Source organism: Branchiibius hedensis, from assembly GCF_900108585.1.
Classification (GTDB): domain Bacteria; phylum Actinomycetota; class Actinomycetes; order Actinomycetales; family Dermatophilaceae; genus Branchiibius; species Branchiibius hedensis.
This window is the reverse complement of sequence record NZ_UESZ01000001.1, coordinates 3,490,066-3,547,736: the sequence shown is the minus strand read 5'-3', so window position 1 is coordinate 3,547,736 and position 57,671 is coordinate 3,490,066. Positions and strand designations below refer to the sequence as shown.

Below are 57,671 nucleotides of genomic sequence, written 5' to 3'. Positions count from 1 at the left end.
AGCCTTCAGGCGGACGCCAAGAAGGTCAACGCTCGCTCGGTGCTGCTGCCACTGGCCCAGAAGTGCGAGCAGGAACGCGGCCAGATCCCCAACTATGTCGCGGTCAACTACTACAACCTCGGTGATCTGAAGTCCGTGGTGCAGACCCTCAACGGGTTGGACTGACATGGCCTCGCGGATCGGAGCCGGCATCCTCGCAGTGCTGGGCACCCTGTTGCTCATCGTGGGCATCGTCGCCGGGTTCGCCCGGTACGAAGTGCTGGACAGCGCGCGGTTCGCAGCCAACGCCGACCAGATCCGCAAGGACCCGCAGGTCGCGAACCAACTCGGGATCGTGATCGGCGACCGGGTCGTGGCTGCCAATCCGGACCTGCGCTTGCTGCGGCCGCTCGTGCAGCGGACGGCCACCTCGGTCCTGACCAAGGACTCGTTGACCCCCCTGGTTGCGGGTGCGGTGCAGCCGGTGCACGAGGCGATCGTGAGCGGTCGGGCGAGCGATGCCGCGCTGGAACTGAACCAGGTCGGCGCCCAGGTTGTCGAGGCGCTGCACACCGTGCGGCCCGATCTGCAGATCTCCGCGCCGTCCGACCTGACCGTCGGCCAGCAGGTGCTCGGTGCCCAGCAGGCGCTGGAGACAGCCGCCAAAGCCTCCCGCTGGGTGAGTCTCGCCTCCTGGCTGAGCCCGTTGATCGGCGTACTGCTCCTGCTGGTCGCCGGTGGACTGCGCGGCGGCGGAAGGCGGGCCATCCGCTGGCTGGGGGTCGGGTTGATCTGTGCGGCAGCCATTTTCGCGATCGTTGTCGGAGTCGGCGCGTTGTTGGCGCACTCGATCGCCGTGACCTCGGTGGCTACCGCGTCGATCAAGGCCGGTTGGGCACAGTTCGCGCCCACGATGTGGATCCTGGCCGGAATCGTCGCCGCGGTCGGCGTCGTCGTGACCGCCCTCAGCCATCTGCGCAAGGACCCGCAGCGCGGTTAGGTCGCACTTCCTAGGCACCGCGCAAAATCCGGGAGTAGCTTCTACTACAGCGTGTAGTAGAAGACACCACGGACCGGCTGTGCGCAGCCACAGAACACATGGGGAGCGACCATGGATGCACATACCGCGCTAGACCTGGCGCGATGGCAGTTCGCCATCACGACCGTCTATCACTTCCTCTTCGTGCCCATCACGATCGGCTTGTCCTTCGTGGTCGCGGTCTTTCACACCTTGTGGATCAAGAAGCGTGACCCGCAGTGGATGCGGCTGAGCAAGTTCTTCGGCAAGCTCTTCGCGATCAACTTCGCGCTCGGACTGGTCACCGGCATCGTGCAGGAGTTCCAGTTCGGGATGAACTGGTCGGACTACTCCCGCTTCGTCGGCGACATCTTCGGCGCCCCGCTGGCCATCGAGGCGCTGCTCGCGTTCTTCCTCGAGTCGGTCTTCCTGGGGTTGTGGATCTTCGGTTGGGGGCGCATCCCGGAGAAGTTGCACGCCGCGACGATCTGGTTGGTACACATCGGCACGGTGCTCTCGGCGTACTTCATCCTGACCGCCAACTCGTTCATGCAGAACCCGGTCGGCTACAAGAACAACCCCGAGACCGGGCGCGCGGAACTGACCGACTTCTTCGCGGTGCTGACCAACAAAGTGCAGTTGGTGACCTTCCCGCACGTGCTCTTCTCCGCCTACCTGTGCGGTGGTGCGTTCGTCCTGGGTGTCGCCGCCTGGTTGGTGTGGCGCAACAAGGAGCACGAAGACCGCTGGATGTACCGCAAGGCAGCCAAGTTCGGCGCCTGGATGACCCTGGTCGCCGGTCTGGGCATCGTGATCTCCGGCGACGCGCAGGGCAAGATCATGACCGAGGTGCAGCCGATGAAGATGGCCTCCGCGGAGGCGCTCTACGAGAGCCAGGACGGTGCACCGTTCTCCATCCTGACGATCGGCAGTCTCAACGGCCAGGAAGAGAAGATCGCCATCACCGTGCCGAAGCTGTTGTCCTTCCTGGGCACCGGCAGCTTCAGCGGCCACATCCAGGGCATCAACGACCTGGAGAAGGCCTACCAGGCCAAGTACGCCAGTGACCCGCTCACCCGCGCCGAGAGCTACACCCCGACCATCCCGCTGACCTATTGGTCGTTCCGGTTGATGATGGGCTTCGGGTTCGCGGCGATGGCGATCGCGATCCTGGCGCTCTGGTCGCTGCGCAAGAGCAACGGGGATGGCGCGCTGACCAGTAGGTGGTGGAAGTGGCTCGGCCTGGCCGCCGTCCTCTTCCCCGTCCTGGGCAACAGTTTCGGCTGGATCTTCACCGAGGCCGGCCGGCAGCCGTGGATCGTCTTCGGTCTGTTGACCACCTCCAACGGCGTCAGCCCCAGCGTGGGTCCGTGGACCGTGCTGCTCTCACTGGTCGGCTTCACCCTCCTGTACGGCGTGTTGGCCGTCATCGAGGTCGGACTCACCTTGCGCTACGCCAAGGCGGGCGCCCCGCCGTTCGATGATCCCTTCGAGGACTCGGACGACGATTCCGACGACGCCGACAAACAACTGGCTTTCGCCTACTGAGCTGCGGATCGGATAAGGAGACAACATCATGGGTCTGCAGGAGTTCTGGTTCCTGATCATCGCCGTCCTCTGGATCGGCTACTTCACCCTCGAAGGCTTCGACTTCGGCGTCGGCATGGCGTTGCCGGTGCTGGGTCGCGGACCGGACGGCGAGCGCCGAAAGCGGGTGCTGCTCAACACGATCGGCCCGGTCTGGGACGGCAACGAAGTGTGGCTGCTGACCGCTGGTGGTGCGACGTTCGCGGCGTTCCCCGAGTGGTACGCAACCCTCTTCAGCGGCTTCTACCTGGCCCTGTTCCTGATCCTGGTCGCACTGATCATCCGGGCGCTCGGCTTCGAATACCGCGGCAAGCGGGACAGTGACGCCTGGCGGCGCGGTTGGGACTGGTGCATCGCCATCGGCTCCTACGTGCCGGCCCTGCTGTGGGGTGTGGCGTTCACCAACATCGTGCGCGGTGTGCCGATTGACGCGCAGCACGAGTTCACCGGCAACCTGTTCACCTTGCTGAACCCGATCGCGCTGCTCGGCGGTCTGATGACGCTGACCGTGTTCTTCCTGCACGGGCTGAACTTCATCTCGCTCAAGACCACCGGGCAGATCCGCGAGGACGCGCAAGCCCTGGCGACCAAGGTCTGGGTCGTTGCGGCGGTGATCACCGTGGCCTTCATGTTGATCATCAACATCCAGCAGGGCTCCATCTGGAGCTGGCTGTCCTTCCTGATCGCCGTGATCGCGTGTGTCGGTGGGTTCCTCGCCCACCTGGCCAACCGCGAGGGGTGGGCGTTCACCGGCACCTTCCTGGCGATCGCCTTCGTGGTGGCCTCGTTGTTCTTCGCGCTGTTCCCCGACGTGATGCCCTCGAGCACCAACCCGGCCTACTCGCTGACGATCCACAACGCGTCCAGCAGCCACCTGACGCTGCAGATCATGACCGTGGTCGCGGTGATCTTCACGCCGATCGTGTTGCTCTACCAGGGCTTCACCTACTGGATGTTCCGCAAGCGGATCTCGGTGGACAACATCCCGCCGGCCAAGGACGAGCGGGACCTTGCGACCGTTTGATCCCCGGCTGGTCAAGCAGGTCCCGGCCACCCGCCTCCCCGTCGCGGTCATCGCGGCGCTGGGGGTGGTGGCCGGGATCCTTGCTGTTGCCCAGGCGTTCGCCATCGCGGCCCTGGTCGTTGCGGTCGTGCACGGTCACGATCTGCGGACGCCCGCGATCGCCGTACTCGCGCTGCTGATCGGACGCGGATTGGTCACGGGCGCAGGCGATCTAGCCGCAGCTTGGGCCGGTAGCCGGATCAGTTCGGCGTTGCGGGACCGCTTCCTGTCCGGCGTCCTGCACCAGCCCGCCGACGAGCGGGCGGAGTCCGGCACGCTGGTCACCCTCGCCACCGCTGGCGCGGCGAGCGTTGAACCGTACGTCGCGCGCTACCTGCCGGCCCTGATCACCGCCGCGGTGGTGCCACCTCTGGTCCTGCTCGCGTTGCTCTTCACCGACTGGCCGAGCTTCCTGATCGTGGTCATCACCCTGCCCCTGCTGCCCCTGTTCGCGGCGCTGATCGGGCGGCACACCCAGACCCAGGTCGACAAGCGGTGGGCCGCCTCCAACCGGCTCGCCGGGCATTTCCTGGACGTCATGCGTGGGCTGCCGACCCTGGTCGGTTACCAGCGCGCCGAGCACCAGGTCGGCGTGGTGGCCCAGGTCAGCGACCAGCACCGCAAAGCCACCAACCGCACCCTGCGCACCGCGTTCCTGTCCTCGGCCGCGTTGGAGCTGTTGGCGACGATCTGCGTGGCCATGGTCGCCGTCGCGGTCGGCCTACGCCTCGCCGGTGGGCACATGCTGCTCGGCGTCGGCTTGACCGCGATCCTGCTTGCGCCCGAAGCGTATTGGCCCATTCGCCGGGTGGGTCAGGAGTTCCACACCGCTGCTGACGGCGTGCAGGCCATCGATGCCTTGCTGGCCGATGCCCCCGCTACTCCTTCGTCGGCCGGTGCGGGCGCCCTGACCGCGACCGACCTGACCTACCGCTACCCCGGCACCGAGTACGACGTCATCGCCGGCTTGTCCCTGACCCTCGAGCCAGGTCTGACCGCCATCGTCGGCGAATCCGGAGCGGGGAAGACGACCCTGCTGGAACTGCTGGCGGGGCTGCGGACGCCGACCCACGGCACCGTGCAGGCTCCGCGCACCCACCTGGTCACGCAGCGGCCGCTACTGATCCCGGGGACCGTCGCGGACAACCTGCGGCTAGGTAACGACGCGTCCGATGACGAACTCCGAAAAGCCATGCAGCGCACCGGATTCGACGCGGTCGTGGCGTCCCTGCCCGATGGCCTGGACACCTCCGTGGGTGACGACGGATCCGGTCTGTCGGCCGGTCAGCGCGGCCTGCTGGCCCTGACCCGCGCTGTGCTCGACCCCACCGCTGTCATCCTGCTGGACGAGCCCACCGCCCACCTGGACACCTCTGTCAGTGCCGGTGTCGATGACGCCCTGCGGACCCTGTCACAGGACCGCACCATTGCCGTGGTCACCCACGACCCGATGCTCACGATGTACGCCGATCGCGTCGTGACCGTGCCGGTCACCCCCGGCGCCGAGTCCGCTGTCGTGCCCGTGGCCTCGGACGCGGCAGAGGCGCATCAGCCTCTGGCGCAACCGAGTTCGCCGGAACCGGAGATTCCAGCCCGGCAGCCGGTGCTTCGTCCGGCCAAGGGTGTGATCCCGGCGGCCCTGGTCGGTTCCCTGGCCACGATGTGCGGGGTCGCCCTCACCGCGACCTCCGGCTGGTTGATCGTGCAGGCGAGCTTGCGACCGGTGGTGCTGACCTTGCTGGTCGCCATCGTCGCGGTGCGCACCTTCGGCATCGGTCGACCGGTGCTGCGCTACACCGAGCGACTGCTGTCGCACAATGCCGCCCTGCGCGATCTGACGCTTCGCCGCACCGCCCTGTTTGCCCGACTGATCCCGCTCACCCCGGCCCGGCTGGGTCGGCAGCGTCGCGGTGACGTCCTGAACCTGGCCGTGCACGACCTCGACGACGAGGTCGATGCGCAGGTGCGGGTGCTGGTCCCGGCGATCGGGACGATCCTGACGCTGCTGATCGCGGTCATCGTCGCGACGGCGCTGTTGCCGGTGACCGGCCTGGTGCTGCTCGCGATCGCGCTCATCGTCCTGCTGATCGGCGTCCTCGACTTCGTGCTGGAGCGGCAGGCCCAGCCCTCGGTCCTGCAGACCCGTGGCGACATCGCCGCGGTGGCTGAGCTCGCGACCTCGAATGCGACTGCGCTGCAAGGAGTCCACGCACAGGAGCCGGTGCTGTCCCGACTGCAGGTGGCGCAGGAGCGCAGTGCCCGGGTCAGTCTGTCTGCGGCAACCGCCCGGGCAACGGGTGACACGCTGAGTCTGATCACCGTCGGCATCGCCACTGTCGCCATCGCGGTGCTGGCCGGTCACGCGGTCTCCGCCGAACGCATCTCGCTGCCGGTGGCGGGTCTGCTGACCCTGCTGCCGGTCGCCCTGACCGATGTGTTGACCAGCGTGCCGGACATCGTCAATGCGTTGTGCCGCAGTCTGATCGCCCGCCGGCGACTGGTAGCCCTGACCGACCAGGAGCCGGCGGTTCGCGATCGCAGCGCGGCTTCGACGCCGCCGGTGCCGCAGCGCCCGACGTTGCAGCTGGCGCAGGTCAACGCTTCTTGGGACGACGTGCACGACGCGTTGCGGCACGCCGATCTGCGAGTCGCACCGGGTGAGCACATCGCGCTCGTCGGCGACAACGGCACCGGTAAGTCCACGGCGTTGGCCGTCCTGGCCAGGCACCTGGAACCAACGGCCGGTCGCTACACCGTCGACGGGGTGGAGGTCGGCACCTGGGCTCCGGACGACGTACGTCGATTGATCGCCCTGGTCGACGACGAGCCGCACGTCTTCGCTGGCTCGGTGCGCGCCAACTTGTTGTTGGCCCGGCCGCACGCGACCGACCACGAGGTGACCAGCGCTCTCATCGACAGCGGTCTGGGGCATTGGCTGGGCGGTCTGCCACACGGTCTGGACACGATGCTCGGTACGGGCCAGCGCGGTGTCTCCGGTGGTGAGCGCACCCGGCTGGCGATCGCCCGCGCGGTGTTGTCCGGTCGGCCGGTCGTGCTCCTGGACGAACCCGTCGCGCACCTGGACGTCCCCACCGCACGGTCCGTGCTCAGTGACGTTCAGGTGGCTCTGCGAGAATCGTCTCTCGTGATCGTTTCCCACCAGCAGATCGGCCTCGAGGGCTGCGACCGGGTTGTCGCGCTTCGGGACCCGGCGGAGGCGACACGCGCATGACCCGCCGCTCATCGCTCGGCGAGCTGGAACGCCAGCTCATGGAGGTGCTGTGGGCAGCTGAACCCGGCGCCCGGCTCTCATCGCGGCAGGTCCAGGAGCGCATGGATCCGGCGCAGGAGCGTGCCTACACGACCATCAAGACGGTGCTTGACCGGCTGGTTGAGAAGGGGGTCGTCCAGCGGCATCGCGACGGCCGGGTGTGGCGCTACCGCGCGCGGGCCAGCCGTCAGTCGCTGACCGCCGAATCGTTGCGCTCAGTGCTCGGCGACATCGAGAGCAGCGACCGCAGTACGGCGTTGCTGCACTTCCTCGAAGGGGTCGAAGCGACGGACCGGGCCGAGCTGCGACGACTCCTGGACCAAGTGGAAGCAACCAACCGTCCGGCGTGACCAGCCGGGGCTATGGTTCGGCTATGAATCTGCGCCGCTCTGCGGGTGCCACTGCTGTCGCCTTCGCCCTGGTGGGCGGCCTCGCCGGATGCGGCAGCCAACACCTGGCCGGCGGCAGCACTACCGCTCCCACCGCGACATCCACCTCGGTTGTGCCGCCGACTGCCAAGCGCAGCGCCACGGAGTTGGTGACGGCAATGCGGGCTTCGGCCGCGAAGGCGGCCTCGTTCCAGGCGAGCGGGACGATCGAGTTCGACTTCGGCGATTTCGTCGCAGACTCATCGACTGACGAGTCCGGTTCGCAGACCTCCGTCGGCAGCGTTCCCGTGCCGCAGGATTCGGACCTCACCAGTCTTCCCGAGTCGACCTCAGCGCCGAGTAGCCAGAAGGTCGAAGTGATCACGGTGAGCGTCGCCGGTGCGATGGACGGCAGCAGTGTTGAGCTGACGACCAGTAGGGCCGATTTCGGCAAGCAGACCACTCGATACGTGGGCGACACCTCTTACCTGCGAGCCGACAAGGGGTTCTTCGACTCACAAGCCACCGAGCAGTACGACGTATCCAGTTCTCAATCGACATCGGTGCCGGCACCCATGTCGAAATACGCCGACAAGTGGATCTCCTACCGCGACCCCGCCGGGTCCACCGCGCCGGAGAAGCACACGATGAAACAGCTCCTCGACGAGACAATCTCGGCCAAGCATTTGTCGGACAGCACGGTGGCAGCCGGGACAGTGACCGCGATCGTCGACGAGGGCGTGCCGGCCTACCGCGTGAAGATCGGTGCGAACGAGTTGATCATCGCCGCCGATGACGCATCGACCTTGCGCTACATCGCACTGTCCGAAGACCACGAGACCCAGCGGCTGCGGTTCTCGCACTGGAACGACGTGGCCGCCTTCACCGCACCTGCCGGCGCCATCCCCAGTTCACAGATTCCGGGCTGGGATCCGGTCGAGGCCGACGGGTTCGGCGGCTCCGACTCCGACTCCGGCTCCGGGTCTTCCGATGGTTACGACCCGTCGGCAAGCGCCAGTGGATACACCGGCGACGGCTCGTTGACCGGTGACGGATCGGCGACGGCCGGCTGGGCGACCTCCACCGCCGGCTGACCCACCACACACGGACACTCGCCCCACCCCGACAGTCCGCCGCCGCCGCTCTCCGCACCCGGATGTGAGCTGCGTTACCCAACTGTGACCCACCAATATCGGTTAAACCCCTTGCCGTGAGTTTGTTAGTAGTGTTTCCTAACTATTCATGAGCACCCAGGGCGCCTCCCCTCGCCGCGAAGTCCGCGGCCGTCGCGACGCTGCCAAAGTGCTCCCCGGCGACGCCCGCGCCCATAACCGGTCCTTGGTCCTGCAGGGCCTGTTCGACGACGGTCCGTTGAGCCGCGCTGATCTCGCCCGGCACACCGGGCTGACCCGGGTCACCATCTCCGAACTGGTCGCCAGCCTGATCGAAGACGGCCTCGTTGCCGAGGTCGGCACCCGCACCGAATCGCGTCAGGGCAAACCGGCCACGCTGGTCGATCTCGCCCCCGAGGGACCGGTCGTCATTGCCCTCGACCTGTCCGGTGACCATCTGGTCAGTGGAGCACTGGTCGACCTCGGCGGCGCGATCCTGTCGCGGCACAGCAAGCCGATCGTGGATCTGCAGTACGCCGTGGCCGACATCATCGAGGTAGCGACCGCTCTCGTGGGCCTGAGCACCCGCCCCGTTCTGGGTATCGGGATCGGCACGCCCGGCATCGTGGACGTGAGCGGTGCGGTCGTCGTCGCGCCGAACCTCGGCTGGGAGAACCTCGACCTGGCCAAGCGGGTCAGCTCGTGGACCGGCCTACCGACGTACGTGCAGAACGACGCCAACGCCGCCACGCTCGCCGAAGGAACGTTTGGCGAAGGTGACAACAACGGACTCTTCCTGGTGACCATCGGCGCCGGTGTCGGTGGCGGAGTCCTCATCGACGGCCGACCCCTGGTCGGTCCCCTGCAGTCCTCCGGCGAGATCGGCCACGTCGTGGTCGAACCCAATGGCCCGGAGTGTGCCTGCGGCAACCATGGCTGCCTCGAGACCTACCTGTCCGCGAACGCGTTACGGCAGGCCGACGAGGAGGGCCGGCGGCGGGCCGGTCAGTTACTGGGCACGGTGATCACCCCGGTGGTCACCACGCTCGGAATCGCCGACGTCGTCTTCTACGGCGACGCCGACTTGTTGGACGGGCCGGTGATCGAGGCCACGCGCACAGCTTTGGCCTTCCAGACCCTGCCTTTCGTGGCCCAACGGATCCAGGTCCGTCAGGTCCCCCGCAGCGCCGAGCACGTGCTGACCGGCGCCGCTGCCCATGTCCGCTACCGAGAGCTTGGTGTCGTGTGACACCTCCGACCACTAACCGACCCGCCTGAGAACACCTCTCCTACAACGTAATTCAGGGCCAACCACACTACTCACCACTGAAGGGGAATCATGAACATCAAGACCACGGTGAGCTTCACCGTCGCCTCCGTCCTCACCGCAGGCGCGCTCGCCGCGTGCAGTAGCGGCAGCACCACCACCGGCGGCAACACCTCCGGTGCCGCCGCCACGACCGGTGGTGCCACGACGATCAACCTGTGGCTAGCCGGTAAAGAGGACACGCCCAAGGAACTGACCGACTGGCTGACCAAGACCTGGGCCACCAAATACCCCGGCAGCACCCTGAAGATCACGCACATCGACTGGCCGGAGCTGACCACGCGCCTGAACACCGCGTTGCAGAGCGACACTCCGCCGGACGTCGTCGAGGTCGGTAACACCCAGGCTGCGGCGTACACCAGTGTCGGCGCCTTCACCGACCTGACCAGCAAGATGAGCGAGTTGGGCAGCGACATCGGCCCCAAGAGCTTCATCGAGTCCGGTGAATGGGACGGCAAGAACTACGCCGTGCCGTACTACTGGGGTTCGCGCTACATCTTCTACAGCAAGAAGGCCTTCAAGGACGCCGGCATCGCGGTGCCGACGACCCTGGCCGACTTCGACAAGGCGGCCGTGACGCTGAAGGAGAAGAACGCCGGCAACACCAAGTACTCCGGCTTCTGGCTGCCGGGCCAGGACTGGCGCAACGGGATCAGCTGGATCTTCGCCAACGGCGGCAACATCGCCACGCAGGAGAACGGCAAGTGGGTCGGCCAGCTCGCCTCGCCGAACAGCGTCAAGGGGCTCACCGAGTGGCAGAACCTGGCCCAGAAGGCGACGACCGCGCCCAAGGACGGCAAGGACGCCGAACCGTGGACCGCGTTCAACAACGGCGAGAGCGCAATGTTCATGGCGCCGAGCTGGGCCCGATGGAGCGTCGACAAGGCCAAGACCGCTGACCTGGGCGCCTTCGCGTTGCCGGGTGTCGACGGTGGCGCCGCTCCCGTCTTCGCCGGCGGTTCGGACCTGGGCATCGCGGCCAAGTCCAAGAACCAGGACCAGGCGTTCGACGTGTTGAAGCTGATCTACAGCGACGACTACCAAAAGCTGCTGGCCAAGAACGGTCTCGGCCCGGCGAACTCCAGCTTCACCTCCTTGATGGGCACCGATGAGTTCGCCAAGGCAGCCATCGCGGCCGCCAGCAACTCCAAGCTCACGCCGACCTCGCCCAACTGGGCGGGCGTCGAGACCTCCAACGTCATGGAGGCCTTCTTCGGCAAGCTTGCCAGCGGGGCTGACGTCGCCACCACGGCGAAGGAGACCGACGCCGCTCTGGAGAAGGCGCTCAACGCCAGCTCCTAAGTTGTCCGGGCCGCACGGCCCACACCAGCTACGCCGGGAGTCTGGGGACCCCGCCTGCCCGGGCTCCCGGCGTACACCAATCTCTTAGTCCGACAACCGAATCGACCAGGTCAGGACATGACGATTCTCATCAACGAACCCGTGACCGTAACGGGAGCGCCGACCAAGAAGGTACGGCGCCGGTGGGCCAGCCGTGCCCTGGGGCCCTGGCTGCTGCTCCTGCCCGCGATCGTGGTCCTGGTCATCGGACTCGGCATTCCGTTGGTCCGCCAGTGCATCATGGCGTTCCAGCACTACGGCCGAGCGCAACAGTTCGGCAAACCCGCCACCTTCAACGGCCTGGACAACTTCCGGGAGGTCTTCACCGACCCCGACGTCTGGGCGGTCGTCATCCGCTCCCTGCTCTTCTGCGCCGTCAACGTCATTGTCACGATGCTCGTCGCGACCGCCATCGCGTTGCTGATGACCCGCATCTCGACGGCGCCGCGGATCATCCTGCAGGTCTGCCTGCTGCTGGCCTGGGCAATGCCGGTCATTGCCGCCATGACCGTGTGGCAGTGGCTCTTCGACACCTCCTACGGCGTCATCAACTGGACCCTGGTCCACCTCGGCCTGACCGGCTTCGACCAGCACAACTGGCTGATCAATCCGCTGTCCTTCTTCTTCGTCGCCACCGTGATCGTGGTCTGGATGAGCGTGCCGTTCGTGGTGTTCACCCTCTACGCAGCTCTCACGCAGGTTTCCGACGAGATGCTCGAGGCTGCTGCACTGGATGGCGCCAGCGGTTTGCAGCGGTTGCGTTTCATCATCTACCCCACCATCCGGCCCGTCATTTCGATCGTGATCTTGCTCCAGATCGTCTGGGACCTGAGGGTTTTCGCCCAGATCAACTACCTGCAGGGTGTGGGTGGCACGGTCAGTGAGACCAACCTGCTGGGCACGTTCATCTACCAACTCGGTGTCGGCAACAGCAACTACGGCGTCGCCTCGGCGCTCGCCCTCCTCGTGCTGTTGATGACGCTGATCATCAGCTCCGGGTACATCCGCTCGTTGCTGAAGGAGGCCAAGGCATGACCGCCATCACCGCCCGCAAGGGCCGCACCCGCGGCTGGAACGCTGTCGCGATCCTGCTCGCGATCGTCTGGGTCTTCCCGGTCTACTGGATCGTCAACAGTTCGCTGCAACCGACCGAGAAGCTGCGCGGCACGACGCCGGCGTTCTTCCCCAGCTTCGACTTCTCCGCCTACGGCCGCGTGTTCGGTCCGGATTTCCTTGCCTCCCTGCGACTTTCGCTCACTGTCACGTTGATGGCGATCATCGCCTCGGTGATCTGCGCGTTCATCGCGGCCGTCGCGATCTCCCGGTTCCGCTTCCGTGGCCGCATCTCTTTCATCCTGGTCGTGCTCGCAGTACAGATGATTCCGCCGGAGGCGCTGTTCATCTCCCAGTACAAGATGCTGGCCGACTGGAACCTCTACAACACGGCCTTCGGCCTGGCCCTGCTCTACACGGCGATGATCCTGCCCTTCACGATCTGGATGCTGCGCGGTTTCGTCGACGGTGTGCCGCTGGAACTCGAGGAAGCCGCGATGGTCGACGGCTGCAGCCGCATCGGCGCGTTCTTCCGGGTCACCTTCCCACTGCTCGCCCCGGGCCTGGTGGCCTGCAGCGTCTACGGATTCCTGCAGGCCTGGAACGAGTACACCCTCGCCGTCGTCGTGATGGACCCGAACAACCGCACCCTGCCGCTGTGGCTGCGCGGACTGTCGAGTGTCTCGAACCAGGCCGTCGACTGGCCGGCCGTCATGGCGGGCGCCACGCTGGTCGCGGTGCCGGTGATCGTGTTCTTCATGATCGTGCAGAACAAAATGGCCTCGGGTCTGGTGTCAGGTGCGGTGAAGGGGTGAGCTCGGCGAACGACATCACCCGCGCGGCGTACGGCGTCCTGCTGGCCGCCTTCGACGGCACCTCGATCCCGGCCTGGCTGCCGACCGCGTACGACGCCGGTCTGGGCGGAATCTGCCTCTACGGGAACAACATTGCTGAAGGATCTTCGCTGGCCCGGCTGGGCCGTGAGGTGCGCGCCCTGGCTCCGGACGCCGTACTCACCCTCGACGAGGAGGGTGGCGACGTCACCCGGCTGCACACGCTCGACGGCAGTCCCTACCCGGGCAACGCAGCGCTCGGCCGCGTGGACGACGTGGACGCGACGCGGGTCGTGGCCGCCGCGATCGGCGCCGAATTGCGTGATGCCGGAGTGTGGTTCAACCTAGCGCCGGTCGCGGACGTGAACAGCAACTGGCGCAACCCCGTGATCGGCACGCGCAGCTTCGGCGCCAGCGCCGAACTCGTCGGACGGCACACGATCGCCTATCTGATCGGTCTGGCGGATGCAGGGGTCGCTGGTTGTCTCAAGCACTTCCCCGGTCACGGCGACACCGCGACCGACTCCCACGTGTCGTTGCCCACGGTCACCGCCGACGCGGAGACGGTTCGCCGGCGGGAACTGCTGCCGTTCCGGATGGCGATCGCGTCTCAGGCACCGGCGATCATGACCTCCCACGTGCTGTTGAAGGCGCTGGACCCCGACCGTCCTGCCACGTTGAGCCACCGGGTGCTGACCGGTCTGCTGCGCGAGGAGTTGGGCTACGCCGGTGTGATCGTCACCGATGCCCTCGACATGGCCGGTGCCAGCCAGGGCCGTGGGATCCCCGCTGCGGCAGTCGAATCCCTGATCGCAGGAGCCGATCTGCTGTGCCTTGGACCGCAACACGGTCCGACACCGACGGTGCTTCTCGAATGCGTCCGGGCCATTGAACAAGCCGTCAGCGACGGCGTCCTGCCAGCAGCCCGACTCTTCGACGCAGCGCAGCGGGTGCTCACGTTGCGGAGCCGGTGGACCAGCATGGCCGACCCCGACCGAGCCATGATCGCCACTGGACGGACGCGAGCGAAGGCGGTCGCCGAACGGGTCGTGGCCGGCGCCCCCAGACTCGCGCCCGGTCCGGTCACCGTCCTACGGATCACCAGCGGCACGAATCCCGCGGTGGGCGAAACCGTCTGGGGCCAGATCCCGATCGGACCGAGCACCGATATCGCGGTCGAGGACTTGGACCAGACGCCCCCGCCGACCGGGCCCGCGGTCATCGTCGGCCGCCGGGCCAGCAGCGATCCGCGGGTCTGGGCGTGGCTGGCTCATTGCCTCGAGCAGAACCCCGAAGCGGTCGCCGTCGAACTCGGCTGGCCCACACCGGCCGCCGTCCAGCATCCCGCCGTGGTCTGCACCTGGGGCCAAGCACGTGTCCTGACCGACGCCCTTGCGGACGCCCTGCTGTCGGAGGGGCCCCCTACCATCGGCTAGGTGAACAACCTTCGGCCTCGCCTGCGCACCGTCGCCGCGCTGGCTGCCCTCGCGTTGACCGTGGCGGGTTGCTCCACCTCGGTCGACGTGACGCTGCCCTCCGCCGCCTCAACCACGGCGACGTCGCCGCCGACGTCGTCCTCCCCGTCCAGCGCGACCAGTTCCAGCAGTAATACCTCGAGCACGAGCAGTGCTCCCACGAGCGCCAGCGGGACGCCCAGCCCGGAGGATCTTGTCCAGCAGATCTCGGCGAACTTCAACTCCGCCAAGAGCGCCCACCTGCACGCCAGCTACACCAAGGACGACGAAACCCGGACGTTGGACATCGTCGGCACCACCGACGGCAGCAACCAGCGCACCGTCCTCACGATCAACAAGAACAATGTGAAGGCCGAGATCCGCACCGTGGCGGCCAGGGTCTACGTTAACGGCAACGCCGCGTACTACCAGTATTCGGGAGCCTCCAGCAGCCGGGCCAAACAGGTAGCCAACCGGTGGTTGTCGATCCCGTTGTCGACGGCCGCGTCGATGACCAAGGACTTCGCGCTGGGGACGATTTTCACCGACTTGAAGTCCAACATCAGCAAGAGCGAAATCGCTGGACTGACCGTCACCGCCTCGACGCACAACGGTCAGCAGGTGTGGCGGGCGGCGAACGGCCGGACCACGATCGTGGCTGCGGCGGACGGCAGTGGGCGACTCATCAGCGCCTCGAACGACGGGCTGCTGAACAAGCAGGCGTACACCTTTGACCAATGGGACGCCGCGCCCACGGTCGAGGCGCCGGCGAACGCGATCACGACCTGAGCAGATCGACGTCTCGGCGCAGCCCACTAGCATGACCGGATGACCCGTCACGTCACTCGATCCACCCTGTCCATCGCTGTTGCCGGGCTGGCGCTCGCCCTGGCCGCCTGCGGGAGCTCCACGACCGTCAGCACGACCGGCACTGCCTCCGCCAGTTCGAGTACGACGACCAGCAGCTCCGCGAGTTCGCCCGCCACGAGCAGCAGCAGCACCGCCGCCACCCCGACCGTGCAGGGCGCCGTCCAGCAGATGAATGCGGGTTTCTCCAAGGCCAAGAGCGCCCACGTGGTCGCCCAACAGGTCGACGGCAGCGACACGATCAAGATCGAACTGGCCGGCACCATCGACGGCAAGAACCAGCGCGGCACGATCTCCAACAGTTCCAAGACCGACGGGGGCACGGTGCAGTTCGTGGTGATCAACGGCAAGGAATACATCAACGGTGACGCTGCGTATTACAAGGCGTCCGGCAACAGCAAGGGCCCGCAGTACGCCGGTAAGTGGGTCATCGTCCCGGCGACCGCGGCCGGGAACTTCAGCGATCTGACCCTGAAGAGCCTCTTCGATGAGATGGAGAGCGACTTCAGCGACGCCAAGACCACCAAGATGAAGCTGACGAACATCACCGAGGACGGCGTGCCCGCGTGGCAGATCGCGGACAGCCAGACCACCGGTGTCATCGCGGCCGACGGGTCGGGGCATCTGCTGCGGGCCGAGCACACCGAGGGCGCCAAGACCGAGAAGTACGTCTTCGACCAGTGGAACGCGGTGGCGCCGGTCAGCGCACCGGTGGGTGCCATCCAGGGCTGAGGAGTCAGCCGCGCACCAGGGCCCAGCCGGTGACGACCAGCGGTAGGGCGATCAGCAACCCGCTGACCACCCCGACGAGCAACGCCTGGGCGGTGTAGGACCGGGCGTCGGCCAACCGCTCCAGCCGCGCCACCGCAGAGGCCCCACCGCTGCCCATGGCTCCTTCGGGGTGCGGGGCGTCCGCGAGCAACACGATCGCCCGGGCCACCGGAGTCCTGCCCACGAGGTGTTCGGCGCCCCGATCGGCCAGGATCTCGACCAGCAACCGGCCGTCGCTCAGTCCCCGATCGCTGCGGAAGCCCGCCGGGACCGCCGTGTGCAACACCGTGAAGAACTCCAGGATCAGATCGTGCCGCTGCCGCAGGTGGGTCACCTCGTGGGCGAGCACCGCTTGCAGACCGACCGGCCCCAACTGCTTGCCGACCGTGTCACTCACCACCACGCGGCTGCTGAGGCCGGGAACGCAGTACGCCGTGGGCGTCGCGTGAGCCAGCACCGTCAGGGAGCGCGGTCCGCTGCCCAGGGCCCGCCATCGACGTACGTCGGGTAGCGGCTCCCCGCCCGGGTCCACGGCGAGTAGGTCGATGAGTTCGCGGTGCCGCCGGCGGGAGGTCCGCAGCGCGGTGCCCACCCGATGGCCTCGCACGGCGAGCCGACCGAGCAGGACACCGGAGACGACGATCGCGACCAGCAGCAGGGGTAAGTGAGCGGCGGGATCCGGCAGGTCCGGGCCGTCGCGCACGACTCCCAGCACGGCTACGGGAGCGAGCAGGACTCCAGCCAGGATCGCCGCGATCGAGATCGCTTGCCAGAGCAGCAGGCTCGACCCGGGAGCACGCTCCTGGCCCCGCCACCGCGGCAGGAGATGGGTGGTGAGGACACAGGCCGCCGCGATGAGCAGAAGAAACAGCGCCGGCACCCCTCCATTGTCTCGCAGCATGGGGGGTGCCGGCGCCGGTTCGCGCGGGATCAGACCGGGTCGGGCGCCTCCTCCGGCGCCGCGTGCTTGGGTGCGTGCTGCGCGGTGTCACTGCTCAGCTGCTGCAGCTTCTCACCTTCGACGTCCACCGACGGCAGGATCTTGTCCAGCCACTTCGGCAGCCACCACGCCTTCTCCCCGAGCAGGAACATCGCCGCCGGGATGATGGTCATCCGGACCAGGAAGGCGTCGAAGAACACCGCCGCCGCGAGCGCGAAGCCCATCGACACGATGAACTGCTGACCTTGCAGCATGAACGCGGCGAAGACCGAGATCATGATGCAGGCCGCGGCGGTCACGACGCGGGCGCCGTGCCGGAAGCCGTCGACGACAGCCTCGTGCGCGTCCGCACCGTGCACGTGCGCTTCCCGCATCCGGCTGACCAGGAAGACCTGGTAGTCCATCGCCAGACCGAAGACGATGCCGATCAGGATGATCGGCAGGAAGCTGACGATCGGCTCACCGGAGAAGATGCCGAGGTCACCCTTCTGGAAGATCATCACCGTGGCACCGAAGGTCGCCAGGACCGACAGCAGGAAGCCGAGGGTGGCGGTGAGCGGGACCAGGATCGAGCGGAAGACCATCATCAGCAGGATGAAGGCCAGGCCCACGACGATCGCCAGATACTTCGGCAGCGCCGAGGTCAGGGCGTCGGAGACGTCGGTCTGGATCGCGGTCACACCGGTGACGCCGACCGTCGTCTTGGTCTGCGATTCGATACCGGACTGACCATCGCGCAGGTTCTGCAGCAACGTTGTCGTGGCTTCGTCGTCCGGGCCCGACTTGGGGGTGATCAGGATCTGGGCACCCGTGGAGTCCTTGTTGACGGCGATGACCTGGGCGTTGGCGACATCACCCTGCTTGGCCGCCCAGGCGGTGACCTCGCCGAAGGCCGCGAGGCGCGCCTTGGGGTCCTGGATTCCGGTGGCGTCCACGACCGTGATCAACGGTGCGGCGCGGCCGGGACCGAAGCCCTCCACGATCAGATCGGCGGCCTTGCGCTGCGTGGTGTTGGTCGCAGCAGTCGAATCTGTCGGGAGCGCCAGGTGCAGGTCCTTGGCCGGCACCGCCAGCATGATCAGCACCAGAGTGACGACGCCGCCGATGACCGCCGGTCGCTTGCCGATGAACCTCGCCCAGCGGACACCGTTGTTGATGACCTTGCCGTCGGAGTCCAGCTCGCGGTGCGGCGTGCGGAACGAGCCGCCGAACGCGTGCGACTTCAGCATGCCGAGGACCGCCGGCAGCAGGGTCAGCGCGACCAAGACCGCGAAGAACACGGTTCCGGCGGCGGCCATACCCATGGTGGTCAGGAACGGGATGCCGACCACGGACAGCGCGGCCAGTGCGATGAGCACCGTCAGACCGGCGAACACGACTGCGGAGCCGGCCTTTCCGACCGCTAGCCCTGCGGCGTGCGCCCGGTCGTCGGTGTTCCGCAACTCCGAGCGATAGCGGGACAGGATGAACAGCGTGTAGTCGATACCGACCGCCAGACCGATCATCGTGGCCAGGATCGGGGTGGTCGTGCTGATCGTCGTGAACTTGCTGGCGATCATCACCCCGATCGTCCCGGCGCCGACGCCGACGAACGCGGACAGGATCGGCAGGCCGGCAGCCACCAGCGAGCCGAAGGTGATCAACAGCACCAACGCGGCGACCGCGACACCGAGCAGCTCACCCGAGCCGCCCTCGACGTCGAATTTCTGCATACCGGTGCCGTTGACCTCGGCCTGCAGACCGCTCGTGCGGGCATCGGCCAGGGCGGCCAGCACGGCGTCCTGGCTGGCGGGTTTGACGTCGGTCACCTTGGCGACGTCGAAGTCGAAGCTCATCGTGCCGATCCGGCCGTCAGCGGACAGGGGCAGCAACGCCTTGGCGTTGGCCTCCGCGACCGCCTGCGGCTGACCCTGCTTGACCGCGGCCTGCACGGCCATCTGGTACTGCGCAGCGGACGCCTGCACCGGGTTGACCAGCGTCGTGGCGTCCGCTGGCATCTGCGGGACCTTCTTCAGCTGCGCGATCAGGTCGTTGACCGCATTGGAGTACTTCTCCTCCTTCAGCGTGTGCCCCTCGGGCGCCGCGACGACGACCGTCACGGCCGCCTGGTCCTCGGCGTTGCCGGTCCCGGGGAACAGCTTCTGCTGCATCGTCTGGGCTTCCAGGGAGGGGATGCCCGGGATGGAGAAGCTGTCCTGGTACGGCTGCTTCACCGCACCGGCCAGAGCGCCAAAGCCGACCAGGGCGACGATCCAGCCGATCAGGAAGAAGTACCACTTGCGGTACGCCGCGTGGCCGAGTTTGTAGAGCAGAGTCGCCATGGTTCCTCGTCTGGTGGGTGCTGTTTAACGAATAGAAAGCAGGTCCCGGGCCACCTGCAGGTGATCCCGGACGATGGTGTCGAGGCTGCGGTCGTCGGGACGCTCGACGAACTGGTCCAGGGCGCTACCGAAAACGCCTTTGATCACGCTCAGCGCCACACATGCCTGGTCGCGCGGCAGCCCGGAGCGTTCTTCGACCAGACCGGTCATGGTCTTGGCAATGTCATCGAACCGCTCGATCGCCGCCTTGAACACCCTCGGATTGGTGATCAGGCAATCGCGCATGGTGGTCCACTGCTCGCGGGTGAGCGGTCCCCAGACGGTCAGCAGTGCGCAGACCAGTTCGCCGAGATCGCCCAGCAGTTCCCCGTGCGGACCGCCGCTCAGGAAGGTCTCCGTCGCGTCCTGCGGCAGGCCGGGTCGAGCGCCGAGGACCGCATCGAGCTTGCCCGGGAAGTAGTTGAAGAGCGTCCGCCGGGACACCCCGGCCTGCTGCGCCAACTCATCGAGCGTGAAGTGGTCATACCCTTGCTGAACGGCCAGCCGCTGCGCGCAGAAGGTGATGCGCATCGCCGTTTTCTCGCGGCGGGTGAGCGTGGGCACGAGAGACACATTTGCATTTTGTGGGCCCAAAGTGCAATTTCTGGGAACGTGATCCGTGCCTCACCCTCGCGCGCACGATCAGTTGCCAGCCCCGTCGGCGCGTAGCCCGAGGGTGTGGCCGACCTCGGCTAGGTGTACTGCCCCGGGACGTTAGGAACGGTTCTCGGCCTGTCGGCGTGACTTGAGGAAGACCTCCGGGTGAGGTGTGAAGCGACGAAGCAAACACATCCCCAAACCCGGAGGTCCTCATGGTCCACGCTAATGCCCCGCTTTCTGCGACTGGTCGCCTGCGCCTGGCGCGGTGCGTGGTGGACGATGGGTGGCCGTTGCGGCGGGCCGCAGACCGGTTCGGGGTCTCGGTCACCACCGCGCACCGCTGGGCGGCCCGGTACCGCCAGCATGGTGCGGCGGGGATGTGCGATCGTCCCAGCCGGCCCCAGTCATGTCCGCACCGCACCAGTAGGCGCCGGGAACGGCGAGTCCTGGGGTTACGGGTTTCGCGGCGGTGGGGGCCGGCCCGGATCGCCTACCACCTGGGGATGAATCCGGCCACGGTGCACCGCATCCTGACCCGGTACCGGTGTCTTCGGTTGTCCTGGACGGACCCGGCCACTGGTGCCCCGGTACGGGCCGGTCGTCGAAAGGTGGTGCGCTACGAACGCGACGCCCCGGGTGATTTGGTCCACGTGGACATCAAGAAGCTGGGCCGCATCCCCGATGGGGGTGGACACCGGGTCCATGGCCGCGCTGCGGGGAAAGCTAACTCCCGTGCTACCTCCAGCAGTGGGCGGGGGTATGCCTACCTGCACCACGCGGTCGATGACCACTCCCGGTACGCCTACTCAGAGATCCTGGCCGATGAGAAGAAGGAGACCGCGACCGCGTTCATGCAACGGGCGGTGGCGCACTTCGCGCAGGTCGGGATCACCACGGACCGGGTGATGACCGACAACGGGTCCTGTTACCGCTCCCACCTATTCCGGAACATGCTGCAGGACCATGGGATCACCCATAAACGCACCCGCCCCTACACCCCGAAAACCAACGGGAAAGTCGAGCGGTTCAACCGGACCCTGACCGAGGAGTGGGCCTACGCCCGCCCCTACACCAGCGAGACCGAACGCGCCGCCGCGTACGAGGACTTCCTGCACATCTACAATCACCACCGCGCACACACCGCGCTCAAAGGTGGCTCACCCGCAGACCGCGTACCCAACCTGGCGGGGCACTACAGCTAGGTTGGGAAACAGAAGTCACTCACTACGCGATCTCCGAGGAGACGACCATGACCGACTCCACCACACCCAGCACACCCGAGCCGCAGCAGCCGGCACAGCCTGCCCAGCCGGGCAGCCTGGGCCAGTCCTACCCCGGACCCGAGCACACCCAACCGACCCCCACGCAAGGTGCACCCGCCGGCGGTCAGCCGCAGGCGCCGTACACCCCGCCGCAGCAGCAGGCTCCCGCCCACCAGCAGCCCGCCGCCCCCCAGCAGGCGCCCGGCCAGCCCCGGCCCTCGCAGTACCAGCAGCCGGCACAGGGCTACCCGCAGCAGGGGGCACCCCAGGGTGCACCGCGCCAGGGCTACCCGCAGCAGGGATACCCGCAGGGTCAGCCGCAGGGCTACGGGCAGGCACCCGGCCAGGCTCAACCGCAGGGCGGTCCCGGCTTCGGTCAGCAGGCGGCAGCGGTCGGCGGTCAGTTCGCCAACGACGCCGGCAGGGTCGCCAAGGGTGCCGGTGACGGTCTGGGCGCGCTGTTCTCCGACCTGCAGTTCAAGAAGTCACTGACCGGCAAGCTCGCGAGCATCGTCTTCCTCGGCGCCATCGTCTGGGCGGTCCTGAACTTCATCAGCAACCTGACCTACTACTGGGGCACCGGCTACGGCGGCTACAGCAACATGGGTGGCGGTTCGGCGTTCTTCCACACCATCGCCGACATCATCTGGCTGCTGTTCTTCATCATCACCGTTCGGATCGTGCTCGAGGTGGCGCTGAACATCGCCAAGATCGCTGGGCGCGAGAAGGATTCGAGCGACAAGTAAGCTCCACGGCCACCCGCGCAATGGAGCGCACCCCCGCCACGCTGGCCGACGGCCGGCAGATCATCTGGTACGACGCCGACGGCACCCACCGGGTGCCGTCGGTTGATCGTCGCCCCTTGGAGCCGGCGGTCGTCATGTCGCAGATGCGGCACGACCCGCTCACCGGTGAATGGATCGCGGTGTCGTCGGCCCGGCAGAACCGCACCTACATGCCGCCGGCGGACGAGTGCCCACTATGTCCCTCGCGGGATGGGCGGATGTCCGAAATCCCTTCTCCCGAGTACCAAGTGGTTGCCTTCGAGAACCGCTTCCCCTCCTTCGCGACGCACATCGAGGGCGTCGAAACCCGCAGCGACTGGTTCGACCAGGTCCGTCCCGCGACCGGTCGCTGCGAAGTGCTCTGCTTCACCAGCGACCACGACTCCACCTTCGCCGCACTAACCCCGGCCCAGGCGCGACTGGTCGTGGACGCGTGGGCCGACCGCACCGCCGACCTCAACGAACTGGGCGTGGTGAAGCACGTCTTCCCCTTCGAGAACAGGGGCATCGAGATCGGGGTGACCCTGCAGCACCCGCACGGTCAGATCTACGGCTACCCGTTCATCCCGCCCCGGGCCAAGACCGAGCTCCTCAACGCGGCCGACTACCGAGCCGGCTACGGGCACAACATGTTCGAGCACATCATCGCCTTCGAGCAGGCGGGCCCGCGGGTCGTGGCGAGCAACGAGGAGTGGATCGCCTTCGTGCCGTTCGCGGCCCGCTGGCCGGTCGAGGTGCATCTCTACCCGCTGCGCCGGGCGCTGGATCTGAGTGAGTTGGACGACGCCCAGCGTGAGGCGTTCGCCCTGATCTATCTGGACATCCTGCGCCGGTTCGACGCGATGTACGACTCGCGGCTGCCCTACATCGCCGGCTGGCAGCAGGCGCCGGCGCCGGACCCTGGTGACGAGATCGCGACGGCGCTACGGGACGAAGCGTGGCTGCATCTGGAGTTGACCTCGATCCGGCGCGGCCCGGAGAAACTGAAGTACCTCGCCGGCTCCGAGTCCGGCCAGGGCGCCTTCGTGGCGGACATCCTGGCCGAGCCGCTGGCCCAACGTTTGAGGGAGCTCGCGTGACCACAGTCCGGACGCCACGACCTCGGTCGATCGATGAGTTGGCTGCGACGTTCCGCGACCAATTCGACGCGGATCCGGACGGCGTGTGGTTCGCCCCCGGCCGGGTCAACATCATCGGCGAACACACCGACTACAACGACGGATTCGTGCTGCCGATCGCGCTGGCCGAAGGCACCTGGGTCGCTGCGCGCCGCCGCGACGACGACACCGTGCGGCTGCACACCGACTCACCCGATGTGTCCGACCCGACCGTGACCCTCCGTCTCGGTGACGTGCACGAGGGGCAGTCGGTCGGCTGGGCGTCGTACGCCGCCGGAGTGGGGTGGGCCGCTGCCCAGCGCGGACTCGACGTACCCGGCCTGGACCTGGCGGTGACCTCCAACGTGCCTACGGGAGCGGGGCTTTCGTCCTCTGCCGCGTTGTCGTGCGGTACAGCGCGCGCCTGGGTCGATCTGGCCGGCTGGAGTTTGTCGGACACCGAGGTGGCCGATCTGGGCCGCGACGCCGAGAACCACATCGCCGGAGCACCGACCGGGCTGATGGACCAGTTGGCTTCGGTGTGCGGGCAGGCCGGTCACGCGATGCAGATCGACACCCGCTCGGTGCAGATCACCCAGATCCCGTTCGACCTGACCGCGCAGGGCCTGGCGCTGCTGGTCATCGACAGTCGCGCACCCCACGCGTTGGTCAGCGGCGAGTACGCCGAGCGGCGGCAATCCTGTCAGGAGGCGGCACAAGCGCTGGGGGTGTCGTCGCTGCGGGACGCGTCGGTGTCCGACCTGGACGACCTGCCCGACCTGTTGCAACGCCGCGCCCGGCACGTGATCACCGACAGCGCCCGCGTCGAGCAGGTCGCGTCGCTTCTCACTGATGGCTCCGACCCGCGCACCATCGGCCCCCTGCTGACGCAGTCACACGTCTCGATGCGCAACGACTTCGAGATCACCGTGCCGGTGACCGACCTCATCGCCGAAACCGCTGTGCGCGCAGGTGCCTACGGTGCCCGTCAGACCGGCGGCGGTTTCGGCGGCTGCGTCATCGCCCTGGTGGACGATGACGCAGCCGAGACGGTCGCTCAGGCGTGCGTGGCCGCCGCGTCGGCTGGTGGTTTCAACCAGCCGACGTCGTTCGTCGCCGTGCCCTCCGACGGTGCCCGCCGGCTCAGCTGAGTCAGTAGCGGATCACGACGCGGCCGTCGATCGCACCGTCCTTCATCTCATCGAAGATGTCGTTGATCTCCTCCAATGACCGGGTGGAGATCGTCGGGTGGATCAGGCCGCGGGAGTAGAAGTCCAACGCCTCGACCATGTCCTGGCGGGTGCCGACGATCGAGCCGCGCACGGTGAGCCGCTTGAGCACGATCTCGAAGATCGGCGCCGGGAAGTCACCCGGGGGCAGACCGACGAAGACGATCGTGCCGCCGCGACGCGCCATCCCGATGGCCTGGCCGAACGCGTCCGGGTGGACCGCAGTGACCAGCACACCGTGCGCTCCGCCAGTCTTCTCCTGGATCGCCCCGACGGGGTCCTCGGTTGCCGCGTTGACCACGACCTCGGCGCCGTGCTGCTTGGCGAGCGCCAACTTGTCGTCCGCGATGTCGACCGCGGCGACGCGCATCCCCATCGCCTTGGCGTACTGCACGGCGACGTGTCCGAGGCCGCCAATGCCCGAGATCACGACCCACTCCCCGGGTCGGACCTCGGTCTCCTTCAGCCCCTTGTAGACCGTGACTCCGGCACACAGCACCGGCGCGACCTCATACGGATCCGAGCCGGCCGGGATCCGCGGGGCATAGGTCGCATCGACCAGCATGTACTGCCCGAACGAACCGTCGACGGAGTAACCGCCGTTCTTCTGCTGCTCGCACAGCGTCTCCCACCCGCTGCGACAGTATTCACACTGTCCACACGCCGACCACAGCCAGGCGTTGCCGACCAGGTCACCGACCGCGAACCCCTCGACGCCCTCGCCGACGGCCTCGACGACACCGACCCCCTCGTGGCCGGGCACGAACGGCGGACTGGGCTTGACCGGCCAATCCCCTTCTGCTGCATGCAGATCCGTGTGACAAACTCCGGATGCCACCAGCTTCACCAGCAATTCGCCGGCTCCGGGGGTGGGCTTTTCGTACTCGCCCACGGTGAGCCGATCACCCAACTGTGTGACGTACGCGGCCTTCATCGTGCTCATCAGCATCTCCTGACGTCGCTGGCTCCGCCCCGTTGCGGAGGCTCAACTCCCACGCTACGGGGCCGAACGTTGCAATGGGGTTTCGCGAGCGCCGTACGCTCAGGGCATGACCACGCGCGACACCAACTGGCCCACCGGCTACCCCTGCTGGATCGACATCAGCTTCGACACCGAGCATCGCCGCCTGCACCACGCAGCGACCTTCTACGGGGAACTGTTCGGCTGGCGCGTCGAGGATGGTGACGATCAGTACGGCGGTTACCGGATGTGCTTCAAGAACGACGCCGCCGTGGCCGGTCTCATGCCGAAGATGGATCCCGGTCAGCCCACCCAGTGGCTGCTCTACCTGGCCACGGACGACGCGCAGGCCACGGCAGCTGCAGTCCGGCAGTTTGGCGGTCAGGTCGTCGTGGAGCCGATGGACGTCGGCACGCTGGGCGTCATGGCCGTGTGCGTCGACCCGCAGGGCGGGTACTTCGGCCTGTGGCAGGGCAAGGAACATCACGGTTTCGAGCTCATCGACGAGCCGGGATCGGTCGGTTGGTCGGATCTGCTCACGCATGACGGTCGCGCCGCCCAGGAGTTCTACGCCGCGGTCTTCGGGTACACCTACCGCGAGGCCGACGCCGACGGATACTTCTTCATCGAGCAGGACGGCAAGGTCGTCGGCGGGTTGCACCAGGCGCCGCAGGACGTCCCGGTGGGCTGGCTGGTGCACTTCAACGTCGCCTCCCGCGACGCCTCCGCCCAGATCGCCCAGGAGCTCGACGGCGAGATCGTGATGACGCTGGACACGATCGCCGGCCCCGAGGCGACGATCCAGGGGCCTGGCGGCGAGTTCTTCAACCTCGTGGAGCCGACCAACAATTTCACGCTGTAGCCGTTTTGCCCCGCGGTGGGCGGGCACGGGAGAATCGGGTCATGCGTTCGCTGGCCGAAGTCACCCCGCCCATCGCTCTCGGTGCCCTCGACGGCCGCTACCGCGCCGTCGTCGCGCCGCTGGTCGACCACCTGTCGGAGGCCGCGCTCAACCGGCAACGGGTGCACGTCGAGATCGAGTGGCTCATCCACCTGACCCGCGAGCACGTCGTACCCGGCGTGCGGGAACTCACCGGCGCCGAGCAGGACCACCTGCGCGCCATCGTCGATGAGTTCGGTGCGCAGGACATCGCCGAACTCGCCGAGATCGAACGGGAGACCGTCCACGACGTCAAAGCCGTCGAGTACTACCTCAAGCGCCGGCTGCCCGCCATCGTGGGCGACGCCGACGCGACCGGGTTATCGGAGCTGATCCACTTCTGCTGCACCAGCGAGGACATCAACAACCTGTCGTACGCGCTGATGGTCCAAGGCGCCACGCAGCAAGTCTGGCTGCTCAAGGCCACCGCCCTGGTTGACCAGGTGACGGCGATGGCGCGGGACCTGGCCGAGACCCCGCTGCTGGCACACACCCACGGTCAGCCCGCGACCCCGACCACGATGGGCAAGGAGTTGGCCGTGCTGGCGCACCGGTTGCGCCGCCAACTGCGCCGGGTCAAGGACGCCGAGTACCTGGGCAAGCTGAACGGCGCCACCGGCACGTACGGCGCGCACATCGAAGCCGTGCCCGGCGCCGACTGGGTGGGTATCTCCAAATCCTTCGTCGACGGCCTCGGCCTGACCTGGAACCCGCTGACCACCCAGATCGAGAGCCACGACTGGCAGGCCGAGCTCTACGCGGACATCGCCCGCTTCAACCGGATCCTGCACAACCTGTGCACCGACACCTGGACCTACATCTCGATGGGCTACTTCGCCCAGGTCCGCGGGCAGGGCACCGTGGGTTCCTCCACGATGCCGCACAAGGTGAACCCGATCCGCTTCGAGAACGCCGAGGCCAACCTCGAGGTCAGCAACGCCCTGCTCGACGTGCTTTCGGCGACGCTGGTGCAGTCACGACTGCAGCGCGACCTGACCGACTCCTCGATGCAGCGCAACGTCGGCACGGCGTACGGACACTCGGTCCTGGCGATGGACAACGTGAGCCGCGGGCTGGCCGGTCTGGACGCCGTACCGGAGGCGATGCTCGCCGACCTGGAGTCGAACTGGGAGGTGCTCGCCGAGCCGATCCAGTCGGCGATGCGCGCCCTCGGCGCGCAGGGGGTGCCCGGGATGGAGCAGCCCTACGAGCGACTGAAAGAACTCACCCGCGGCCGGCGCATCAACGGTGACGACCTGCGCGAGTTCGTCAAAGGCCTCGGCCTGCCGGGCGAGGTGGAGGAGCGGTTCCTGACCATGACGCCCGCGACGTACGTCGGTCTGGCACCCAACCTGGTCGCCTTCCTCGACGTCGACTGACACATACCCCAAGGGGGTATCCTGAGTCATGGCTGGATACACCGGGAGCAAGGACGACTACCTCAAGCGGCTGCGTCGCATCGAGGGGCAGGTCCGCGGCGTGCAACGGATGGTCGATGAGGACACCTACTGCATCGACGTACTCACCCAGATCAGCGCGATCACCAAAGCGCTGCAATCGGTCAGCCTCGGCCTGCTGGAGGACCACATCGGGCACTGCGTGGTCGGCGCCGCCCGGGAGTCCGATGACGCGGCCCAGGCCAAGGTAGAAGAAGCCTCAGCCGCTATCGCGCGGCTGGTGCGCAGCTGAAGGAGATACCCGTGGAACAGCAAGTCGAAGTTGCCGGAATGACCTGCGAGCACTGCGTTCGCGCCGTGACTGAAGAGCTGACCGCCCTCGACGGGGTCAGTGACGTGCACATCGAACTGATCAGCGGCGGCAACTCACCGGTGACGATCCTCAGTGAGGATCTGGTCGATCCCGACCTAATCGCAGCCGCCGTCGATGAGGCCGGCTACCAGGTCGTGAGCGGGGACTGACTCAGATCGTGACGTCGCCGGCCGGCGTCGTGAATGTGATCGACAGCAGACCCGGGGTGCCCTTCGGCGCCGCGAAGTCGAACTCGATCTGCGGCTCCCACTCCTCGCGGTCCACCCCCGGCTCACCGGTCAGGCCGAGCCATTCGCGGACCCGATCCGGGGAGCCCGCGATCGCCATGCCCTTCAGAGCGGCGTGCGCCGGGCCGTCGGTCGAGGGATGCGGGACACTCTCGCCCCACTCGATGAAGTAGGGCACCTGCGCGTCGTTGGTCAGCCCCTTCAGACCCAACTGCTTCCAGGTGAGTTCGGTGCCGTCCGGGCGGTGCCGTAGACCGGGCGCCGAGGAACGGCCGACCAGGCCCTCCGCGATCGCGATGTCTTCGACGCCGACGACCCAGCCCATCCAGCCGCCACCGCCGACGGAGCGGGCCCGGACCGCCTGCCCGAAGGGCGCCTTGTCCGAGGCCGGGTGATCGAGAACCTCGACGACCTCCAAAAACCGGCCGTCCAGCAGCGGAATGATCGAGTTGCGCGTGCCGAACCGTGGGTGCACACCACCATCGACCGGCTCGGTGCCGAGTTCATCGCCGAGGCGCTTGGCCGTCGCGATCAAACCATCGGGCTCTGCTGCGTAGACAACGTGATCGACTCGCATGTTCAGATGGTGCCACCTGTGGGCGCGCACACCGAATCGGGGGTCAACGACCGGTTCCTCGCTGCCGGATCGCCTCGTAGAGAACGATCGCCGCCGAGGTCCCCACGTTGAGCGAATTCACCTTGCCGGACATGGGGATTCGCACTCTCACATCCGCCGCGTCAAGGACCTGATCGGTCAGTCCCGTCTTCTCCGTGCCCACGGCGATCGCGACCGGTCCGGTCAGGTCGACATCGGTGTGCACCGTGTCCGTGTCCGGCGTCGTAGCCACCAGACGTACGCCGCGTGCGGACAACCACTGCAACGTCGCCGTGGTGGGGGCGGCAGCAACCGGCACTGAGAACACGGTCCCTTTCGAAGCCCGCACGACGTTGGGGTTGCCCCAGTCGGTCACCGGATCGGCGGCGACGAACGCATCGACGCCGGCGGCATCGGACGTCCGCAACATGGCGCCCAGATTGCCCGGCTTCTCGACCCCTTCGGCGATCAGCAACAACGGCTGGTCCGGCAGCCGCAGATCCTCAGGACTGGCGAACACGGCCGGTACCACCGCCAGGAACCCGTCTGCGCCCTCCCGATAGGCGACCTTCTCGAAGGCAGCCCGGCTGAGGGTGATGACCTCGGCACCGGCCGCAGCCGCCGCCTCGACGACATCTTCCTGACGGGCCGGATCCGCCATCAGCTCAGCGCACAGGAACAGCGTCTCCGGGCGCACGCCCGCAGACAGGGCGAGTCCCAGCTCGTCGTACCCCTCGACCAGGGTCTGTCCGGTCTGCTCCCGGCCGCGGCGGCGACGCAGGGTTGCCAGAGCTTTGAGCCGCGGATTGGCGGCGGAGGTGATGTGCAGGCTCACAGCAGGGAGCGCAGGACGGTTGCCGCACCGTCCTGCTCGATGGTTCCGGTGACCTCATCGGCGACGGCCTTCACCTCATCCGGCGCCTGACCCATGGCCACGCCGCGTGCGGCCCACTCGAGCATCTCCAGGTCGTTGCGGTGGTCGCCCACCGCGACGGTGTCGCACGGCTCGATACCCAGGAATCGGCGTACTTGCTCCAGGGCTGAGGCTTTGGAAACACCCTCGGGGTTGATGTCCAACCAGGCCGAGAACCCGACCGCGTAGTTGACCTCGTGCAGGCCGAGGCGCTCGGCCAACTCCAGGAAGTCCTCGGCGGTGCCGCTGGAGGAGCGGAAGGTCAGGCGGGTCGTGGGCTGTTGCGCCAACTCCTCCCAGGAGACGACCTTCTGCACCCCGTTGAGCTCACCCTCGGGGAACGGCGCGCTGAGCAGGAAGCCCTCACCCAGCACCTCGACCGCGACGGTCGCGTCGGGCCAGGCGTCACGCAATTTGCCCAGCACCGGGCCCGGGTCGAAGGTGACGGTCTCGACCAGGTGGTAGCCCGCAGGGGCGCTCGGATCGAGGGAGATCGTGACGGCGCCGTTGGAGCACACCAGGTAGCCGCTCGCGAGGCCGATGTGCTCGGCGACCGGGGTAGCCGCGATGACCGACCGGCCGGTGGCGATCACCACATGATGGCCAGCGTCCGCGACGGCGCGCACGGCGTCGCGCACCGCATCGGACATCGTCCCGTCGAAGTGCAACAGCGTGCCGTCGATGTCCAGAGCCACGAGCAACCGGGTCACGCGATCACTGTACGGGGCGCCGCGTCGGGCCACACGCGGCGCCGACCGGCTCAGGAACGATGAATCGCAGCCAACACACCTGTGCCGAGCATCAACACGCCACCGACCAGGCACAGCCACAGCCCGATGCCGGGGTCGACGCTGGCCTGCAGACCGACGCCCGCCGACTTGAATTCGTCGAGACTGCTCGAGATATCGACCAGTTCGTAGATCGCAATGCCGGTGACGATGAGGCCGCCGACGATCCCTGCGATGGCAACCGGCAACGACAGCTTGCCGAGCAACCGCAAGGCGGCCAGCACCAGGACCAGCACCGCGACGACGACCACGATCCAGCCGATCGTCACGCCCGAGTTGTCAGAGGCGCGGTCGGCGAACTCCCGCAGCTCAGCCGAATCGCTCGGCAACCCGATCTTGACCCCACCGATGCCGTTGGCCGACATCGTGATCGCGCCGTTGGACAGCAGCGGAATCGTCATCGTCAGCTTCGCCCAGGTCAGGAACGCACCGATACCGGCCAGGAGGCTGGCGACGACCAGGCCGATCGCCGGCATCCGGGCCTGCAGGCTCAGCGGTTGCGAAGGTGCCGCGGGCTGACCTTGGCCGTAGCCGGCGGCACCGTAAACCGGGGCGCCGTACTGCTGGCCGTACTGCTGGGGCTGGCCGTACTGCTGTTGCGGCTGGACGTACTGCTGCTGGGCGTCGTAGGCCGGCTGCGCGTACTGCTGGGGCTGACCGTAGTCAGGCGCCGTGCTGCCGTACGACGGCTGCTGTGGCTGCCCGTACTGCTGCGGCGCGGCGTACGGCTGGGGCTGCTGCGGTTGTGCGTACTGCTGGGGTGCGGCGTACGGCTGACCCTGGTCGTAGGAGGGCGCCGACTGGCCGTACGGCTGGTAGGAGGGCGCGGCGTACGGGCTGCTGACGGGGGTCTCCTGCGTCGGCGGGGTCACCGGGGTGGCCTGGGTGACCTCACCCGCCTCCGGCGCCGGGTTGCCGTACGGCGAGGCGGGCTGCTGAGGTGCCGGCTGCTGGGGGTCGGGCTGCTGGTCGGTCATGACGGTTCTCCACGCTGTGTTGTATGGCGCCGTGCGGCGCACTCCTGCCCTCAATCTATGAGGAAAGGAGGCGCCGCACCATGTCGGGAATACTCAGTCGTCCGTCAGGGCCAAGGCTTCCCGGTAGCTGAGCCGGTGGCCGGTCTGCAGCAGCGAGCGCCGGTAGAGCTTCTCGGCCACCCGCACAATGAGGTACGCCGCGGCCAGACCGATCAGCAAGGAAACCACCGGCTCCCACCAGGCGGCGTCCCCCGACACCACGCGCACGGGCATTGCGATCGTCGACAACAGCGGCACGTACGACGCGGCCGTGAGGAAAATCCCGGTGCCGGAGATCCCGACGATGAAGACGATCACGACCAGCATCGTCAGCGGTGTCGAGGTGGACTGCAGGTCCTCATTGCGGGTCGCGAGCGCACCCGCCACCGCCCACACCGCGGCGAAGGTTACGAAGCCCACGATGAAGAACAGGATGAACCAGACGATGCCGGCGGACACCTGCGACAGCAGGTCGCTGCGGCCGGTGGCGATCAACCCGATGATGCCGGCGACGGCGAAGATCGCGACCTGGGCCAGCGCCAGCACCGTGTTGCCGACCACCTTGCCGATCAACAACTGCCGCAACGGGATCGCACTGGCCAGGATCTCCACGATGCGGTTCTGCTTCTCCTCGATGACGCTGCTGGCGATCGACATCCCGAAGAGCAGCGCCGCGATGTAGAAGAGGAAACCGAAGACCAGGCCCATGATCTTGCCCGTGCTCTGCTGGTCGTCCCCGGACTGCAACAGGTCGTAACTGACGGTGCTGCCTTTGGCCAACTGATCCAGCGACACCCCGGCTGCGGCCGCGTTGCGTTGCAGCGCCTGCTGCTGCACGGCCTGCGGGATCCACGTCTGAGCGGCACTGTCCTTGCTGGACTTCCCGACCAGCCGCCAGCCGCCGTCGTCGGTGGGCAGGAGCGCAACGTCCGCCTTGCCGTCGGTGACGGCCCGCTCGGCGGCCCCTTGATCGGCGTACGTCGAGGTCTTGAAGGTGACCTTGTCCGATCCGGCCGCGTGGGCGGCCTTCTCGGCCTGCTGCGTCACAGAGGTCGCACTGGAACTGAGCACCGCGACGTCGGTGGTCTGCGGCCGGCTGGCCAGCCAACCCTGGACGGCGAGCGCACCGATGATCAGGACCAGGACGGCCACCGTGGAGACGATGAAGTTGCGGTCCTTGAGCTTGACCGACATCTCTCGTGCGGCGACGATCCGCCACAACTGACTGGTGTTCATGCGGGCACCTCCTGCTGGGTCTGGGTTGTTGCGGCCGTGACGTCTCGGTAGATGTCGGCGAGGCTGGGTCGGATCGGACCGAATTCGAGGACGGATCCGCGGGCCATCGCCTCCCGGAGCACGGCATCCGCCTGGTCCGGTGAATCAAGCTGCAGCACAGCGGTATTGCCTTCAATGTCAATGACGCGTACGCCGCGCGCGTCACGCAACCAGCCGGCGTCACCGCCCAGCACCAGACGATGCCGCACGGTTTCAGTGGCGCGCAGATCGTCAGCGGTGCCCTCGGCGAGGACGCGGCCGTGGGAGAGGATCACCAGCCGGTCGCAGAGTCGCTCGACCAGATCCAGTTGGTGGGAGGAGAAGAGCACCGGCACGCCGCTACCGGTGAATTCGCGCAGCAGCGCCGCCATGGAGTCGACCGCCGCCGGGTCGAGGCCGGAGAACGGTTCGTCGAGCACCAGCATCGTCGGGTCGGCCACCAGGGCGGCGATGATCTGCACCCGCTGCTGGTTGCCCAACGACAGTGACTCGAGCTTGTCGCCGGTCCGTCCGCCGAGGTCGAACCGCTCCAACAGCTGCGTGGAGCGACTCGCGGCGTCCTGCGCGCTCAGTCCGCGCAACCGGGCCAGGTAGATCAACTGGTCGAGGATCGGCTGCTTGGGATACAGACCGCGCTCCTCGGGCATGTACCCGAAGCTGCGGCGGTCGGTGGTCGTGATCGCCCGGCCCTGCCAGTCGATCTGGCCCCCGTGCTGGGCGAGGACACCCATGATCATCCGCATGGTGGTGGTCTTGCCGGCACCGTTGCCGCCGACGAACCCGGTCATGGCACCGTCCGGCACACTGAAACTGACCTGGTCGACGGCGACGTGATCGCCGAACCTTCGGCTGACGTCTCGTAGCTCCAACATGCTCTCGACGCTACGGCCGCCGACCGGTCGGGCGGATCCGCCCGCAGGCGGAGATTGTCTGGGTTCTACTCCCCCGGCAGGACCAGACCGCTCTCATAGGCACGTACGACGGCCTGCACCCGATCGCGTAACTGCAACTTGGCCAGGACGCTCGACACGTGCGTTTTGACGGTGCTTTCGCCCAGGACCAGTTGCTGGGCGATCTCCGCGTTGGACAGCCCCTTGCCGACGAGCGTGAGCACCTCGAGCTCCCGTGGGGTGAGTTGCTCGAGGGCTCTGTCCGGCGCGGGGGTGGGGGTCGCCGTACTGCGCTCGATCACCCGGCGGGTCACCTCGGGAGCCAGCAACGCGTAGCCCCTGCCCACCGTGCGGATGGCGTCGGCGAGTTCTTCGGGGCTGGTGTTCTTCAGCAGGAAGCCGCTGGCTCCGGCGGCCAGCCCCTCGAAGAGATAATCGTCACGGTCGAAGGTGGTCAGCAACAGGACCTTGGCGGTACCGGCCGCCACGATGCTGCGGCAGGCGTCGATACCGTTCAACCGGGGCATCTCGACGTCCATCAGGACGACGTCGGGAACCAATCGGGTTGCTGCTTCTACGGATTCGGCGCCATCGGCCGCCTCACCGACGACCTCGATGTCCGGCTCGACGGACAGCATCATCGCGAAGCCGCTGCGCACCAGGGCCTGGTCGTCGACGACCAGGATGCGCAGGGGTGCCTCGGACATGGCCTGACCCTATCCAGCGGCTAGCGTGGGAGTCCCGCCGACCGAGAGGACACCGCTCGTGAAACTCGCCCAGCAACTTGTCGGACAACTGCAGGACGCCGGTGTGCGCCGGATCTACGGGATCGTGGGCGACAGCCTCAATCCGATCGTCGATGCGGTGCGGGAGACCGGTGGCAGCGCCAAGGGCGGTATCGACTGGATCCACGTGCGGCACGAAGAGGCAGCGGCGTTCGCAGCGTCCGCGGATGCGCAACTTACCGGCGAGTTGGCGGTGTGCGCCGGCTCGTGTGGCCCGGGCAACCTGCATCTGATCAATGGTTTGTACGACGCGAACCGCACCGGAGCGCCGGTGCTGGCGATCGCCAGCCACATCCCGAGCACCCAGATCGGGCAGTCCTACTTCCAGGAGACCCACCCCGACCGACTCTTCAACGAGTGCAGCGTCTACAGCGAGTTGATTAGCACCCCGCAGCAGTCGCCGCGGGTCGTGCACGCCGCGATCTCCCATGCCCTGGGCGACGGCGGTGTGGCGGTCGTGACGCTGCCCGGGGATCTGGCGTCGCTGGACGCGCAGGGCGAGCCTCCGGCGTACGTGCCGATCGAGCACGGTCACCTGATGCCCGCACCGGCCGTGGTGCAGCAACTGGCGGAGGCGATCAACTCCGCGTCGCGGGTGGCCATCTTCGCCGGCTTCGGCACTGGCGAGGCGCACGACCAGGTGATCGCGCTCGCGGAGAAGATCGGTGCGCCGATCGGGCACAGCCTGCGCGGCAAGGACCAGATCCAGTGGGACAACCCCTACGACGTGGGGATGACCGGGTTGCTCGGGTACGGCGCGGCGGCGGCCGGGATCGAGGACGCCGACCTGCTGCTGCTGCTCGGCACCGACTTCCCCTACGACCAGTTCCTGCCCGACGTGCGCACCGCGCAGGTCGATCGGCGGGCCGCGATCATCGGCCGGCGCACCGGAGTCGACATCCCGGTGCACGGTGACGTGCTGCCGACGCTGCTGGCGCTGGAAGAGCTGGTCGAGCCCAAGAAGGACCAGAAGTTCCTGTCCAAAACGCTCAAGAAGCACGAGCGGTTGATGAGCAAAGCCGTTGGTGCGTATACGAAGAACGTCGAGACCCGCGTGCCGATCCACCCGGAGTACGCCGCGTCGATCCTGGACAAGGTCGCGGCGCCTGATGCGATCTTCACGGCCGACACCGGCATGTGCAACGTCTGGACAGCGCGATACATCGAGCCGCTCGGGACGCGGCGATTGATCGGCTCCTTCCTCCATGGATCGATGGCCAACGCACTGCCGCAGGCGCTCGGCGCGCAGTTCGCCTTCCCGAACCGCCAGGTCGTCTCGGTGTGCGGTGACGGCGGGTTGTCGATGCTGCTGGGCGACATGCTGACCGCGAAGATGTACGACCTGCCGATCAAGGTGATGGTCTTCAACAACGCCACCCTCGGGATGGTCAAGCTGGAGATGCTGGTCGATGCGATGCCGGACTTCGGAACCGACACTCCCGTGGTCAATTTCGCCGATATCGCTGCTGCGATGGGTTGGCATTCGATCCGGGTCACCGACCCGCGCCAGTTGGAGGGGGCCTTCGGTGAGTCCCTGGCTTCGGACGGACCGTCCCTGGTGGACATCGTCACCGACCCGCGGGCGTTGTCGATCCCGCCGAAGATCACCTCCGACCAGGTCTTCGGCTTCGCGACCGCGATGAGCAAGATCGTGCTCAACGGTGGCGCCGGGGAGGCCGTTGCGATGGCGCGCTCCAACCTGCGCAACATCCCCCGCGGCTGACATGGGGTGTTAAATCCCTGCATGAGCCCCGCATCACGTCGTCACGGCGCCGCGTGGGCGGCCGCGGCGTTGGCCGTCGCAGCCGTCCTGCTGTTCCTCGCCGCGCGATGGGTGCTCAGCCCGCAGGCCTTCGGCGAGTCCGGCGCAACGATCACCGCCCATCCGACGATCGGCAGCACCGAGTACTTCGGAATGGCCGTGTACGCCGCCGCCGGGGAAGTCCCTGACATCACGATGAGTTCGGCCGCGAGTGGGCCCCCGGTCCAGGTGGGCGGACCGACGCAGTTGCCCGAGCCCACGGTCACCGTCGACGTCGTGGACGCTCGACCTAACGTCGTCGAGAACTCCAGCGCAGCTCACCTGTCTCTGCTCTACTGCGTCCACCGAACCAAGGACCTGGGGATGGGGTCAGGTATGGCCGACACGTTGCATCGGGTGTGCCAAAGCGTCGAGCCGTTGGGCAGCGGCACCCGGGTCTTCAATGACTACCGCGACGTCATCCTGGCGGTCACCCCCACCCAGGTCGGCACCGTGCGTGTCGAAGGCGTCACCATCGACTTCCAGGAGGGGCTGCGTCGCGGCAGTCAGTCGATCGGCGTGACGGTCGTCGCCGACACCACACAATGAACTTCCCTAGAGCAAGAATGGGATCCGGGCCCGTACCCGAAAGCCGCCGGTAGCCCGCGGTCCGATCTCGGCCTCACCGCCGAGGGCCGCAACCCGTTCGCGAATCCCCTGCAGCCCCAGGCCCGTTCCCGATGTGCCCGGCACGGGCGAGCCGGCGTCGAGAACCTCCGCCTCGACGTACCCACCCTCACCGGCCCGGACCACGCGCACCGTCACCGACGCGGTGGCCGCCGACGAGTGCGCCCGCACGTTGGACAGCGCCTCCTGCACAACGCGGTAGACCCCGAAACCTGCTGCTGTCGGCACCCGCTCGGCCAGGCCGTCGCCGTCCACCAGCACGTACGTCGTGCCAAGACCCAACGTGTCGAACTGGGCCACCAGCGCAGGGACGTCCGCCAGGGTGGGCGCAGGGGTCCGCGAGTCGGCATCGTCACCGCGCAACGTGCCCACCAGCGAACGCATCTCGGTGACCGCCGAACGGGCGGATGACTCAACGGTTTCCAGCGCACCAGCCGCTGCGGGTGGATCGACCGTCAGCACCCGTCGCGCGGCCGCTGCTTGCACACCCATCAGCGCGACGTGATGCGCCACCACGTCGTGCAGTTCGCGGGCGATCCGGACCCGCTCATCGACCACCGAGCGATCCCGCAACTGCGCCGCCTGCTGCTCGATCAGACCGGCCTGCTCGGCCAACGCGGCCCGCTGCCGCGCATTGCGCCAGTCCAGCGCGCCGCCGAGGATCGCGCCGCCGAAGTAGATGGCGTTGATCAGGTAGATGTACGCGGCCAGAGCGGCCGGATAAGGGAACGGGCCCGGCGACGGACCGGACGCCGTCGTGCGATGGACCAGGTCAATGGTCACCCACACCATCAACGCCGCGACGCACAACGCCACGACGGCCACGGTCCGCCCGCGCGGTGCACCCCACGCCACCGCAGCGTAGAACCCTGCGAGATAGAGGAATTGCAACACCACGCTGACCGCGAGCGGCGGCAGCAGAATCCCGGTTGCGATCCACAACACCGTGATGGCCAGGACCGTCGCAATCGGGAACCGTCGCCGCCACACGATGAGCACGCCCGCAAGGATCAGCGGCACATGCTGCACCACGACCGGCGCGGTGACCTCGCTCAGCGACCCGAGGCTGCGCTCCAACTCCAGACCGAGCGCGCCCACGAGCACGAAGGCGACTGCGATGGCGATGTCCCGGCGCCACCAGGAGGCGGGCAAGGGCCGCTTCCACGGATCACCGACCCCGAAAAACGCCCCAACCGTCGCCACCGGCCCAGGCTAACCGGATCAGCTCACCGGCTTCAGGACGTCCTCACCGACGAACGGGGCAAGCGCGGCCGGCACCCGGACCGAACCGTCGGCCTGCTGGTGGTTCTCCAGGATCGCGACCAGCCAACGCGTCGTCGCCAGCGTGCCGTTCAGCGTCGCGACGATCTCGGACTTGCCCTCGTCGGTGCGGAACCGGGTGTTCAGGCGGCGGGCTTGGTACGTCGTACAGTTCGAGGTCGACGTCAACTCGCGGTAGCGACCCTGGGTCGGCACCCATGCCTCGCAGTCGAACTTGCGCGCGGCAGGGTTGCCCAGATCGCCGGCCGCAGTGTCGATGATCCGGTAGGGCACCTCGATCTTGGCCAGCATCTCCCGCTCCCAACCCAGCAGCCGCTCGTGCTCGGCCTCGGCCTGCGCCGGGTCGCAGTACACGAACATCTCCAGCTTCTGGAACTGGTGCACCCGGATGATGCCCCGGGTGTCCTTGCCGTGCGAGCCGGCCTCGCGGCGGTAGCAGGTCGACCAGCCGACGTAGCGGCGCGGCCCCTGGGACAGGTCGATGATCTCGTCGGCGTGATAGCCCGCGAGCGCCACCTCCGAGGTCCCGGTGAGGTAGAGGTCGTCGGCCTCGAGGCGGTAGACCTCGTCGGCGTGCTCGTCGAGGAAGCCGGCGCCGGTCATGATGTCCGGTCGCACCAGCGAAGGGGTGATCATCGGGGTGAACCCGTGCTCGACGGCGAAGGCCAGTCCCATCTGCAACAGGCCGAGTTCCAACCGTGCGCCGACACCGGTCAGGAAGTAGAACCGCGATCCGCCGACCTTCGCGCCACGCTCCATGTCGATCGCCGCGAGCCGCTCACCCAGGGCCAGGTGGTCCAGCGGCTCGAAGTCGAACTCGGTCGGCGACCCGACGACCTCGCGGACGGTGTAATCGTCCTCCCCGCCGGCGGGCACGCCGTCGATGATGAGGTTGCCGACCTTCTTCAGCAACGTCTCGAAGGTTGCCGACTGCTCCGTGGCCTGCGCTTCCAGCGACTTCACCTGGGCGGCAAGGGCCGCCGCATCGGTGCGCGCCTGCTCGGCCTGCTGCTCCAACGCGGTGACGTCTTCGCCGCGTTTGCGGGCCGCGTTGAGTTGGCCCATGGCTGCGCCGACCTGCTTGCTGACCGACTTCTGCTGCGAGCGCAGTTCTTCGAAGTGCGACAGCGCAGTACGCCGCGCGGAGTCCGCCGACAGGATCTGGTCCACCAGGGACTCGTCGGCCCCCCTGGCCCGTTGGCTGGCTTTGACCCGCTCGGGGTCCTCCCGCAACACCTTGATGTCGATCACGATCGACAAGGCTAGCCCGGCCCTGGGATAGGTTGCGGTCATGCCCACGGCCGCGGTGATCGTCAACCCCACCAAGGTCTCCGACCCCGAGCGGCTCCGCGCCCAGGCGCGTGCGGTCTTCGAGAGCCACGGATGGGCTGAACCGCTGTGGTTCGAAACCACCGCGCGGGACACCGGTCGGGGGCAGGCGCTCGAAGCCGTCCAGCAGGGCGCCGACCTGATCTGCCCGTACGGCGGGGACGGGACTGTTCGTGCTGTGGCCAGTGGCGCGCTGGGCAGCGGCGTGCCGTTGGGTCTGCTCAGCGCCGGCACCGGGAACCTGCTGGCGCGCAACATGAAACTGCCCCATCGGCGGTTCCAGGACGGCCTCACGGCGGCGTTGACCGGACGACCGCGACCGATCGATGTCATGCGGGTAACCATCGACCGCGACGGCGACGACCAGTGGGCCGAGCCTGAATACGGCCTGGTGATGACCGGATTCGGCCTCGACGCGGACATTCTCGGCGGCACCCCGGATGCGTTGAAGGCGCGGTTGAGTTGGCTGGCCTACCCGGTCAACGGACTGCGGCACGTCCGGCATGACCACACCGCGATGACCGTGACCTTCGACGACGATCAACCTGTCGACACCGAGGTCACCACCGTCATCGTCGGCTCCTGCGGTCTGCTGACCGGCGGAGTGCAACTGATGCCGAACGCTCGCTTCGACGACGGTGAACTCGACGCCGTGCTGATCCGCGCCGGTGGCCTGCTCGGTTGGCCGAAGGTCGTCGTGAGCATCCTGGGCCGGTCGAAGCGATCGAGCCACGCGGTGGAACGCCGGGTGGCCCGGGCCGTCGAACTGCGTGCCGGCGCACCGACCCCGATCGAGATCGACGGCGACCACCTGGGCTCGGCGATCGGTCTGCGGATCGAGGTGCTGCCGAGCGCCCTCACCGTCCGCAGCTGACTCGCCGTGGTCGCCGGAGCACACTTCGTCTTCGACAGCACCCACCCGGTGGCTGCTCCGCGCCGGGCGGTGATCGACGTCCTGTCCGATCCGTGGCACTGGGACAGGTGGTGGCCGCAGATCAGGGACATCGAGACGATCGACGCCGACCACGGCCGGGTGCAGATCCGCAGCCTGCTGCCCTACCGGTTGCGATTGACCCTCACCAAAGAGCGGCTGGACCCGGCGGACGGGGTCTTCCGTGCGCGGCTGGCAGGTGACCTGGACGGCTGGGCCCAGTTCGACGTACGGGAGCAGGACGTGACGATCGTGCACTTCCACCAGGAGGTGACGCTGCGCGCAGCACCCTGGCTTCGGGTGCTCGCCCGTGGCGGCCGGCCGCTGCTGAGGGCCAACCACGCGTGGATGATGCGGTCCGGCATGCGCGGTCTGCACCGGGCGGCAGTCCAGCGGCCAGAGTCACCAGGCACACTCAGAGCATGACTCGCCGCCTCCTCGCCCCCGTGGCCCTGGCCGCGGCCGCCCTGACCCTCAGTGCCTGCGGGGGCGGCGCCTCGAGCTCACCATCGGGTACGGCGAGTGGCACCTCCGCGACCAGCGGCACCTCCGCAACCACCGCCACCCCCACGACGAGCAGCTCCGCACCGACCAGCAGCACGGCCACCAGCACCGCGAAAACCAGCCAATCGCCGACACAGAGCACGAGTTCGACGGTTCCGAGCAACACCGTGGTGCCCAATCCGACCGGGTACAGCACCCCGACCACGGTCCAGCCGGTCGGCAACGGCTGCGTGCCCGCACGGTTGTCGGTCAGCAGCGTCGGGATCGACGGTGAGCGCGTCGTCGCGATGGGCACCAACGCCCAGGGCCAGATCTATCCGCCGCCGAAAACCACCATGTGGTACGACAAGTCGGCCCAGTTGGGCACGAACGGCCGCACCGTGATCGCGGGGCACGTGACCTACGACGGGCCGGACGAGTTCTACGACCTGGACCAGGTCCGCGTGGGTGCGCCGGTCGACATCACCTGCACCGACGGTCGCAACCTGACCTACATCGTCACCAACAAACGCTCCGAGTTGAAGACCAAGGTCACGACCGACCAGGACGTGTGGGGCGGCAGTTCGTCATCGGTCCTGGTGCTCATCACCTGCGATAAGAACAGCCCGATCGTCGGGCAGCACCACCTGAACAACTACCTGGTGTGGGCCGAACCGGCCGGCGCCTAACCCAGCGAACGCAGCCACTCGCGCGCGTCGGCGAACGCGGCGTCGGATGCGGCCGACTCGACGGTGGCCGCTCGCAGATCAGCGCGCGGGTAGGAGCCGAGGAAGCGCACGTCGGCGGCGGTCCGCCGCAGACCCAGCAGCGCATCGGCGACCCGCTCGTCGCGCAGGTGCCCCTCCAAGTCGATGGAAAAGCAGTAGCTGCCCATCGCCGCACCGGTCGGGCGCGACTCCAGGCGGGTCAGGTTGATCCCGCGGGTCGCGAACTGCTCCAGCAACTCCAGCAGACCACCGGCCCGGTCGGAGTGCTGGTAGAGCACCAGGGTGGTCTTGTCGAAACCGGTCGGCTTGGGCAGCCAGCCGGGCCGCGCGACCAGCACGAACCGCGTCACCGCCGTCTTGTTGTCACCGATGTCCTCGGCGAGCACCTCCAGCGATCCGGCGGCCACCGGGGCGCAGACTGCTGCGTCGTACGGCGGAGGCTCACCGGCCGCGAGCGCCGCCTCCAGCGCTTGGGGTCCGGCCGCCGTCGATAGCGCGGGGACGTACGTCGCACCCGGGAGGTGCTCGGCCGCCCAGCCGCGGACCTGGGCCCAGGCGTGCGAATGGGTGCCGATCGTGCGGATGTCTGTAAGCGACGTACCGGGGGGTGCGACCAACACGAAGGTGATGGGCACGAGGACTTCACCGACGATCACCAGTCGGAGGGCGTTCAGGGCATCGATGGTGGCGGGTACGCCGCCCTCGATGGAGTTCTCGATCGGCACCATCGCCGAGTCGACCGCGCCGGACTGCACCCCGCGCAGCGCCGCGTCGACGGTGGGGAACGGTACGTGCTCGGCCCCTTCGGCCGGTCGCCAGGCCAGCAGGGCGGCCTGGGTGAAGGTGCCCTCGGGACCGAAGTATCCGTAGCGCATCAGGCGTCCTTCCGGTTGGTGCGGGCGGCGGCGATGGCCTGCTGTTCCTCCGGGGTGAGTTTCACCTCCGAGCGACCGGCCAGCACCCCCTTGGCGTAGGTGCGTGACTCGTCGCGAGCGTGGATCGAGGTGATGACCAGTCCGTCACCGGAGTCGTCCAGCAGGGCCGCCGAGAACGATAGCCGTCCGCCCGGGTCGCCGAACGCGTCGTACCGCACGACGGCCACGTGCCGCAGGGCGGCGGCGACGTGCGGGCTCAGCCCGTCGACGCGGGCGTCGAGGGCACCGACCCGCCGCTCGATCGCCGTACTGCGATCGGCTTGCCGCGTGAGGACGGCGAGCGCGTCGCGTCGCTGGTCCGGCGGCCACAGCGCCATGAACTGCCGCTGGATCGCCCGCAACCGCAACACCGCGGCGAGCGCCACCACCAACGCCAGCACGGCGAACGTGAGGGCCAGCACAAGCAGGGCGGTGGACACGGGAATGAGGGTACGGCGTGCGTAGACTGACCGCGTCATGGATCTCGGGCTGATGGTCACCGTCTTCGTGACCATCTTTCTGGTCGAACTGCCGGACAAGACGTTCATCGCGACGCTGGTCCTGGCCACCCGCTACCGACCGATCCTGGTGTGGATCGGGGTGTGCGCAGCGTTCCTGGTGCAGACCGTGGTCGCGGTTGCGTTCGGTGGGCTGATCGGGCGGCTGCCGGAGAAGCCGGTGCATGCGGTGGTCATGGTGCTGTTTGCGATCGCAGCAGTGCTGTTGATCCGCAGCGCCAAGGACGCCAACGCCGAGGAAGCCGAGACCGAGGAGGAGTTCGAGCAGAAGGCGACCGCGCCGGCATCGGGTTTCCATGCGGTGACCGCGTCCTTCCTGATCCTCTTCCTGGCCGAGTGGGGCGATCTGTCCCAGTTGGCCACCGCCGGGTTCGTGGCCAAGAGCGGCGGCGGTCTGGGTAACGCCCTCAGCGTTGGCATCGGCGCCTTCTTGTCGCTGGCCGTGGTGTCGGGGCTGGCGGTGCTGCTGGGCCGCAAACTGCTCGACCACGTGCCCTTGTCGGTGATCCGATTCGTCGGTGGTCTGGTCTGCGCGCTGTTCGCCGTCCTGCTGGCGCTGCAACTCTTCGGGGTTTCGCTGCCGTCCTGGCTACCTATCTGAGCCCCGTAACCTTGCCGGGTGATCCGGCGCTGGCTACTGGCGGTGGCCGTCGTCGTGCTCGGGATCGGGGCCGCGTCGGCCACCATCACCTGGCTGTCGGCACGGCCCGCGGTCCAGCCGATCACTCAACCGGGCCGATTGGTCATCGTGTCGATGCCCACGCTGACCTTCGAAGGCGCGAACTCGCACACCACACCGGCGTTGTGGGCGATGGCCCGCACCGGTGCGGTCGCGGTGCTGACGACCCGTAATCTGTCCGCGCACAGTTGCAGCAACCAGTCCTGGTTGACGTTCGGTGCCGGATCCCGCACGACCATCGGCCAGCCGGTGGGTGAGACACCCACCGGCCAGCAGCCCGGGGCCTGTAGCGCCGAACTCCAACCGGTGCAGGACGGCACCGGCGCCTATTTCCCGAACTGGTCCACGTGGCGAGCCTCGGCACCGGGGTCGAACAACACCCCTGACCTGGGCCTGGTCGCGTCCTCGTTGGAAGCCCACGGCCAGTGCATGATGGCCGCTGGCAAGTACGTCGCGTTGGGTGCAGCCGACCGCACCGGCCGGATCGCGCACTATCAGCGCAGCGTCGATGACGTGTCGCTGACCACCTGCCCGGTGACGCTGATCGGGCTCGACGGACCCGACGACCGCTACCTGTCCCAGTTGCTGGCGCGGCTCCCGGCGAAGACCACCCTGGTGGTGACCGGCGCCGCCGACGACACGACACCCGAGTCGTTGCGCGCGGTGACGATCATCGGTCCGCACGTGCGGCACGGCCTGGCGACCTCGGCCTCCACCCGGCAGATCGGTCTCCTGCAGACGACCGACCTGTCGGCACTGGCCCTGTCCCGGCTCGGATCGGCGGCGCCGAGCCTGCCGGAGGGCCGAGCCCCTGTGGTCCAGCCGACCGGTAGCCCAACCGCACCGGTGGTCCGCGTCGAGCAGTTCACCAAGGCGTTGCAGATCGAGCACGCCTTCGTGCTGCCGTTCTTCGTCTGCTACCTCGGCGGGACGGCAGTCGCGTGTGCCGTGGGTGGCCTGTGGTGGTGGCTGCGACGGCCGGGGTTCAGCCGCGGTCTGCGACGGTACTTCGCCGGTGTGGCGGCCTTGGTCGCAGCCACGCCGGTCGCCACCATCCTGGTGGGTTTCCTGCCGTGGTGGCGGGCCGACCAGCCACGGGTGGTGCTGGGCATGTTCACCTTTGCCGGTGCCGTCTTCATCGCCGCGACCGCCTTGTTGGGGCCGTGGGGCCGGCACCGACGTGGACCCTTGGTCTTCCTCGCGAGCTTCACGCTCGTCGTACTCGGACTGGACGTCGTGCACGGTTCAGCGCTGCAACTGACCTCGATCACCGGCCTGCAACCGGTGTACGGCGGTCGGTTCTACGGGATGGGCAACGTCGCCTACGCGTTCTACGCGACGTGTGCGTTGCTGGTGGCCGCGGCGCTCGCCGGCGCTCTGCTGGACCGGCACGCACGGGTCCTGGCGGTGCTGACCGTCGTGCTGATCGGCGCCGCAGTCGTGATCGTCGACGGCTATCCGGGGTGGGGCGCCGACGGTGGCGGCACGGCGGCGCTGATCCCCGCGTTCGCCTACCTGGCGCTGAACGCGGCTGGGCGACGGGTGACCTGGCGACGGATCCTGCTGATCCTCGCGGTGAGCGCGGTGTTCGTTCTCGGGTTGGCCTACCTGGACTACCTGCGGCCGGTCGCCGATCGCAGTCACCTCGGCGACTTCATGGCCGGAGTCATCGACGATGGATCCACCGGACCCCTGGCGCGGATCTGGCAGGCGAACTGGACGATGCTGATCTCCTCCCCGATCAACCTCGTCGTGCCGGTGCTGTTGCTGCTGGCGATCGGCGCGCTGGGTTTCCCCAACTCCCGGCTCGGTCGGCCGCTGCGGCCGCTGTTCGACCAGGTGCCATTCTACGAGCGCGGACTCGCGGCGGCTGCGGTCTGCTGGCTGATCGGCTTCCTCAGCAACGACTCCGGGACCGCGATCCCGCCGGCGGGGTTGCTCATCGCGATACCGCTGACGGTGCTTCTTGCGGCGAGTCCGGCGTGGCGACTCGACGACGTACCGCCGGAAGTGACCACGCCAGAACCCCAAGTAGCAGCACAGCGATGAGGCCGTAACTGTCGTTGAGAAGCTGCCAACCGGGGTTACCGCTGGAGGACGCCGGGAAGTCCAGGCCTTGCTCCAAGCGCCATTGGCCCCACCACGGCAGCGGCATCGTGAACAACGCCCAGACGATCGCCGCCACCAGGAGCTTGCGCACCTGCAGCAGAGCGGCGAGCACCACGATCACCCACACGAAGTGGTGGATCCAGGAGACCGGTGAGATGAGCACGCCGACCAGGCCGACGGCGGCGGCTTCGTGCCACAGCCAACCCTTGTGGTGAGCGCGCCGGGCGATACCGAGGCCGATGACCATCACGATCAGCACCAGAACCAGCCACAACACGGTGGAGTCCCAGTGCGCGCGCAACAGCATGCCGCGCAGCGACTGGTTGGAGGTGCCGTCGTTGAGGCCCAAGCGGTCCGGGTCCTGCAGCGCGCCGCCCCAGAAGGCGAAGCTGGCACTCGGCAGCAGGACCCACGACACGAGGGTGAAACCGGCTGCACTGCCCGCTGCGGTGGCGGCGGCGCGCCATTGGCGGGTCACCACCAGATGCACGATGAAGATGCCCGGGGTCAGCTTGATCGACGTGGCGAGGCCGATCAGCACTCCACGCGGGATCCGGCCGGTGCGGCCGCCGAGGTCAAGCAGCACCAGCGCCATCAGGAAGATGTCCACCTGGCCGAACTTGATCCCGTCCCCGACCGGCTGAAGGCAGCACACGGCGGTCCAGATGCCCGCCAGCGCGAGCGGCCACCACCTGCCGCAGCGCTGGGCCGGTTCCCGGAACAGCCACCACACCAGGACCGCGAGTACCGCGAACTGCGCCAGCGTCCACAACCAACCGGCCAGCGTGAACGGGATGAGCGCCAGCAGGATCGCAAAAATGGACGCGATCGGTGGGTAGGTGAACGGCAACAGCTGCGGCGGCGGGGTCAGCGCGTCGTAGACCGGTCGGCCGATCAGGTTGGAGATCCCGGCGTTGCGATAGACCTCCAGGTCCACCAGCCACCGGGTGGGCGGGTTCTCCACCACGAAGTGATTGATCAGCATCACGGGCCGGATCAGTGCGACCACCACGGCCAGGGCCCAGATCCAACGGGTCGGTCGGGCAACAACGGTCACCCCGGCATTCTGCCCTGTGACGCTGATGACGCGGGCGCAGCGTCCGCAGAAGTTATCCACAGGGTTGGTCGATTAGTCTCGGGCCGTGATGCGGCGCTGGGTGATCGCGATGGTTTCGATTACCGCGTTGTTCGCCGTTGCGTACGGCGTGACCGGGCTGGTGACCGCCCGACCCGCGGCCAAACCCGTGGTGACGGGCGGCTCGGTGGTGGTGGTCGCCGTACCCGGATTGTCCTGGACCGACGTGTCCGCCGCCCGCACCCCCGCGCTGTGGCAGGTCCTCGACTACGGCGCGACGGCCAACCAGGTCGTGCACACCGTCGGATCCACCGCGTGTACGCCGAGTGCCTGGCTCACGCTCGGCGCTGGGCATGGCGTCGACGCGGCCGGGTGCACTGCACCCACACCGGTCGTGACCGGCAGCACCGCGAGCTGGCCGTCGTGGTCGCAGTGGCGGTCCACCGACTCCGGCGTCGGCTTGCTCGGCTCGACTGCGGCCCAGCACGGCAAGTGCATCGAAGCGGTCGGCCCAGAGGCGGCGCTCGGCGCTGCCGACTCCGCCGGGCGTGTCACCCACTATGCACCCTCGATCGCGTCGGCGTCCTTCACGACCTGCGCGGTCACGCTGGTCACGGCGTCGGCCGCGCAGTTGAACACGATCGTCGGCAAACTCCCCGCGACGTCGACCTTGATCGTCACGGGTTTGTCGGACGGTTCCTCCGGCGACGCGGGTCTGCGATTGGCCTACGCATTGGGCACGGGCGTGCCTGCAGGAGTTCTCCGTTCTGCCTCCACCAAGCAACCGGCCCTCATCCAGACCGCGGACATCACCGCCACCCTGTTGCAGGCGGTCGGTGTGTCGACGCTGCCGGGCGCCGTGCACGGCTCCGCGCTCCAGGTCGTCCCGACCCCGCAGAGCGCGGCGACAGCGACTGCTTCGAATGCCGCTCTGGCCCGGGCCGTGTCGGTCAACCACCAGGTGCTGGTGTGGTTCTGGCTCGCGTGGGCCATGGTCTTCATCGCGCTGCTCGCCGCGGTGGTGTGGCGCCGAGCCCGGTGGACCCGTCCGGCGCTGGCCTACCTGGCCGCGCTTCCGATCGGCACCTTCCTAGCCGGACTGCTGCCGTGGTCACGTTGGCCGGCACCGGGATTGTGGCTGGTGCTGCTGTCGCTGGGCTGGGCCGGGGTGGTCGTGGCCATCGCCTACGCCGGACCCTGGCGACGCTGGATCGGCGCACCGTGGGTGACGGTGTGCGCCGTCTCGTCGGCGGTGCTAGCGCTGGACGTGATGCACGGGTCGTCGCTGCAGCTGCCGGCGATGCTCGGACTGCAGCCCGAGTACGGCGGCCGCTACTACGGGATGGGCAACGCCGGTTATGCCATTTTCGCGACCGCAGTGTTGCTGCTCGCCGGCCTGGTGGGCGGCCGGTTGATCGCGGTGGACGAGCGACGCCTGGGCGCGTGGACCATCGGATTGCTCTGTGGCGCAGCGGTGCTCATTCTGGCGGCGCCGATGTGGGGTGCGGACTTCGGTGGGCCGCCGCCGCTGCTGATCGCCGGCGGCATCATGGTCGTCCTCGCGCTCGGTCGCTCGCTATCCTGGCGGCGCATCACGCTGATCGTGGGCGCCGCCGTGGTGCTGGTCGTCGCCGTCGGGGTCCTCGACGCCCTGCGCCCGGCCGCCTCGCGCAGCTACCTCGGCCGGTTCTTCGCCGGGCTCTTCGATGGTTCCGGTGGCATCGTCGGGGAAAAGCTGGGCGCGAACCTGCGGCTGCTGGTCGCGACCCCGGTCAGCCCGTTGATCCCGTTGGCGTTGATCTTCTGCGGGTACGTCGTGTGGCTCGCGGGCCGTCCCGCCCAGCCCGGCTGGTCGTGGGCCCGACGCCTGGGCAATGCCGTGGGCCTGTCCGAACCGCTGGAGATCGCAGCCGACACCCAGGTGGGCGCCGAAGAGCTGCCGTTCCTGCGGGAGACCGCGATCGGCGTACTCGTGATGTGCGCAATCGCCATGTGCATCAACGACTCCGGCGTCGGGATCCCGGCCATCGCGGCCCTGATCGCGTTCCCGTTCGCGACGGCGCTCGCCACCCGCGACCCGCTGTAGCGCCTCGAGCGATCTGCGACCCTCTCTAGCGCCTCGAGCCATCCGCGCGGGTTATCGACATTCGCGCAGCTTGCAACCCGCGCGGATGTCGATAACCCGCGCAGATCCAGTCGTGTGGGTGACTGTGGATCCAGCGGTCAACCCCGACCACAGCTGTTAGGCCCGTGGGAGGGTGGCGGCGTGAATCCGTTGCTGCAGCATTTCCACGAGCAGATCCGCCTGGCCAACCGCGAGTCCGAGGGCGGGCCCGGGATCGTCCGGGACCTGGATGGCCCGGTCCGGCGCCGCTACCCGGTGGAGCCCGGATCGTCGTACTGCATGGTGGAGTCACCCGAGGGGCTCGGGCCAGACCCCGACTATTGGATCGCCCGCACGGCGGAGTTCTTCAACGGAAGGGGCGAACGGGTGGAGTGGAAGACCTACTCCTACGACGAGCCCGCCGATCTCGCAGAACGTTTGCAGCGCAACGGTTTCCAGAAGGAGGACGACGAGGCACTCTTGCTCGGGGAGGCCGCAGCGCTCGTGCACGACGTGACCTTGCCGGCGGGAGTGGCTCTGCGAGAGGCAAATTCGTCGCAGGACTATCAACGCATCCATGATCTGATGCAGACCATCTGGGGCCCACGCGACGGTGACATGACGCAGGAGCTGCGACGGGAAAAGGCCGCCGACCCGACCTGCCTGGACATCGTGTTGGTCGAGGAAGATCGAGACGGACCGGTGCTCTGCGCAGCTTGGTGCCGCTACTCGCCGGGCACCGACTTCGCGTCGATGTGGGGCGGTTCGACGCTGCCGCAGTGGCGCCGGCAGGGTATCTACCGGTCCACGGTCACCTGGCGGGCGCAGCGAGCGATCGACCGCGGCTTCCGTTACATGCGGCTGGACACGTCACCGGACTCGCGGCCGATCCTCACCCAACTCGGGCTGCAGCACGTCGCCGACACCACGCCGTACGTGCGCGGCTGATCGCCACCCCAACCAGCCGAACGCGGCGACGATGAGCCAGCCGAGGTAGGGCGCGACGTTCTCCCGGAACCCAAGAGTCCAGTTCGCGGTGCTCTGGTCGAGCCCGGTGGCCCGACCCGGCGCGTACGCCAGGGCCATCACCACGGCGCGTACGACGAACAGTGCATCCCACACGAACGCCGCCAGCAAGGGCAGCAACAACCAGGTCGTCGCGTCGTACCAGGGCAGGGTGTACGGCGCGAGGACGGCGAACGCGGTCGACAGCACGAACGTCGCCACCACCGCGTGGCGCGTCAGCGGATCACGAATCCGGTCGGCCAGCCCGTAGCGCCGGATCACTGCCCATAGCGCCAGCGCGAAGAGGACCATCGCTGCTGCAGCGAGAACGAACACCACTGTGGTCACGAGCCACTCGGGTAGACCTAGCACCCGCAGCAATCGAATCGGCAAGGACCAGGGCGACGCGTAGGAGAACGATCCGCCGGCCGCCCCCAGTTGGTGCAGCACGTGCGGCCCGGCGACGAGGTAGCACGGCACGACCACCAGCAACGCCCCACCGAGCAGCGACCACAACCGGCCTGGGAGCACCCACGTCCCGCGGGCCCCGATCTTCCGCCGGTCCACCTGCCACCAGGCCCACGCAAGAGCGACTCCGACCACGCCGTACGTCACCTTGGTGCTGAAGGCCGCTCCGGTGAGCGCACCCGCGAGCCACGGCGATCGGCGGGCCGCGAGAAGCGCTGCTACGACGAAGAATCCGGCGATCAGATCCACGTGGGCGCCGAGCACCAGGGTCCCGAAAACCACTGGGTTGAAGGTCCACAGCAGATCGATGCGGCGACGCCGGTCCGGCGCCAGTTGGAGCAGCACCCAGCGGCAACCGAGCCACGCGAGCACGATGAAGACCTGCCAGATCCACACGGTCACGCGCAGGTTCTGGCCACCGATGAACGACGAAATCGCCTGCAGCATGGTCGCAAACGGACCGTAGATGCTCGGTGTGTGCTGCCACGGCGGCTGGACCGAGGCCGTCACCGGGTCCAGGCCACCGTGCCAGCCGATCGGTGACTCGAGATAGGGGTCACCACCCTGGGCCGCGATCCGGCCGTAGGCCGCGTAGTTCACGTGGTCCGCCGAGCCGAACGGCCCGGTCAACAGGGCGAGTACGCCGAGCGCGAGCGGCAGTGCCCACCCCCAGGTGCGCTCCGCCGGGCGGATCAGCGCGAGGATCACCCCGATCCCACCGGCGATGAACGCGATGTAGAGCAGCACGCTCACGCTTGTCGGAGACAACTGCCAGTCGAGGGTTCCAGGAGCCCACCCGCGAGGGCCCAGCGGCGGTTTCGCCGCCGACGGCCCGGCCAGTCCGACCGCGATCAGGATCGCGAAGGACAGGCACAGAAGCCCGGTGCGCACCCGACTCATGACGCCGCCCGGAACGCGCGCCATCGACGTACGCCGAGTGCTCGGGCCACATCGCGATATTGGGCTGCGCGGTGCAACTGCCCGCGCCAGTCGGACCCGGTGACCCGATGCCGCAGTTCGCAGGGCACTTCACGCACCCGCAGGCCGGCCTGCAGGACGTCGACGGTCAGCCCCACTTCCACACCCCAGCCGGCAGCCAATGGCGAACCGGCCTGCAACGCAGCCTGATTGAGGCAGCGCATACCGGACAGCGGTTGGGTCGCCTCCCAGCCGGTGAGCCGACGGATTCCGTTGCGAGCCAGTCGCACCACGAACCCATGGCCGCCGCCGGGACCCTGCGGGGGAAGGACGGCGATGGTCATGTCGGCCTGTCCTTCCGCTACGGGAGGCACGAGAACCCCTACGGCTGATGCCGATTCGCCCAGGTCAGCGTCGACGAAAAGCACCAGGTCGACAGCACCGACCTGCGCGAGCCCGGTCATGAGAGCGGCTGCCTTTCCCCGGTTGCGGCGGTGCTGCACAACCCTCGCGCCCGCCTCACGGGCCAACCTGGCCGTGTCATCGGAAGATCCGTCGTCAATGACCACAACCTCGGCACCGAGGTCGCGGACGGCTCGGACGGTTGCGGCGATCCGCTGCGCTTCGTCCTTGGCGGGGATGATGGCGGCGAGGGTCACCGGATGGTCAGCTGCCTACTGACGAGGCGGTCGCGGGCGCGGCGCTGCTCGGCGTCGAGCGGTGCGTCGTCCGCGAGGTGGGCATCGAATCGCTGAGCTACGGCGGCGAAGTCGTCGACGATCGCGTCCGGCTCCAAGGTCGTGTCGACCTCCCACACCGGGACCAGCAGGCCGCTGGCCCGGAAGGCGCCGAGGAGTCGTCCCTCGCCGAGACCGGCCTCGTCGGCGGCGATCAGACGTGCGAGGGCGTTGGTGGCGGTGTCTTCGTCGGCATCGAGCACCCAGCGCACGAAGCTGCGATCACCGACGCGACACCAGTAGGCCGACTGGTCGGGTAGCAGACGGTGGGTCGGAGCCACCGCTTCGTTGGCCCGCTCAAGGGACGCCTTGCCGTCCTCGTCCAGCTCGCCTTCTTCGATCCAGAAGTCGAAACCGTCGTACAGCGTGGGCTCGAACGTGGTGCTGGTGACCAGATCCTGCAGCCGCGGCGTATCGAAGGTAGGACGCGGCACGCTGGTGAGCGGTGTCCCCGGCTCCAGATCGAGACCGGCGATCAGGGCTGCCGCCAAGTCGCGGCTCGCGTCCCCGGAGCCACCCCCGCTCTGCATCGCGATCAGGACCCGACCGCCGTCCTGCGTCGCGCGGTGCAGCGCCGGCCAGGCCATCGGCAACACGGTGGCGATCGTCGCCTGACCGGACCGATCGGCGTACCGGAAATCAACGGTCGCGGTCGCGGCGGGCACGAACTCGCGCAGGGCGACCCAGTCCGCCTCGCCCGGCAGGCCTTCGAAGGGACGCGCGACGAACGGCGCCGGAGCGACCTTGGTTTTGCGTTCCTGCTTGTCTTTACGTTCCCGCCGAGAAGCCTTGCCCATGAGACTTCACTCTAGGCGGACCTACATCCGGCGCCGCGACGGGCCGCCGAGCGCCGCCCAGACCGTGGTTCGACCGTCCTCGTCGCTGACCCCCCACTCGTGAGCGAGAGAGCGCACGATCCGCAGGCCCCGGCCGCTGCGGGCCCATTCCGAGGACGGTTTGGGCGCGGGCGTCTTGCCGCTGCCGCCGTCCGACACTTCGATCTCGACGCGCGGCGGCCGCACCTTCCAATGCACCCGGATCGAGCCGTCGGGTAATGGTTTGCCGTGCAGGATGGCATTCGCGACGAGTTCGGAGGCCACCTGCTCGGTCTCCTGGACCACCTGCTCAGGCACCGTCGTACCCGCCAGATCCTCCAGCACCGCCTTGCGGATCCGCGGTACGGACTGCAGATCCCACGCCAGGCGCACCGTGCGGACGTGCGCGTCAGTGCCCTCGGTGCCGTCGTTGTCAGTCATGAAACTCCCTGCTGGCTTAGTGCGAAGCGTACGTCGGCCGGTCGGTTGGTGATGATCGCGTCCACTCCCAGCTCGATACACAGCGCGACGTCCTCGGGTTGGTCGACCGTCCAGACGTGCACCTCCCGGCCCGCGGCGTGCTGACGGGCGACGAACTCGGGAAACCGTTTGATGATGCCCAGGCGCGGTCCCACGATGGGTAGGTCGGCGGGGAAGAAATCGATCACCCGCAGGCCGGCGCCCACCTCGATCAGTTGCACCCGCTCGAGCTTGGGGGCCAGCCGACCGAAGCGCGCGACCGCTCTGGTGGAGAACGACATCATCCGCACCCGGGGTTTGCCGGGAGCTGGCGTCAGCAGGTCGTACTCGCCGAGGACCGAGACGAGTCTGCGTTCGACGTCACCGGCCCAACGGGTCGGATGTTTGGTCTCGATGACCAGTTCCAGCGGGCGGTCGGCCGCCAGCACCGAGCGGATCAATTGGCGCAGGGTGAGGATCTGCGCGTGGTGCCGGTCCGGTTCCTCCGACTCATCGGGGTGTGCGCGTTTCCAACTGCCCCAGTCCAGTCCTTCCAACTGGGCCAGCTCCAACTCCGAGACGACGCCGTCGCCATCGGAGGTGCGGTTGACGCGGCGATCGTGCACACACACCAAGTGCTGGTCGGCGGTGAGGCGCACGTCGCACTCAAGACCGTCGGCACCCTCGTCGATGGCCCGTAAGTAGGCACCGAGGGTGTGTTCGGGTTCGGTGTGGCTGGAGCCGCGGTGTGCGATCACCCGCGGCGGCTTCCCGGACAGCGTCACGCGGGACATTCTGGCACTTGCGTTGGAGCGCGCTCAAAGCTCTAGCGTCATCGACATGACCTCCAGCGAACACACGATGGACCGGGCACTGGCTGCGCTGTCGACGCTCGACGAGATCGACGGTCCGATGTCCGTGGAAGTGATCCACCGGCTCACCGAGCTGCCGGCCATCGACACGCCGCTGACCGTGGCCCAGGTCGCCGAGTTGCTCGACATCAGCGCGCACTCGTTGCGCTACTACGAGCGGATCGGTCTGGTGTCGGTTCCTCGCGATGCGGCGGGGCAACGCGCTTACTCTGCGGACGCCGTACGCCGGTTGGTCTTCATCAGCCGGATGCGCCTGTCCGGTATGCCGATCCGGGACCTGCAGCACTACGTGTCACTGGTTGACCTCGGCGACGACACCGTGCCGGAGCGCCTGGACATGCTGCTGGAGCACCGGGACACCATCCGCCGCCAGATCCGCGAGTTGACGCTGTCGCTCGCGGCCACCGAATACAAGATCGCGACCTACGGAGGCCACACCTCATGAAGTATCGACGCATCGGCGACCTGTCCGTGTCCGCCCTCGGCCTGGGCTGCATGGGGATGAGCTTCGCCTACGGCCCGGCGGACTCCGCCGAGGCGCTGGCGACGCTCTCCCGCGCCCTGGAACTCGGGGTCAACTTCTTCGACACCGCCGACATGTACGGCGTGGGCGGAGCCAACGAGAGACTCCTGTCCACGTTCCTGGCCGACCATCGCTCCGAGGTGGTGCTGGCCACCAAGTTCGGCATCGTGACCGCCCCCGACACGGGGCTGCCGGCGGGCGTGAATGGTTCGCCGGAGTACGTGCGGCAGGCGATCGACGCGTCGCTGCAGCGCCTGGGCACCGACGTGATCGACCTGTACTACCTGCACCGGGTCGACCCGCAGGTACCGATCGAGGAGACCGTGGGTGCGATGGCGTCCCTGGTGACCGCAGGCAAGGTGCGCCACCTGGGCATCTCCGAGGCGTCGGCCACGACGTTGCGACGCGCGGCGGCGGTGCACCCGATCGCCGCGTTGCAGTCGGAGTGGTCGGTGTTCAGCAGGGACATCGAGGCCTCGGATGTGGTGGCCGCCCGTGAGATCGGAGCGGCGATCGTGCCCTACAGCCCCCTGGGCCGGGGGATGCTGACCGGCTCGGCGGCGGCGCTCGCACCTTCTGCTGGTGACTTCCGTTCGACGCTACCTCGCTGGCAGGAGGCGAACCTGAAGCGGAACCGGGAGCTCGTCGCTTCCGTGCAGTCCATCGCCGAATCGCTGGACGCCACCCCGGGCCAGGTGGCACTCGCGTGGTTGCTGGCGCAGGGCGACGACGTCATCCCGATCCCCGGTACCAAGCGACGTTCCTACCTGGAGGAGAACGTCGGGGCGGTGACCTTGACCCTGTCGGCTGACCAGCTCGCCGCGCTTTCTGCGCTGCAGCCCGCGGGCGACCGCTATCCCGATATGGCCTGGGTTGCGGGCGAATCAGCCTCTCTCGCTGAGTAATTCGGCGGCGACGGTGGCGTCGTGGAAGTCGATGTCACCGTCGGGAAGGTGCTGCACCCGCTCGTGCCCCTTGCCGGCGATGAGCACCAGGTCGCCGCTCTTCGCGGTCGCGAGGGCCCTTTCGATGGCCTCGCGGCGGTCCAGGATCACCTCGTGATCGGGGGCTCCGGCCTTGACCTCGGCAGCGATCGCCTCGGGTGACTCGTCGTAGGAGTCGTCCGTGGTGATGATGCCGATGTCGGCCTTCTGGGTCGCGACCGCACCCATCTTGGGTCGCTTCGCCGGGTCGCGGCGGCCGGCGGCACCATAGACGACGATGACCCGACCCTCGGTGACGGCGCGCGCGACGTCCAGGACGGCGGCCAGGCCGACGTCGGTGTGGGCGTAGTCGACGATGACCTCGAAGCCCTTGTCGTTGGGGACGCGCTCGAAACGGCCTGGCACCTGGGGGATGTCGGCGACCGCCCGCTGCAAGATGTCTGGGTCCATGCCGGTTTCGAGGGCGATTGCTGCGGCGCCGGTGACGTTGAGGACGTTGTAGTCACCGAGCAACGGCATGTGCAGCGGCAGTTCCATCGTGGGAGTTCGTAAGACGAAATCCGTTCCAGCACTTGTCTGTTCGATCGCAACTGCTTGGTAGTCGGCGGCGGTGGTGGTACCGAATCGCAAGGTGCCGCTGACCTCGTCAGCCAGGCGCGCGCCGTACGGGTCATCGGAATTGGCCAGCTTCGGCCCGTCGGTCCACTCGAACAGCCGTCGCTTGGTGAGGTAGTAGTCCTCCATCGTGGGGTGGAAGTCCAAGTGGTCGCGCGACAGGTTCGTGAAAAGCGCTGCCGCGTAATGGGTTCCGGCAACGCGCTGCAATGCGATGCCATGCGAACTGGTTTCAAGGACGACGTACTGCACGCCCTCGTCCCGCATCCTCGCCAAGGTGCCTTGCACGAGAGGCGCCTCACCCGTCGTACGCACAGCCGGCCGTCGCTCGGTGCCCACGATGATCTCAGCGGTGCTCAGCAGTCCGGTCTTCGCAGCGCCATAAGCGCTGCTCAAAATGCCGTGCAGCACATAGGAACTCGTCGTCTTGCCGTTGGTCCCGGTGATCCCGTAGACGGTCAGATCCTTCGACGGGTCGCCGTTCACGGCAACGGCAAGCCGGGCCATTGCGGCGCGGGTGTCCGGGACGACTGCGGTGGGCGCGCCGTCGATCGGGTGATCGGCAACGATCAGCGTCGCGCCCTGCTCGAGGGCCTGGGGGACGAAGCGGGCGCCGTCGGTGGTGAAGCCCTTGATCGCGACGTACGCCGAGCCGGGGCTGACCGCGCGGGAATCGTTGGTCACGGCGCTGACCTGCACCTCGGGAACCTCAACACCGAGTACGTCGCGCAGGGCGGAGCCGTCCAGAATCACCGCGCGAGCGTATCGCTTGGTCTTTCTTGCCTTATCTAGGCTCGCCGCTAGATAGGTGAATACGCTTCAATCGGCGCGCTCCTCTTCTGCCCACCTCGCCTCGACCACGGTGGCGGGATCGCTGGATGCGTCGTTCGTCGGGTGCGACCGCAATGCGTGCAGTGCCCTCAACCTGCACACTGACCTGCCCATCAAGGCCCACCACGACCGCGACCGTGCTCGCCGCCTGCAGGTTGGCCACCTTGCGGAAGGACTGGTGGCTGTCGAAGATCAGCGTGCCGTCGTCCAACGCTGTCAGCCCGACAAGTGCGGCTTCGGGGTGGCCAGCGGCAGAGACGGTCGCGACGACGCCTCGTCGTTGGTCACGAACGAAACGCGCCAGGGCGGGTGGGCTGCTGGCATCAATCGTCATCCCAGCATGATCTCTCGCGATGCTGTCGGTGGTCGGTTATAGCGTCTTTGCATGGACGGGACGCACCTTCTGGACGAGGCTGAGCAGGCCTCGA

Annotated in this window: 57 protein-coding genes (2 of these 57 only partly in view); 34 read left to right on the top strand and 23 right to left on the bottom strand. The window is 67.8% G+C overall.

What is annotated here, in order from left to right; genetic code table 11:
* The 14 genes from DR843_RS17260 to DR843_RS17195 all read left to right on the top strand — a co-directional run.
* Positions 1-165, top strand: the 3' end of a protein-coding gene (locus DR843_RS17260) for a phosphoinositide-specific phospholipase C-related protein (RefSeq protein WP_109687821.1). It extends 1,953 nt beyond the left edge of the window; the window shows 165 of its 2,118 coding nt (coding positions 1,954-2,118); its start codon lies beyond the left edge, outside the window; its stop codon occupies positions 163-165.
* A 1-nt stretch (position 166) separates the two neighbouring features.
* A complete protein-coding gene (locus tag DR843_RS17255) occupies positions 167-979 on the top strand; it encodes a hypothetical protein (protein WP_109687819.1) in 813 nt (270 codons plus the stop codon).
* A gap of 111 nt (positions 980-1,090) precedes the next feature.
* Positions 1,091-2,545, top strand: a complete 1,455-nt coding sequence (locus DR843_RS17250) for a cytochrome ubiquinol oxidase subunit I (protein WP_109687817.1) — start codon at positions 1,091-1,093, stop codon at positions 2,543-2,545.
* Between the two features lie 28 nt (positions 2,546-2,573).
* A complete protein-coding gene (cydB, locus tag DR843_RS17245; protein ID WP_109687815.1) occupies positions 2,574-3,608 on the top strand; it encodes a cytochrome d ubiquinol oxidase subunit II in 1,035 nt (344 codons plus the stop codon).
* Positions 3,595-6,879, top strand: coding sequence for a thiol reductant ABC exporter subunit CydD (cydD, locus tag DR843_RS17240; protein ID WP_109687813.1), 3,285 nt, complete (start codon positions 3,595-3,597; stop codon positions 6,877-6,879). Before cydB ends, cydD begins: the two co-directional genes overlap by 14 nt.
* Positions 6,876-7,268, top strand: coding sequence for a BlaI/MecI/CopY family transcriptional regulator (locus DR843_RS17235; RefSeq protein ID WP_109687811.1), 393 nt, complete (start codon positions 6,876-6,878; stop codon positions 7,266-7,268). The genes cydD and DR843_RS17235 overlap by 4 nt, the downstream gene beginning before the upstream one ends.
* Positions 7,269-7,291: 23 nt before the next feature.
* Positions 7,292-8,380: a hypothetical protein gene (locus DR843_RS17230; RefSeq protein WP_109687809.1), complete on the top strand. Its 1,089-nt coding sequence runs from the start codon at positions 7,292-7,294 to the stop codon at positions 8,378-8,380.
* Positions 8,381-8,528: 148 nt separating this feature from the next.
* Complete coding sequence (locus DR843_RS17225; RefSeq protein WP_109687807.1) at positions 8,529-9,647, top strand: ROK family transcriptional regulator; 1,119 nt, start codon at positions 8,529-8,531, stop codon at positions 9,645-9,647.
* A 90-nt stretch (positions 9,648-9,737) separates the two neighbouring features.
* Positions 9,738-11,027: an extracellular solute-binding protein gene (locus tag DR843_RS17220; RefSeq protein WP_109687805.1), complete on the top strand. Its 1,290-nt coding sequence runs from the start codon at positions 9,738-9,740 to the stop codon at positions 11,025-11,027.
* Between the two features lie 117 nt (positions 11,028-11,144).
* Positions 11,145-12,101, top strand: coding sequence for a carbohydrate ABC transporter permease (locus DR843_RS17215; RefSeq protein ID WP_109687803.1), 957 nt, complete (start codon positions 11,145-11,147; stop codon positions 12,099-12,101).
* A complete protein-coding gene (locus tag DR843_RS17210; RefSeq protein ID WP_109687800.1) occupies positions 12,098-12,934 on the top strand; it encodes a carbohydrate ABC transporter permease in 837 nt (278 codons plus the stop codon). Before DR843_RS17215 ends, DR843_RS17210 begins: the two co-directional genes overlap by 4 nt.
* Entirely contained in the window at positions 12,931-14,388 is a 1,458-nt protein-coding gene (locus tag DR843_RS17205) for a glycoside hydrolase family 3 protein (protein WP_170119915.1), read from the top strand. Before DR843_RS17210 ends, DR843_RS17205 begins: the two co-directional genes overlap by 4 nt.
* Entirely contained in the window at positions 14,389-15,195 is an 807-nt protein-coding gene (locus tag DR843_RS17200; RefSeq protein ID WP_109687796.1) for a hypothetical protein, read from the top strand. It abuts the gene before it with no gap.
* Between the two features lie 39 nt (positions 15,196-15,234).
* Positions 15,235-16,005, top strand: coding sequence for a hypothetical protein (locus DR843_RS17195; RefSeq protein ID WP_146202618.1), 771 nt, complete (start codon positions 15,235-15,237; stop codon positions 16,003-16,005).
* 4 nt (positions 16,006-16,009) lie between these two features.
* Here the strand turns inward: DR843_RS17195 and DR843_RS17190 are convergent, their stop codons facing one another.
* The 3 genes from DR843_RS17190 to DR843_RS17180 are packed head-to-tail and all read right to left on the bottom strand — an operon-like array spanning position 16,010 to position 19,917.
* Positions 16,010-16,924 (bottom strand): M56 family metallopeptidase, encoded by a 915-nt coding sequence (locus DR843_RS17190; RefSeq protein WP_170119914.1) that lies wholly within the window; start codon positions 16,922-16,924, stop codon positions 16,010-16,012.
* 50 nt (positions 16,925-16,974) lie between these two features.
* Positions 16,975-19,305, bottom strand: a complete 2,331-nt coding sequence (locus DR843_RS17185) for an MMPL family transporter (RefSeq protein ID WP_109687789.1) — start codon at positions 19,303-19,305, stop codon at positions 16,975-16,977.
* Between the two features lie 24 nt (positions 19,306-19,329).
* Entirely contained in the window at positions 19,330-19,917 is a 588-nt protein-coding gene (locus DR843_RS17180; RefSeq protein ID WP_146202617.1) for a TetR/AcrR family transcriptional regulator, read from the bottom strand.
* 239 nt (positions 19,918-20,156) lie between these two features.
* Between DR843_RS17180 and DR843_RS17175 the strand changes: the two genes are divergently transcribed.
* From DR843_RS17175 to galK, 4 genes are read left to right on the top strand one after another with little or no spacing between them, the layout of a single operon-like run.
* Positions 20,157-21,146 carry an IS481 family transposase gene (locus DR843_RS17175; RefSeq protein ID WP_109683633.1) on the top strand — a complete coding sequence of 330 codons (990 nt, stop codon included), beginning with the start codon at positions 20,157-20,159 and terminating at the stop codon, positions 21,144-21,146.
* A 47-nt stretch (positions 21,147-21,193) separates the two neighbouring features.
* Positions 21,194-21,952: a DUF4282 domain-containing protein gene (locus DR843_RS17170; RefSeq protein ID WP_109687785.1), complete on the top strand. Its 759-nt coding sequence runs from the start codon at positions 21,194-21,196 to the stop codon at positions 21,950-21,952.
* A 20-nt stretch (positions 21,953-21,972) separates the two neighbouring features.
* Positions 21,973-23,070, top strand: coding sequence for a galactose-1-phosphate uridylyltransferase (galT, locus tag DR843_RS17165; RefSeq protein ID WP_109687783.1), 1,098 nt, complete (start codon positions 21,973-21,975; stop codon positions 23,068-23,070).
* The gene (gene galK / locus DR843_RS17160; protein ID WP_109687781.1) at positions 23,067-24,239 is read left to right on the top strand and encodes a galactokinase; all 1,173 of its coding nucleotides are present in this window, start codon (positions 23,067-23,069) and stop codon (positions 24,237-24,239) included. Before galT ends, galK begins: the two co-directional genes overlap by 4 nt.
* 1 nt (position 24,240) lies before the next feature.
* Here the strand turns inward: galK and adhP are convergent, their stop codons facing one another.
* Positions 24,241-25,260, bottom strand: a complete 1,020-nt coding sequence (adhP, locus tag DR843_RS17155) for an alcohol dehydrogenase AdhP (protein ID WP_172461504.1) — start codon at positions 25,258-25,260, stop codon at positions 24,241-24,243.
* A gap of 106 nt (positions 25,261-25,366) precedes the next feature.
* Between adhP and DR843_RS17150 the strand changes: the two genes are divergently transcribed.
* The 4 genes from DR843_RS17150 to DR843_RS17135 are packed head-to-tail and all read left to right on the top strand — an operon-like array spanning position 25,367 to position 28,137.
* A complete protein-coding gene (locus tag DR843_RS17150; protein WP_109687779.1) occupies positions 25,367-26,140 on the top strand; it encodes a VOC family protein in 774 nt (257 codons plus the stop codon).
* 41 nt (positions 26,141-26,181) lie between these two features.
* Positions 26,182-27,597, top strand: coding sequence for an adenylosuccinate lyase (gene purB, locus DR843_RS17145; protein WP_109687777.1), 1,416 nt, complete (start codon positions 26,182-26,184; stop codon positions 27,595-27,597).
* A gap of 28 nt (positions 27,598-27,625) precedes the next feature.
* Positions 27,626-27,907, top strand: a complete 282-nt coding sequence (locus tag DR843_RS17140) for a metal-sensitive transcriptional regulator (RefSeq protein ID WP_109687775.1) — start codon at positions 27,626-27,628, stop codon at positions 27,905-27,907.
* An 11-nt stretch (positions 27,908-27,918) separates the two neighbouring features.
* On the top strand, positions 27,919-28,137 hold the full coding sequence (locus DR843_RS17135; RefSeq protein WP_281268883.1) for a heavy-metal-associated domain-containing protein: 219 nt from the start codon (positions 27,919-27,921) through the stop codon (positions 28,135-28,137).
* A gap of 1 nt (position 28,138) precedes the next feature.
* Here the strand turns inward: DR843_RS17135 and DR843_RS17130 are convergent, their stop codons facing one another.
* From DR843_RS17130 to DR843_RS17100, 7 genes are all read right to left on the bottom strand, one after another.
* Positions 28,139-28,792 (bottom strand): VOC family protein, encoded by a 654-nt coding sequence (locus DR843_RS17130; protein WP_109687773.1) that lies wholly within the window; start codon positions 28,790-28,792, stop codon positions 28,139-28,141.
* A gap of 43 nt (positions 28,793-28,835) precedes the next feature.
* Positions 28,836-29,639, bottom strand: a complete 804-nt coding sequence (locus tag DR843_RS17125) for a TrmH family RNA methyltransferase (RefSeq protein ID WP_109689131.1) — start codon at positions 29,637-29,639, stop codon at positions 28,836-28,838.
* Positions 29,640-29,641: 2 nt separating this feature from the next.
* Positions 29,642-30,433 (bottom strand): HAD family hydrolase, encoded by a 792-nt coding sequence (locus tag DR843_RS17120; protein WP_109689129.1) that lies wholly within the window; start codon positions 30,431-30,433, stop codon positions 29,642-29,644.
* 50 nt (positions 30,434-30,483) lie between these two features.
* Complete coding sequence (locus DR843_RS17115; RefSeq protein WP_109687771.1) at positions 30,484-31,488, bottom strand: hypothetical protein; 1,005 nt, start codon at positions 31,486-31,488, stop codon at positions 30,484-30,486.
* A gap of 93 nt (positions 31,489-31,581) precedes the next feature.
* Complete coding sequence (locus DR843_RS17110; protein ID WP_109687769.1) at positions 31,582-32,763, bottom strand: ABC transporter permease; 1,182 nt, start codon at positions 32,761-32,763, stop codon at positions 31,582-31,584.
* The gene (locus tag DR843_RS17105) at positions 32,760-33,674 is read right to left on the bottom strand and encodes an ABC transporter ATP-binding protein (protein ID WP_109687768.1); all 915 of its coding nucleotides are present in this window, start codon (positions 33,672-33,674) and stop codon (positions 32,760-32,762) included. The genes DR843_RS17110 and DR843_RS17105 overlap by 4 nt, the downstream gene beginning before the upstream one ends.
* A gap of 65 nt (positions 33,675-33,739) precedes the next feature.
* A complete protein-coding gene (locus tag DR843_RS17100; protein ID WP_109687766.1) occupies positions 33,740-34,399 on the bottom strand; it encodes a response regulator in 660 nt (219 codons plus the stop codon).
* Between the two features lie 58 nt (positions 34,400-34,457).
* Between DR843_RS17100 and DR843_RS17095 the strand changes: the two genes are divergently transcribed.
* Positions 34,458-36,200: a pyruvate dehydrogenase gene (locus DR843_RS17095; protein ID WP_109687764.1), complete on the top strand. Its 1,743-nt coding sequence runs from the start codon at positions 34,458-34,460 to the stop codon at positions 36,198-36,200.
* Positions 36,201-36,221: 21 nt separating this feature from the next.
* Positions 36,222-36,827 carry a hypothetical protein gene (locus DR843_RS17090; RefSeq protein ID WP_109687762.1) on the top strand — a complete coding sequence of 202 codons (606 nt, stop codon included), beginning with the start codon at positions 36,222-36,224 and terminating at the stop codon, positions 36,825-36,827.
* Between the two features lie 6 nt (positions 36,828-36,833).
* Here DR843_RS17090 and DR843_RS17085 read toward each other — a convergent pair whose 3' ends face one another.
* Both DR843_RS17085 and serS read right to left on the bottom strand, forming a co-directional pair.
* On the bottom strand, positions 36,834-38,108 hold the full coding sequence (locus DR843_RS17085) for a sensor histidine kinase (RefSeq protein WP_109687761.1): 1,275 nt from the start codon (positions 38,106-38,108) through the stop codon (positions 36,834-36,836).
* Positions 38,109-38,126: 18 nt separating this feature from the next.
* Positions 38,127-39,437, bottom strand: coding sequence for a serine--tRNA ligase (gene serS, locus DR843_RS17080; RefSeq protein WP_109689127.1), 1,311 nt, complete (start codon positions 39,435-39,437; stop codon positions 38,127-38,129).
* A gap of 40 nt (positions 39,438-39,477) precedes the next feature.
* Between serS and DR843_RS17075 the strand changes: the two genes are divergently transcribed.
* From DR843_RS17075 to DR843_RS17060, 3 genes are read left to right on the top strand one after another with little or no spacing between them, the layout of a single operon-like run.
* Positions 39,478-40,389 (top strand): diacylglycerol/lipid kinase family protein, encoded by a 912-nt coding sequence (locus tag DR843_RS17075; RefSeq protein WP_109687759.1) that lies wholly within the window; start codon positions 39,478-39,480, stop codon positions 40,387-40,389.
* 6 nt (positions 40,390-40,395) lie between these two features.
* On the top strand, positions 40,396-40,872 hold the full coding sequence (locus DR843_RS17070) for an SRPBCC family protein (RefSeq protein ID WP_109687757.1): 477 nt from the start codon (positions 40,396-40,398) through the stop codon (positions 40,870-40,872).
* Positions 40,869-41,618 (top strand): class F sortase, encoded by a 750-nt coding sequence (locus tag DR843_RS17060; RefSeq protein WP_146202616.1) that lies wholly within the window; start codon positions 40,869-40,871, stop codon positions 41,616-41,618. Before DR843_RS17070 ends, DR843_RS17060 begins: the two co-directional genes overlap by 4 nt.
* On the opposite strand, the gene pheA is transcribed toward DR843_RS17060, so the two are convergent.
* Together pheA and DR843_RS17050 are read right to left on the bottom strand one after the other, a co-directional pair.
* The gene (gene pheA, locus DR843_RS17055; protein ID WP_109687752.1) at positions 41,615-42,532 is read right to left on the bottom strand and encodes a prephenate dehydratase; all 918 of its coding nucleotides are present in this window, start codon (positions 42,530-42,532) and stop codon (positions 41,615-41,617) included. The genes DR843_RS17060 and pheA overlap by 4 nt on opposite strands.
* A complete protein-coding gene (locus DR843_RS17050) occupies positions 42,532-43,011 on the bottom strand; it encodes a DUF4446 family protein (protein WP_245934175.1) in 480 nt (159 codons plus the stop codon). The genes pheA and DR843_RS17050 overlap by 1 nt, the downstream gene beginning before the upstream one ends.
* A gap of 37 nt (positions 43,012-43,048) precedes the next feature.
* Between DR843_RS17050 and DR843_RS17045 the strand changes: the two genes are divergently transcribed.
* Positions 43,049-43,690, top strand: a complete 642-nt coding sequence (locus tag DR843_RS17045) for a TMEM165/GDT1 family protein (RefSeq protein WP_109687748.1) — start codon at positions 43,049-43,051, stop codon at positions 43,688-43,690.
* Positions 43,691-43,708: 18 nt separating this feature from the next.
* A complete protein-coding gene (locus DR843_RS19850; protein WP_146202615.1) occupies positions 43,709-45,817 on the top strand; it encodes a hypothetical protein in 2,109 nt (702 codons plus the stop codon).
* Here DR843_RS19850 and DR843_RS17030 read toward each other — a convergent pair.
* Positions 45,708-46,934 carry a glycosyltransferase 87 family protein gene (locus tag DR843_RS17030; RefSeq protein ID WP_146202614.1) on the bottom strand — a complete coding sequence of 409 codons (1,227 nt, stop codon included), beginning with the start codon at positions 46,932-46,934 and terminating at the stop codon, positions 45,708-45,710. The genes DR843_RS19850 and DR843_RS17030 overlap by 110 nt on opposite strands.
* An 85-nt stretch (positions 46,935-47,019) precedes the next feature.
* On the opposite strand from DR843_RS17030, the gene DR843_RS17025 reads away from it, so the two are divergent.
* Positions 47,020-49,038, top strand: coding sequence for a DUF2339 domain-containing protein (locus DR843_RS17025; protein WP_170119913.1), 2,019 nt, complete (start codon positions 47,020-47,022; stop codon positions 49,036-49,038).
* Between the two features lie 180 nt (positions 49,039-49,218).
* Entirely contained in the window at positions 49,219-50,004 is a 786-nt protein-coding gene (locus DR843_RS17020) for a GNAT family N-acetyltransferase (protein ID WP_109687738.1), read from the top strand.
* Here the strand turns inward: DR843_RS17020 and mptB are convergent.
* From mptB to DR843_RS16995, 5 genes are read right to left on the bottom strand one after another with little or no spacing between them, the layout of a single operon-like run.
* Positions 49,927-51,453, bottom strand: coding sequence for a polyprenol phosphomannose-dependent alpha 1,6 mannosyltransferase MptB (gene mptB / locus DR843_RS17015; protein WP_109687736.1), 1,527 nt, complete (start codon positions 51,451-51,453; stop codon positions 49,927-49,929). The two genes, DR843_RS17020 and mptB, sit on opposite strands and share 78 nt — an antisense overlap.
* A complete protein-coding gene (locus DR843_RS17010; protein WP_109687734.1) occupies positions 51,426-52,106 on the bottom strand; it encodes a glycosyltransferase family 2 protein in 681 nt (226 codons plus the stop codon). Before DR843_RS17010 ends, mptB begins: the two co-directional genes overlap by 28 nt.
* Entirely contained in the window at positions 52,103-52,981 is an 879-nt protein-coding gene (locus tag DR843_RS17005) for a DUF5926 family protein (protein WP_109687733.1), read from the bottom strand. The genes DR843_RS17010 and DR843_RS17005 overlap by 4 nt, the downstream gene beginning before the upstream one ends.
* 21 nt (positions 52,982-53,002) lie before the next feature.
* Positions 53,003-53,440 carry an ATP-binding protein gene (locus DR843_RS17000; RefSeq protein ID WP_109687731.1) on the bottom strand — a complete coding sequence of 146 codons (438 nt, stop codon included), beginning with the start codon at positions 53,438-53,440 and terminating at the stop codon, positions 53,003-53,005.
* On the bottom strand, positions 53,437-54,243 hold the full coding sequence (locus DR843_RS16995; protein WP_211310277.1) for a glycerophosphodiester phosphodiesterase: 807 nt from the start codon (positions 54,241-54,243) through the stop codon (positions 53,437-53,439). Before DR843_RS16995 ends, DR843_RS17000 begins: the two co-directional genes overlap by 4 nt.
* 55 nt (positions 54,244-54,298) lie before the next feature.
* On the opposite strand from DR843_RS16995, the gene DR843_RS16990 reads away from it, so the two are divergent.
* Both DR843_RS16990 and DR843_RS16985 read left to right on the top strand, forming a co-directional pair.
* The gene (locus DR843_RS16990; RefSeq protein ID WP_245934174.1) at positions 54,299-54,775 is read left to right on the top strand and encodes a MerR family transcriptional regulator; all 477 of its coding nucleotides are present in this window, start codon (positions 54,299-54,301) and stop codon (positions 54,773-54,775) included.
* The gene (locus tag DR843_RS16985) at positions 54,772-55,758 is read left to right on the top strand and encodes an aldo/keto reductase (RefSeq protein ID WP_109687727.1); all 987 of its coding nucleotides are present in this window, start codon (positions 54,772-54,774) and stop codon (positions 55,756-55,758) included. Before DR843_RS16990 ends, DR843_RS16985 begins: the two co-directional genes overlap by 4 nt.
* Here DR843_RS16985 and DR843_RS16980 read toward each other — a convergent pair.
* Both DR843_RS16980 and DR843_RS16975 read right to left on the bottom strand, forming a co-directional pair.
* On the bottom strand, positions 55,738-57,165 hold the full coding sequence (locus DR843_RS16980; protein ID WP_109687726.1) for a UDP-N-acetylmuramoyl-L-alanyl-D-glutamate--2,6-diaminopimelate ligase: 1,428 nt from the start codon (positions 57,163-57,165) through the stop codon (positions 55,738-55,740). The genes DR843_RS16985 and DR843_RS16980 overlap by 21 nt on opposite strands.
* Positions 57,166-57,196: 31 nt before the next feature.
* On the bottom strand, positions 57,197-57,577 hold the full coding sequence (locus tag DR843_RS16975; protein WP_109687724.1) for a pyridoxamine 5'-phosphate oxidase family protein: 381 nt from the start codon (positions 57,575-57,577) through the stop codon (positions 57,197-57,199).
* Between the two features lie 51 nt (positions 57,578-57,628).
* Between DR843_RS16975 and DR843_RS16970 the strand changes: the two genes are divergently transcribed.
* On the top strand, positions 57,629-57,671 hold the 5' portion of the coding sequence (locus DR843_RS16970) for an HNH endonuclease (RefSeq protein WP_109687722.1). 1,301 nt of this gene lie beyond the right edge of the window; 43 of the gene's 1,344 nt are visible here — the first part of the coding sequence; it begins with the start codon at positions 57,629-57,631; the stop codon falls past the right edge of the window.

Bases quoted from the DNA above. Each gene is read 5' to 3' on its own strand.
- DR843_RS17255 (WP_109687819.1), top strand. From the start codon at position 167: ATGGCCTCGCGGATCGGAGCCGGCATCCTCGCAGTGCTGGGCACCCTG.
- DR843_RS17250 (WP_109687817.1), top strand. From the start codon at position 1,091: ATGGATGCACATACCGCGCTAGACCTGGCGCGATGGCAGTTCGCCATC.
- cydB (WP_109687815.1), top strand. From the start codon at position 2,574: ATGGGTCTGCAGGAGTTCTGGTTCCTGATCATCGCCGTCCTCTGGATC.
- DR843_RS17235 (WP_109687811.1), top strand. From the start codon at position 6,876: ATGACCCGCCGCTCATCGCTCGGCGAGCTGGAACGCCAGCTCATGGAG.
- DR843_RS17230 (WP_109687809.1), top strand. From the start codon at position 7,292: ATGAATCTGCGCCGCTCTGCGGGTGCCACTGCTGTCGCCTTCGCCCTG.
- DR843_RS17225 (WP_109687807.1), top strand. From the start codon at position 8,529: ATGAGCACCCAGGGCGCCTCCCCTCGCCGCGAAGTCCGCGGCCGTCGC.
- DR843_RS17220 (WP_109687805.1), top strand. From the start codon at position 9,738: ATGAACATCAAGACCACGGTGAGCTTCACCGTCGCCTCCGTCCTCACC.
- DR843_RS17215 (WP_109687803.1), top strand. From the start codon at position 11,145: ATGACGATTCTCATCAACGAACCCGTGACCGTAACGGGAGCGCCGACC.
- DR843_RS17210 (WP_109687800.1), top strand. From the start codon at position 12,098: ATGACCGCCATCACCGCCCGCAAGGGCCGCACCCGCGGCTGGAACGCT.
- DR843_RS17195 (WP_146202618.1), top strand. From the start codon at position 15,235: ATGACCCGTCACGTCACTCGATCCACCCTGTCCATCGCTGTTGCCGGG.
- DR843_RS17185 (WP_109687789.1), bottom strand. From the start codon at position 19,305: ATGGCGACTCTGCTCTACAAACTCGGCCACGCGGCGTACCGCAAGTGG.
- DR843_RS17175 (WP_109683633.1), top strand. From the start codon at position 20,157: ATGGTCCACGCTAATGCCCCGCTTTCTGCGACTGGTCGCCTGCGCCTG.
- DR843_RS17170 (WP_109687785.1), top strand. From the start codon at position 21,194: ATGACCGACTCCACCACACCCAGCACACCCGAGCCGCAGCAGCCGGCA.
- galT (WP_109687783.1), top strand. From the start codon at position 21,973: ATGGAGCGCACCCCCGCCACGCTGGCCGACGGCCGGCAGATCATCTGG.
- adhP (WP_172461504.1), bottom strand. From the start codon at position 25,260: ATGAGCACGATGAAGGCCGCGTACGTCACACAGTTGGGTGATCGGCTC.
- DR843_RS17150 (WP_109687779.1), top strand. From the start codon at position 25,367: ATGACCACGCGCGACACCAACTGGCCCACCGGCTACCCCTGCTGGATC.
- purB (WP_109687777.1), top strand. From the start codon at position 26,182: ATGCGTTCGCTGGCCGAAGTCACCCCGCCCATCGCTCTCGGTGCCCTC.
- DR843_RS17140 (WP_109687775.1), top strand. From the start codon at position 27,626: ATGGCTGGATACACCGGGAGCAAGGACGACTACCTCAAGCGGCTGCGT.
- DR843_RS17130 (WP_109687773.1), bottom strand. From the start codon at position 28,792: ATGCGAGTCGATCACGTTGTCTACGCAGCAGAGCCCGATGGTTTGATC.
- DR843_RS17115 (WP_109687771.1), bottom strand. From the start codon at position 31,488: ATGACCGACCAGCAGCCCGACCCCCAGCAGCCGGCACCTCAGCAGCCC.
- DR843_RS17110 (WP_109687769.1), bottom strand. From the start codon at position 32,763: ATGAACACCAGTCAGTTGTGGCGGATCGTCGCCGCACGAGAGATGTCG.
- DR843_RS17105 (WP_109687768.1), bottom strand. From the start codon at position 33,674: ATGTTGGAGCTACGAGACGTCAGCCGAAGGTTCGGCGATCACGTCGCC.
- DR843_RS17100 (WP_109687766.1), bottom strand. From the start codon at position 34,399: ATGTCCGAGGCACCCCTGCGCATCCTGGTCGTCGACGACCAGGCCCTG.
- DR843_RS17090 (WP_109687762.1), top strand. From the start codon at position 36,222: ATGAGCCCCGCATCACGTCGTCACGGCGCCGCGTGGGCGGCCGCGGCG.
- DR843_RS17075 (WP_109687759.1), top strand. From the start codon at position 39,478: ATGCCCACGGCCGCGGTGATCGTCAACCCCACCAAGGTCTCCGACCCC.
- DR843_RS17060 (WP_146202616.1), top strand. From the start codon at position 40,869: ATGACTCGCCGCCTCCTCGCCCCCGTGGCCCTGGCCGCGGCCGCCCTG.
- pheA (WP_109687752.1), bottom strand. From the start codon at position 42,532: ATGCGCTACGGATACTTCGGTCCCGAGGGCACCTTCACCCAGGCCGCC.
- DR843_RS17045 (WP_109687748.1), top strand. From the start codon at position 43,049: ATGGATCTCGGGCTGATGGTCACCGTCTTCGTGACCATCTTTCTGGTC.
- mptB (WP_109687736.1), bottom strand. From the start codon at position 51,453: ATGGCGCGCGTTCCGGGCGGCGTCATGAGTCGGGTGCGCACCGGGCTT.
- DR843_RS17005 (WP_109687733.1), bottom strand. From the start codon at position 52,981: ATGGGCAAGGCTTCTCGGCGGGAACGTAAAGACAAGCAGGAACGCAAA.
- DR843_RS17000 (WP_109687731.1), bottom strand. From the start codon at position 53,440: ATGACTGACAACGACGGCACCGAGGGCACTGACGCGCACGTCCGCACG.
- DR843_RS16990 (WP_245934174.1), top strand. From the start codon at position 54,299: ATGACCTCCAGCGAACACACGATGGACCGGGCACTGGCTGCGCTGTCG.
- DR843_RS16985 (WP_109687727.1), top strand. From the start codon at position 54,772: ATGAAGTATCGACGCATCGGCGACCTGTCCGTGTCCGCCCTCGGCCTG.
- DR843_RS16975 (WP_109687724.1), bottom strand. From the start codon at position 57,577: ATGACGATTGATGCCAGCAGCCCACCCGCCCTGGCGCGTTTCGTTCGT.